Raw genomic sequence first — 57,671 nt, forward strand, 5'->3', positions numbered from 1 at the left:
AGTTTAAAAACTAGATTAAAAAACACAAAAAATGGGCCAAAACTTCAAGCTATGCCCCATTTTATTTGAATGTCTAGTAAATCGCCAAACAAAAGTAGCGTTCCATCGGAACGCTTGGTGGTTTTCTTAATGTAATTGCAATCGTGGATTTATCAAAGCGCCAGCTCCACATCCGGATTCCAGAATACTTTGTCGAAATTCTGAACTTTGTCTTTCACCACTTTTACGCCTTCTTTTTCCAGCAACTCCTGCATCTCGGTAGGGGTAGAGAAGTGACCTTTCCCGGTTAATAGCCCTTGGCTGTTTACCACGCGATGGGCAGGCACATCATCCATAGTATGGGCAGCGTTCATGGCGTATCCCACCATTCTAGCTCCGCTCTTTATTCCCAGATAATGAGCAATTGCACCATAATTGGTTACTCTTCCGCTGGGGATTAATCGCACCACTTGGTACACCAGATCGAAATAATTAGGCTTTTCGGGTTTCATTGGACCAGTTGATAAAAGCTTGGTTGATAGTTTTATTGACATTTTTCTCAATGACTTTCTCTCCCGATTTGATGGGGAATTGATAGCGGATTATAATGCTTTCAGGCTTTCTTTCAAGGATATTGAGCTGTGCACCGTCCACGTATACATAGTCTGAGAATGCAGTCAAGGATTTATTCAGCGTCTTTTCGAGCTCGTTTAATTGGATCACAGAGTAAAATGGGATTTCCGAATCGAAGATGACCTGATGTGAATTATTCTTGGAGTAATTCACCACTTCCGAGGTGAGCGCAAGGCTGTTGGGAACAATGACAATTTCCCCTGTTTGCGTTTTAAGCACCATATTGATCAGGGTGATATCCCGGATGAAACCTACATTTTTTCCAATCAAAATCTTATCGCCGATCTCCAACTGATCCGAAAACATGATGATCAATCCATTTACAATATTGGTGATGTAGTCCTTGGTGAGTAGTGCAATTGCCGCTGCAACTATGGTGATACTTGTCAGAAATTTCAATGGCTCGACCCCAAAAAGTATGATTAAAGCTACCAAAACGACTATCATGTTCACCAGCGTAGCGAGGCGGTCAATCCCTATGATAAAATTTGGCTGCACTCTGGATTCCTCAGTTCTTTTGAGGTAAAACTGGAGCGTGGTGATACGTGCCAGAGAGATAATAAGGTTTCCGCTGATTAGGAAAATGAGTGCGCGGATTACATTGGCAAGAATTGTATAGCGGTGAAGAAAAGGTGAAAGCCAAGTATTTGATTCAAATCCCACGATCAAAACCAGGAGTAAAATCAGCTTGAGGAAGAAGTTTCTCCGGCGTTTGTTTTCCTGATTCTTTATGATGCTTTTGAGTTGATTCATGTCGTTTTCGAAAAATTAAGCCTAATTTTAACAAATATCAGAAAGAATTTCGGAGTAGTATGAGCAGAAATATCATTATCACAGGAGCAGGCGGAAATCTAGGTTCAGCAGTAGTGGAGAAGTTCAAGCGAGAGGGATATCATATCATTGCGCTTTTGCATCCCGGCAAAAACCACGAGGTAGAAGAAGCCGACGACTCGTATGAAGTGGATGTGACGGATGAAGCAGCGGTCGCTGACTTTATCAAAGAGTATCACCTGCAATACGGGGATGTGGATGCATTGGCGTTTTTAGTCGGTGGTTTTGCGATGGGAGGAATAGCGGACACTAGCCAGGCAGATCTGGAGAAAATGTTTAATCTTAATTTTTTCTCAGCATTTCATCTGGTCAAAGGCTTTTTGCCGGTGATGAAAAAACAGGGAAAAGGCACTTTCCTATTCGTAGGTGCCCGTCCTGCGCTACAAATGAAAGATGCAAAGGAAACTTTGGCATATGCATTGAGTAAAAAATTAATCATTTCTCTGGCTGAAATAGTGGGGGAAGAGACTAATGATACACCGATCAGATCACACGTCTTTGTTCCAAGTATTATCGATACTCCTCCCAATCGTGAGTCTATGCCTGAGGCTGATTTTAGTAAGTGGGTACGTGCTGACGAGATAGCAGAGGCTATGCATTATGCTGTCAATACGCATTCATTACAGAATATGACCTTCAAGCTTTATGGGGAAGTTTAATTGATCCATATGAAATCGAGCATGACTCAAGAGTCACACACTGGGATGATTATCTGCCATGCGAGATTCCATGTGACCATTGAAAATCAATTATAAACACATGAATAAAAAGAACTATTTAATACTCGCCATTTTTGTTTTAGCAATAACAATTCCGGCGTTTGCCCAGTCTGAAGAGAATGCGGTAAAAGCCGTCATAGAATCCCTTTTCGATGGAATGAGGGCTAAAAATACGGATCAAATTGCGGTAGTTTTCTCAGAAGATGCCATCATGCAGACGATTGAGACGACCGGTGAAATAGGTGAGGTGAAGGCCAGTTCGGTGGCTGATTTTGTTAAAGGAATCGGCAGTCTTCCTGATGACACTGTCTTGGATGAGAGGATCTCAGATTATCAGATTACTATTGACGGGCCATTGGCTACTGTCTGGACTCCATATGAGTTTTATTTCAATGACAAATTCAGCCATTGTGGCGTGAATTCATTTCAATTAGTAAAAATGGCCGAAGGCTGGAAAATTGTTTACATCATCGATACTCGCCGGAAAGACGGCTGCTCTTGATAATTTATGAATACGTTTAAAGAAAAAGTTTACCAGACTGCGATTGCGCAGGTAAAAGAAAAAATCAATCTATTGAAGGCTGAGCGAAAGGCTATCAATGACGGGATTTTGGAGGACACGAAAAGTAGTGCCGGGGACAAGTTTGAAACCGGTAGGGAAATGATGTCCCGTGATCTTATGACTGTGGAGAATCAGCTCAAGCAGGCTAATTTCGAATTTGATGAACTGTGTAGGCTTCAGGCGATCAAAGAACCGTCTTCGTCTGTTCAGGAAGGAAGTTTGGTGCAGGTAGGCACAGATAAATATTTGATTTCTGTCAGTTTAGGTCAGCTGTCTGTGGATGGTCAAAAGCTTTTTATGCTAAGTAAAAACTCTCCATTGGGAGAAATCTTGGTTGGGGCTAAGAAGGATGAGCAGATAGAATTCCGTGGAAAATCCATCCGGATTACTGAATTGCTGTAAATCTTACTCAGTCTTTCTTTGGGACAAAACTCATCAACTCGGTGGCTCCATCGAGTAGGATGAGTTTGTCTTTTGCTACTTTCAGATCACCTACTTTGGCCAAAGTAGAAATGAATTCCTGTTCACCCGAACCGGGGCACATTTTTTTTGTCATCGCTCCGGGGTCAAGGTTGATCCCGGATCCTTCAATTGAAAAGTTTCCCGAGAAATTATTGCAGCCGGCAAACCCTGCCAATCTGCCGTTATCTAAAAAGCTCAGTGATGGAATACCGCCTACAAACTGGTTCATATCAAGTCCTTTGCCCATAAGGGATGAAAGTGCCCAGCTGTTTCCGGTGAGAAGGCTTAGGGGGTTCAGTGACTTAGTGCTTTCACAGCCGGCGAGAAGCAAGAAAATAAGTCCGAAGAAAAGGGGTTTGTAAGCTCTCATTTTTTGAAGGGTTTAGTGCTTAACGAATTTAAGTAATTTGGCTCCAAATACAATTTTGTGTTTTAAGCTCAGAAGCAACGATTATGTCAGGTTCTAAGTTTTTTGGGTAATTGTTGATTTATTTCTAATTGGATTTCGGTTTTTTTCGAAAAACTCTAATGGTTTGTTTGGCTAATAGAAATTTTGGCAGTAAGATTGTCCTGTCAATTGTCCAGTTATGGTATTTGCAGCAAAAATCTCTTCAGACCTAAATCTACTTCCAGCCATGGAAGCGGGAGCCTGCACCACTTTTTCTATGACGACATGGATTGGTACCACGATTACGGGGTGATCCCGTTGCAATTTATAAAGTACCCGCCCCCAGGGCCTTTTATAGGTCTATTTTAATTTCCCAGTAATTAATTTCAGAAGTAATATTTATGAAAATCATCAAGTTCGGTGGCTCATCCGTAGCGAACCCAGAAAATATTCAGCGAGTTTTCTCCATCATTCAGGACAAACTCAAGGAGCACGAAGTAGCCATTGTTTTTTCTGCTTTTGGCGGAGTTACGGAAAGTTTGTTGAAGATCGCCCAGCTCGCCAGAGAAGGGGATGAGGCCTATCGGGAGGTGCTTCAGACGCTTGAAGAAAAGCACTTGACTATCGTCCGTCAACTTATTTCAGTGCAGAGTCAGTCTACTGTCATGACCTTTGTCAAAGTGAGGTTCAAAGAGCTTGAGGATCTTTTTCATGGCATCTACCTTATCAAGGAAAATTCGGTTCGTACACTTGATTATGTGGCGAGTTTTGGAGAGAGACTGGCGGCTTTTATCCTTGCAGAATCTATGCAGGGACATGGTTTTAAGACACAGTTTCTTGATGCCCGGGATGTAATACGTACCAATGATAGATTTGGGCAGGCAAAAGTTGACTTCGAGGTTACAAATGCGTTGATCAAGGATTATTTTGCGAAGCACGACGGAATCAAAGTAATTACCGGTTTCATCGCTTCCACTGAGAAAGGAGAAACCACCACGCTGGGTAGATCGGGTTCTGACTATACAGCTGCGATTTTTGCGGCAGCATTGGGTGCGGAAAATTTGGAGATTTGGACCGATGTTTCCGGAGTGTTGACTTCAGATCCAAAGCTGGTCTATACCGCATTTACCATTCCTCAGCTGAGTTATAATGAGGCGATGGAGCTTTCGCATTTTGGGGCAAAAGTAATTTTCCCTGCGACCATGCAGCCTGCGATGCGCAAAAGCATTCCGATTTATATTAAGAACACCTTTGAGCCCGAGAATCCGGGAACGCTGATCAATGGGGAAGTAAGCCCCGGAGCATTGATCAAAGGCATAAGCTCTATCTCAAATGTGTCAATCGTGACTGTGCAGGGAGCAGGGCTGCTGGATTCAGTCGTAGGTACCAGCCGTGTTTTCAAGGCTTTGGCAGAAGCTAAAGTAAATATTTTGCTGATCTCCCAGGCTTCATCGGAGCATAGCATATGTTTGGCGATCAAGACCCAGGAGTCTTACATGGCAAAGGAGGCAGTGGAGAAAGAGTTTTTCTATGAAATCAAGTCAGGTGAAATGGACGAAGTGGTGCTGCTTCATGACTTGGCTACCGTGGCGGTAGTGGGAGAGAACATGAAACATAACCCGGGGGCTTCCGGGCGGATGTTCCGTGCATTGGGAAGGAATAATATCAACGTAGCGGCAATTGCTCAGGGAAGTTCTGAGCTGAATATTTCGGCTGTGATACCTCAACCCGATTTGCAAAAGGCACTCAATGCCCTTCATGAAGCATTCTTCCTTTCTGAGAATAAAGTGCTTCACGTGTTCTTGGTGGGTACAGGCTTGATAGGCCAGGCTTTGATCAAAATGATCGCAAACCAACAGCAGAAGCTACGTGGTGACAATGAACTGGATATTCAGATTCACGGCTTGGCAAACAGCCGATATATGGCATTCCATGAAGATGGATTTGACCTCAGCAATCCCTATCAACTGAGTGATTCTGATACGATAACTGATCTGAATAAATTCATCAGAAAGATGGAAGAAATGAATTTCTCCAACTCCGTGTTTGTGGATTGTACCGCAAGCCAGGATGTGGCGGAACTCTATACTCATATCTTGGAAGCAAAAGTGGCGATTGTCACTCCGAATAAAAAAGCAAACTCCGGCTCTATGGAGCAATACAGAGCTTTGAAGAAGTTGGCGAAGAAACGCGGCGTGAAATTCCTCTATGAAACCAATGTGGCAGCAGGACTTCCGGTGATCAATACACTTCAGGATTTGATGCTCAGTGGAGATAAGGTAATCCGCATAGAAGCTGTGCTTTCCGGATCCATGAATTACATTTTCTCCGAGCTTGAGAAAGGAGATCCTTTCTCCGAAGTAGTGAAAAAAGCAAAAGAATTGGGCTTCACTGAGCCTGATCCCCGTGATGATCTGAGCGGAATGGATGTGGCAAGAAAGATTCTGATTTTAGGCCGTGAAGCAGAGCAGGATTTGGAGTTTGATTCCATAGACATTCAAAGCATGGTACCTGATGATTGTCAGGATTTAAGTTCTGTTTCTGAGTTTTTTGAGGTATTGAAGACTCATGACGGTGACTTTGCAGAAATGCTGAAAACCGCTGAGGCCAAAGGGGAGAAACTGAGGTTTATGGCAACATTGGAGAATGGTAAAGCCAAAGTAGGCTTGAATTCACTTCCTATAGCACATCCGTTTAGCGGCTTGGGAGGAAGTGACAATATGATCCTAATGACTACCGACCGCTACCACGATAGACCTATGATCATCCGCGGTCCGGGTGCGGGTGCGGATGTGACTGCGGCAGGTGTATTTGCAGATGTGATTCGTATCGGTAACTACACTAGGGAATAATGCTTCGCTCTGTTAAAGCTTTTGCACCTGCAACTGTCGCGAATGTGTCCTGTGGATTTGATATTCTGGGATTCGCGATTGATGCGATGGGCGATACTGTCGAACTGGTTCTGAAGGATGAGCCGGGGTTGGTTGTGGTTTCTATAGAAGGGGATGGCGGAAAACTTCCCCTTGATGCGGAGAAAAATACCTGCGCAGTGGCTATTCAGGCAATGTTGGATGAATTGGGATCCAATGTTGGGATGAATATTTACCTGACCAAAGGCTTGCCGTTAGGATCAGGCATGGGATCAAGTGCAGCAAGTGCTGTGGCAGCTCTGGCTGCTGCGAATAGGCTGCTTGGAGAGCCTTTTGAGAAGAAAGATCTGTTGCCTTTTGCGATAGCAGCAGAAAAAGTGGCTTGTGGAGCAGGCCATGCGGACAATGTGGCTCCAAGCTTATTGGGCGGGTTTGTTTTGATCCGTGATTACCACCCGCTGGATGTGATCAAGCTTCCTGTTCCCGGCGGTCTTTGCTGCACATTGGTACATCCACATTTCGAGTTGAAAACGGCTGATTCCAGATCAGTACTCAGAGATCAGATACCGATGAAGCATGCGACGATCCAGTCAGGAAATGTCGCAGGTCTCATCGCAGGCTTATACGAAGGGGACTTTGAATTGATATCAAGATCATTGAGGGATGTGATCGCCGAGCCATATCGCGCTGTCTTACTTCCTGGGTTTTACGAGGTAAGAGAAGCTCTGAAAGCAGCGGGAGCATTGGGGATGGGTATTTCCGGCTCGGGACCTACACTTTTCGCCCTTTCCAAGGGTAAAGAAACAGCAGTTGCGATAGCAAAGGCAGCAGAAGAAATCTACCGTGAAATCGGATTGGGAGTGGATGTCTATTTCTCTGAAATCAACACCAAAGGCGCTTACGTCATCGAAGAAAAATAAGGATATGAAGTTTTATAGTACGAACAATTCCAACCATCAAGTAGAACTGGCAGAAGCAGTGATAAAAGGGCTAGCGCCTGATCAAGGGCTTTATATGCCTACAGAAATCCCGGTTTTATCGAAAGAACTTTTGGACAAACTCCCTGAGATGACTTTTCGGGAAATTGGCTATGAAGTCATTGGGGCGTTGTTTTCGACGGCTTTGAGCGAAGCGCAGATCAACGAACTGGTAGACCATACCTTGACTTTCGATGCCCCTCTGGTGCAGGTGGAGGAAGATGTCTATAGCTTGGAGCTTTTTCATGGGCCTACCTTGGCATTCAAGGATTTTGGGGCGAGATTTTGCTCTAAACTGATGAGTATGCTGATGTCGAAATCTGACCGGAAAGTACGTGTGCTGGTAGCCACTTCCGGGGATACCGGCAGTGCGGTCGCCAATGGTTTCTTGGGAGTGGATGGGGTAGAGGTGATTATACTTTTTCCAAAAGGCAAAGTGAGCGAACTCCAGGAAAAGCAGTTTACTACCTTGGGACAAAATATCACTGCGCTGGAAGTTGATGGCGTTTTTGACGATTGTCAGAAGATGGTGAAAGAGGCGTTTTTGGATGCTGAATTAAACGAAAAACTTTTACTTACCTCTGCCAATTCTATCAACGTGGCCAGATGGATTCCGCAATGTCTGTACTATTTCTACGCTTTTTCCAGACTTCCTAGAAAGGATAAAAAAGTAGCTTTCGCAGTTCCTTCGGGGAACTTCGGGAATATAGCAGCAGGTATTCTGGCTCAGAGAATGGGGCTTCCAATAGCTCATTTCGTAGCCGCCACCAATGTGAATAAAGTGGTTCCGGATTACCTTCAAGATGGCCTGTTCACAGCAAAACCATCCATAGCTACCATTAGTAATAGCATGGATGTGGGGAACCCAAGCAATTTTTACAGGCTGTTGGCGCTTTATGGTAATGATGAACAAGAGTTGAAGTCTCAGGTCTCGGGTTGCTATTATTCTGATGAGGCAACTGTGGCAGCCATGCAGGCGGTGAAGGAGAAAGGCTATACGCTTGATCCTCACGGAGCGGTGGGGTATTTGGGTTTGAAGAATTTTATGGGCAAAAATCCGTCCTATCAAGGTGTCTTTCTAGAGACCGCGCATCCCGGGAAATTCCGTGAAACTGTGGAAAAAGCATTGGATCTTAAGTTGACACTTCCGGAGCGGTTGGCGGCATTTATGGATGGAGAGAAAAAAGTGGAGTCTATGCAGAACGATTTTCAAGAGTTTAAAAGCTATTTGAAGACTTTGAAGTAATCAATCTATAAATTAGTTTTGCAATTACTTGAAAAGGGGTTTCAAGTGTTTTGTGATAATTTATTTTTTACCCTTCGATGTCTAAAAACTCGATTGATTGCAAGAAAAGAAATGGAGTGAATTTCATAGTTTGGAGTTTTTGGGCTGGAAAGCCTATGAATAAGAACAGACAGCTAAGCTATGATATGATGAGGAGTCATATAGGAGTGCCTGTGTTTTTAGTCAGTCTTGAGAATCTTGATCGATTGATTTTGCCTGACTATCCGCTGCATCCCGCTTTTCAGTATCTGAGCGTGGTGCATAAGTCTGATTATTTAAGGGCTTACCTCGCTCACCACTGGGGAGGAGGCTGGCATGACATCAAGGCGACAGAAGTCTCCTTTGAGAAAGCCTGGGATGAATTCAAGGATGAAAACGTGTTTTTGGTAGGTAGAAAAGAGCGGGAGAAAGGGGCTGCTAAAATCTATGATAGTGAGAATAATTGGATGCCTGATAAATGGAATGATCTGGTAATTACCTCAGCATATGTGGTCAGACCCTATACTCCATTCAGCAAGGAGCTTTTAGAACAAATGGATAAGGTGTTGGATGATAATTTTGACTTGCTCAAAAAATATCCCGGAAAACACCCGAGAGAGCGAAAGCTAGCCTCAAAAAATGCCTTTCAGGGAATCCTCAACAGAGTAAAAAACTTGGCTTCCGGAAGAACTCATCATTACCCTTTGCCTTGGACGTATATTGGGAATGTGTTTCAGCCATTGGTGTATAAGTACAGGGCACACGTAAGCCAATCTCTACCCGAAGATCTTCAGAGGTGGGCTGGAATAAAGCATAGGTAATCTAAAAAGAGCGTATTTGCCTCACCGATTTTTTCGGAGATCGAGCTGACCAGCTGTAAAATGCTTGGAGTGATATCATAGGGAGCTTTCATTGACAGTATCATTTGATACTATCAAAGGTATTACAATTGACATTACCTAGGATAGGTTGGGATAAGTAAAGCCGAGAAAAAGTGATTAGCTTACTTCGCAAATTCAATAAAAAAATATTGAAACCCTGCTCATTTGATGTTAAACACTAGCATTGAGGCTACTTCGGTCATCCGCCTTCGGTCTTCTAGCCCGTAAATCAAGAAGATTTAGATCAATAACCTCATCGCAAATAAATACTAAGAACTACTTCTTTCTCTCGATCGTGTAACTCACGAGTCCTTCCAATGATGTTTTGTAGGCTGAGTCAGGGAAGGTTTTAAGAATATCAAGGGCTTCCATATGGTATCTATCCATGATAGTTTTGGCATACTCCAGCCCACCGCTTTTCTTTACAAAGCTGATCACTTGATTTACCGCTTTCTTATCTTCACTCCGATTGCGGATGAGGTGGATGATTTTCTTTTTCTCTAACCAGTCCGCGTGTTGCAAAGCAAAAATAAGGGGAAGAGTCATCTTCTTCTCTTTGATATCAATGCCGACAGGTTTGCCGATTTCATCGTCACCGTAGTCAAAAAGGTCATCTTTGATCTGGAAGGCCATACCTACTTTCTCACCGAATTCCCGCATTTTGGCAATAGTCTCATCATTACTTTCGGTACTGGAAGCGCCTACTGCACAGCAAGAAGCCAGTAAACTGGCAGTTTTTTGTCGGATGATATCGTAGTAGACTTCTTCAGTGATATCGAGTTTTCTGGCTTTGGCGATTTGTAGCAATTCGCCTTCAGACATCTCTTTTACAGCATTGGAGACGATTTTCAACAATTTAAAGTCACCATTGTCCACACTTAAAAGCAAGCCTCTGGCGAGAAGATAATCTCCCACTAAGACTGATATTTTATTCTTCCAAAGCGCATTTACAGAGAAAAATCCCCGGCGGTAGTTTGCATCATCCACCACATCATCATGCACCAAGGTAGCGGTGTGCAGCAATTCAATAAGAGCAGCACCACGATGTGTGGAGTCGTTTATTCCACCACATACACCCGCACTCAAGAACACAAACATAGGGCGCATCTGCTTCCCTTTGCGCTTGACAATGTAATTGGTGATGTGGTCGAGGAGCTTGACCTTGCTTTTCATGGAGTCCCGAAATTTCAGCTCAAACTGAGCCATCTCGCTCTCTATCGGTACTTGTATTTGCTTAAGGTCTGGTTTCATCCTGTCTTTGATGTTGTAAAAATAATACCCTTTCTCTCATGGGCAAGGGATTGAAGGCCTACGTGCAGCAATCAATCGAAAATGATGCTGATTTTAAGAAATCGAGCCTGCCTGAGGCATACAGCCATGATCCCGTACTGCGGGAACACACAACTTGTCCCGAACCTGCCGACCGCAGGCAGGGATTCCATAGCCTGCCTCGACTAATCAGGATGATTGCTAAAAAACAATCATAATCACATGGAATTATGTATTTTGTACTAGTGATTTTGCACCCTTACCCCGGAAGCTATGAAGAATGTTAAAATTGAAATCAAGTGGGCGTTGATCTTTGTGGTCATGATGTTGGCTTGGATAGCGTTGGAAAAGTCTTTGGGCTGGCACGATGAAAAAATAGCAGACCATGCCACCATGACCAACTTGGTGGCAATTCCGGCGGTTGCAATCTATGTTCTTGCTTTGCTGGATAAAAGAAAGAATTTCTATCAGGGTGTGATGAGTTACTATCAGGGTTTTATGACCGGTTTGGTGATTACTCTTATTGTGGTGGTTTTGAGCCCGCTTTCCCAATACATCACAAGTGAATTTATTACTCCGGATTATTTTACCAATATTATTAATTATTCTGTGAGTACAGGTGAAATGACTCAGGAGAAAGCTGAATCTTACTTCAATTTACAAAGCTACATGATTATGTCTGCTGTAGGGGCTTTGATTATGGGGATTGCTACCTCAGCCGTTGTGGCTGTTATTCTAAAATCGAAATCAAAACCTTCTGCTTCCTATTGATCATTCGCAGTAAAAAGGGCTTTTTCACTATCTTTGATTAGATTTTTAACAAAAACCAGCCACTTGGAGGAGAAATACATTAAGCATAAGTACGAACCGATTCACCCGAGCAAAGAGGAATGGCCTGTGGTGAAGTTGGCGAGGGAGCGTAAGGAGTTTGTGAAAAAAGTGGCAGATCTGTCTGAGAATAGGATTCTCAAGCTCACAGGCAATAATCCAGACATTCTCAAGGAAGAGTTAGAAACGACTCTATACCGTGAGAAACTCCGGATCAAACAGAATTCCTGGGTAGTGGATCCTGATGACGACGGTCCCTTTTGGAATGGAGTGAAATCTTCTTTGGTACAGATCAGTGCCGAGTCAGCGAGAAGTAAAGTCAGGAGATTTCAGGAGTATAAGTCAGTGCTGAACAGTATCACCGCTCGCTATGCTGAAGAAATCGCCAGTAATTTCAAGGCTACACATTATAAATTCACCAGATCTGTAGTTACCTATGGCTTTTCGCGACTGCTGAATGCGGCTCGTGTGAAGGGTTTCAAGTCTATTTTCAGTAATCAGTACACCCTTCAGGATAAAATCCAGATTACAGGAGAGACAGACCAATTGAGGGACTTGGCTACCAAAGGAACAGTGGTGATGGTACCTACCCATTTCAGTAATCTGGACAGCATTTTGATTGGCTGGGTGATTTCCGTTTTGGGATTGCCGCCTTTTATCTATGGAGCAGGTCTGAATCTTTTCAATATTTCCATTTTTGCCTATTTCATGAACTCACTTGGTGCTTACAAGGTAGATAGAAGGAAGAAAAACCTGATGTACTTGGAGACGCTCAAAACGTATTCTAAGGAAGCTATTCAGTTTGGTTGTCACAGTTTGTTTTTCCCCGGAGGTACCAGATCCCGTAGTGGGATGATTGAGTCGAAGTTGAAGCTTGGATTGCTGAGTACTGCAATAGAAGCCCAGCGGGCAAACTTTGAAAATGGGCTGAATGATATTTCGGGCAAAATTTTCATTGTGCCTGTGACGATCAATTATCACTTTGTGCTGGAGGCACCGAGTCTGATCCGGGATCACTTGAGTATCACGGGGCAAGAAAGGTATTACAAGGAGAATGATGAATTCTCGAATTCATACAAGATATCCAAGTTTCTCATTAAGTTTTTTACCAAAGGATCTGATATCTCGGTGTCTGTAGGCAAGGCAATGGATGTGCTTGGTAATTACGTAGATGTGGATGGGAGAAGTATGGATAAGCATGGGCGTATAATCGATACGCGGGATTATTTTATCTCAGACGGCGAGGTCTCCGTGGATAATCAGCGTGAGGAGGAGTACACGAATATGCTGGGTAAGAGAATCGTGGAAGAGTTTCACAAGATCAACCGTGTGTTCAATTCTCATTTGGTGGCTTTTGTGGCATTTGAACTTGTCAAAAAACAAAACAAGAAACTGGATCTGTTTGACTTGCTAAGGCTTCCAGAAGAGGATATAACCATTCCTTATGAGGAGTTCAAAGCGAATTGCCAGCTGGTACTGGATAAAATCCGCGAGCTAAAGTCTCAGGGACTAATCAATACTGCGCCGCACCTTTCCCGTGATATGGAAGAAATAATCATACGGGGAATAGATAACGTGGGGATGTATCATGCCAAGCGGCCAATTATTCAAGATAAAAATGGCGACATAGGTACTGACGACATGAGTCTGCTTTATTATTATCATAACAGATTAACAGGATATGGATTCGAAAAACTCTTCTAAACCAAAGTATATCGGTGTGATCGGAGTGGGAAGCTTTGGTGCGGCAATAGCGAATATTCTGGCGGCCAAGAACCCTGTGATGGTGTATGCTCGAAAGCAGGAAGTAGTAGATGAAATTAATACAATCCATACAGCTCAGGGAAAGGAATTAAGAAAAAATGTAATTGCTTCCAATGACCCGGAGCAACTTGCCAAAAGCTGTGATGTGTTATTTTTCATGGTTCCCTCGTCAGGATTTCAGGATGTGGTGAGAACTTTCTCTCCTTTTCTTTTTCCATATCATTTGATCATTCACGGGACTAAAGGACTCTGCTTGAATCTCAAACCCGGAGAAACGCTGGGAACAGTAAAACGGATCAAGCGTAGTGAGATCTTAACCATGAGTGAAGTGATTCTTCAGGAAACAGTTGCGGTGCGGGTAGGATGCTTGGCAGGACCTAATCTCTCCAAAGAGCTGGCTCAGGGTCAGCCTGCCGCTACTGTGATTGCTAGTAAATACAATGAGGTAATACTGGAAGGACAGAGTCTATTGCGATCTGAGAAATTCCAGGTTTACGGAAATTCGGATATTATCGGTGTAGAGATCAGTGGCGTTTTAAAGAATATTATTGCGATCGCTTCAGGAGCTTTGGCAGGTTTGGGATTGGGGGAAAATGCAAAAGGACTACTGATTAGCCGGGGAATGGTAGAGATGATCCACTTGGGCAATGCACTTGGTGGAAGTATCAAATCTGTCATGGGCTTGGCTGGAATAGGGGATTTGGTTGCTACCTGCAATTCCGTTCACTCCAGAAATTTCTCGGTAGGCTATAGACTGGCGAAAGGTGAAACGCTGGAGACCATACTGGGTGATATGGATGAGGTGGCAGAGGGAATCAATACAGTGAGAATCATCAAAGCGTTTTTGGAAACTGCAGATCTGAGGGCGCCCATCACGGAGAATCTTTACCGTGTGCTTTTTGAAGATCTGGAAATCGAAGATGCACTACAGTTTTTGATGAAATACCCTTTTAATGTGGATGTGGATTTCGTGTAAATAAGCAAGATGAAGGTATGGGTTGCTTTATTTCAATTTCCCCTTCTTGAAAAACTTATTGTATTGATCCGGGAAGAAAAGCGTAAAAATTTAAGATTTCACTGCTTGATATGTACTTTTTGGAAGCGGTATTGAGAGGCGTAAAGAGATTTTATTGGGTTGGGCACAAACCTGAAATCTTTGATCCTCTTTCTCACTTGTTCATTTCCGATTAGAAAATTTGATCACTTCTTCTTGGCATCACGCAACGACTTGAGGTACAATCCTTCTACCCGCTCTCTGGCCCAAGGTGTTTTTCTAAGAAATTTCAAGCTGGAATTGACGGAAGGGTCGTGAGTGAAGCAGCGTATGGTAATGCGCTCACCAAGTTCTTCCCAGCCGTAAAATTCGACCAAATGCGCGACTATATCTGCGAGTTTGATTCCGTGGAGGGGATTGTTGGGTTGGAGATCCAATGGGGAATTTGAAATGGTGGATTTAAAATTACACAAATTGTCTCTTTAAATGATTTTCAGCAGCTCTAAAATGTGGCTTGATCGTATTCTCATTTTTTAATGAGTTAATCCATTAGGTCTTCAGTCATCGGTCTTTTATCTCCTTATAGAATGACATGTCCTCTTTTCTCAGCTATTAGGTTGAAGCATCATAACATTTTGGTTAACACTAGCGAATTCGCAACTTCCGTCACCCGTCTTCCGTCATCCGGCATTCTTTCATTTCCGCTCTATCAAATCCCAGAGATTTCCATACAAATCCTTAAAGACTGAGACTGTTCCGAAGGCTTCTTCCGTTGGTTCCCGGATAAATTCCACACCTTTTGCAGAGTAATTATGATAATCCCTGTAGAAGTTGTCTGTGTATAAAAAGAGAAAAACCCTGCCACCGGCTTGAAAACCAATTTGATTGCGCTGTAGCTCATCCGCAGCTTTGGCAAGAAGCAATTGGCAGTCCGACCCGGGTGGGCAAACCCGTACCCAGCGTTTGACATCGCTAAGATGCGTGTCTTCAACCAGCTCAAACCCCAGAATTTGGGTATAATATTCAATAGCCTCATCGTAATCCCGTACTAAAATTGCGATTTGCCCGAGTTGTTGTTTCATGTGTTTATAATTGTTTTTCAGAGGTCACCCCGATTAATCGGGGCAGGCTATGGAATCTCACATGGCTGATAATCATTCCAGTGTGTGTCGTCTTCCACAGGCTCGATTTCATAGTCAAAATAGGCTAAATCCTGCCATAATCGGAAGACCAATGAAATATTTACGAAGGTTTTTCTGAAAATCTTTTTTAACCGAGGTGTCCGCGGGGTTTTGCATAGAGAACACAATTCTGTTTGAAGAACCGGGACTGGCTACTGAGATCTAATTAATAAGGGTTAATCACTGGCCAATAATCACAACTTGCTTATCACTTTTTATATCAACCGGTTAATCCAGCTCCTGATTTTTACTTTCTTCCTAGTTTGTGAGTCTGGGTCCTTAATTACCCTTCTTTTGAGAGTGCGCTTCTCACATTTTCAAGCTCGATTCGGATTTCTTCAATGCTTTCCCACTCCCGGCCTTCTTCTCCATGCTCAATCCCCACATATTCATGGAAATCATGTGCCAGCACAAGTTTCATCATTTTCGAATAGTCCAATGGAGATTCGTTGCCCATGTCATCCCATACTGTTGGCTTTAGGCTCACCCCTTTTGCCTTCGGCATCAATTCATCTACACCACGATAGGAATCATAGGAAATGGCTTTTCCATCTTCATTGGCTATACGGAAATTTCCGAAATCAGGAAGTGTCCCGGCTCTGGGATGATCAGCCTTTTCGATCATCTCCGCCAGCCATTTTCCATTGCTTGAAAAGCCACCATGATTTTCTATCAAGACATTGATGCCAAAGCCATCTGCGAATTCGCAGAGCTCGTGTAAGCCTGCACTGGCAAGATCGCTTGAAGTTTTATAGTCTTGCTCAGAGGTGCTCCAAGGTACGGAAGAGTAAGCATTTACCCGGATTGAATGACAGCCTAGAAATTTGGCAGCTTCCACCCATTTTTTGTGATTCTCCACAGTTTGAGTTCGCTCTTCAGCAGTTGCCGCACCCAGCATGCCTTCACCGTCACACATGATCAAAACAGATTTGACTCCCTCGCCGGCTGCCCGGGTTTTCATTTCCTTCAGATAAGCCATGTCTTTGGCTTTGTCTTTGAAAAACTGATTAACATATTCTACTGCTTCGATTCCGGCCTTTTTGGTGAGAATGGGGAAGCCCAAGTGATCCATTTTTCCGGAGAAGAGCTGTTTGTTCAGCGACCATTCCGCAAGGGATATCTTAAAAAGAGGATCGACTTTAATTGATGAAAAAGCCATTTGTGGTATACCTAGGCCAATTGTAGCTGTGGCGAGCCCAGCTGATTTGAGGAAGGTTCTTCTGGTATTCATGTTTATTTTGGGATATAGAGTGAACTGATTTTCAAAAGATGATGAATAAATGGTTGAGCTGTCCTCCTTTCTGAAAACTGCCTATTGAATACTTCCTTATATCTCCCAGCCTTGTCTATATTCTCTAGTTAGGAATTTGTTTGCGTCTTTATGATTGGTAATTTCCAAAGCGGAAGCATCAAAATCCACCTTTTTTCCAGATCTCAAAGCTACTGCGCCAAGATTGATGGTATCTGTGATGGTCTGCGCTCGGATGAAGCTGCCAGGCGTTTGCTTTCCTGATTGAATTGCTTCTACCCATGCTGAGGTATTTCTCTCTACACCGGCAGAATCGATTCTCTCGGATTCCGGTCGACTGGCCATTTTGCTTTCCGGAAGTAGCACAGGGTTTTCTCCTCTGAATCCTCCTAATATTTTGCCTTTGGTTCCCACTATCATCAATCCTTCATCAGGCGTGTCTTTGTTATCTACTTCCAGTTCCTCCGGAGCGAATGGCTTCATGCCCCCGTCATACCAGATTAGGTCAAAAGCAGGTAGTGTAGTTTGTTCCGGGAATTTCCATTTGATCATGCAGCTGGCAGGGAAAGCCACATCATTGTTCACCCATTGATAGACACCGTTTATTTCCTCGCGACTGGTAGTTCCGTATGCCTTGGCGCTTAGAGGAGAATTGCTGATGCCTAGGGTTTCGAATAGCGGGAAGAGACTGTAATGTCCCATATCTGCCACCGAACCTCCACCGAAATCATACCAGCCCCGGAAGACATTGTGCGTGTAGTTTTTGTGGTAATCCATTTTGGGAACAGGTCCCAACCATAGATCCCAATTAAATCCTGCGGGAATGGTTTCGAAACCGGAAGGCCGCTGAGTCCATTGTTGCCAAACCGGTCTATAGGACCAATTGTGTATTTCTTTTAATTCTCCAATTAAGCCGGAATCCATCCATGCTTTAATTTGGCGGTATTCCGGTCGGTCTGACCAAGCAAGCAAGTGCGTGATCACGTTACTTGATTTAGCTTTTTCTATCACTTTCCTTCCTTCCAGAAGTCGATTGGAAATAGGTTTGTGAGTCACTACATGTATTCCGTTATTCATCGCTGCTATAGCGATAGATGCATGCGTATGATCCGGTGTCATTACTTTGACTGCATCTATTCCTTTTTCCCGTGCAAAAAGCTCCCGAAAATCCTCATAGGATGTGCATCCACTGTAAGTTCCGGAAGGGATATTTTTTGAATAGTATTTTTCTACATAGGCTTGGCCAACGTCTCTTCCCCCCGCAATTCCTTTGACTTTACTCCACCATGTATCATCACCGAGTGTTTTTCGAATGTCATCCCGGATACCATAAGGAGACCAGTCAATGTAGTTTTCCGAGTATTTATTCACATCACAAACGGAGACTACCCTAACTTTCGGATTTTGTAATAGCTCTCCCATTTCCCGCAGACCTTGTGTACCGCAACCAATATTTGCAACAGTGATCTGATCGGAAGGGGGGATTTTCCCAAGCCCGGCGATCACATTGGATGGGACAATAGAAATAGATGCCGCTACTGTGGCTGCGGAGCCAAGGAATTCTCTTCGATTCAAATTCTTTATGGGGGCCATAGTTGAGTTCGACGTGTTAGGTTTTTAATTTACCAAAGCTGAATCTGATTCCAAAGAAATTTTTATTGTGTGGTGATAGTGTAAAATGTTCTATGGGTTTATTCTGTTCTAGGGATTACTTATTTTACCAGTAGGGAATTCCCTGAAGGAATATGAAATACAGGGACTCCCTCAGCGTTTTTTCTAATCCACTCTGCCATAAACTCGGATCCGCCCTCTTCACTTGCCGAGTGGCCAATGATAATCAATCCGAGTTTTTCTCCCATTTCATTTGCATTTCGAACGTATTCAGGTGTTTCCCATTCAGGGCTTTCTCCACAGATCAACACATCCGGTTTTTCTTTCATAATCAGCTCGATTTGTCTTCTTCCACCAATTGCTCCCGGAAGGAGGAGTATTTTGGTTGCTTTTTGCGAAAGGTCACCCACGTAGCGAAGAGCCGGTACGTTCATTTTGGTTTTTACATGTGAAATCAAATCGCTAAGCGTAGTTTCAGGGAGATTCAAAACAGCGTTTCCTTGGTAATATTCTTCCCAACCCAATTCTTTTACCACTCCTACCTGTACTCCGTCGATTTTGAGACTATGGATATAATCGTGATTTCGCCAAACTGCAATTCCATGTTCATCAAGAAGCTTTCGTTTGAATTCGTAGATAGGGTCATTGTCAAGCCAAGTAGTTTCATCCAGATGATTATAAAAAGTAGGTTCATGGGCAATAATGAAATTTGCATTGAGCTCAATGGCTTTTCGGATTACTGTAATCGTGGCAAACATGGTGGTGACAATGCCTGTGACGACTTGGTTTTTGTTCCCCGATTTCAAGGTATCCACTGTCTGGGGCAAAGGAGCATCAGGCACCTGCGCGATGAATAAGTCCATGATTTCGCCTACTGTGAAATTTTTTATCGAAGCGGAAAAAGCTGTAAATGGATTGACAATCAATCCTGCTCCGGCAAGTAGACCGGACTGTTTGATGAAATTTCTTCTGTTTGATTTCATGCTGAAAAAGAGGGTTTATTTTGGGAAGTCTTTGGGTTTCAATTTAGGGTAAAGAGATAAAAAAAAAGCCGTTTGATATATGGCAAACGGCTAATTTTAAAGTTTGTAGGTTGGTTAATTCACAGATATATTGGAAAACCAGATTGTCTTCTGCCCCTCTTGATTTGCATGGGTGGTTGCCAGTTTGATCGGGCCAAACTGTTCTACATTTTCCCAGGTGAATGGTCTGCCTTCTGCTCCATTTCCTCTGCGGAAGACCCATTCCAAAATCATGTTGTTTTCGTCCAAATAAAGATCGTATGCATCTCCCGGAGTATAGCCATCGGCACCATTGTACACGATAGTCAACTTAGTTGAGCTGATTCCGGAGATCGGAGTTGGGACATTTTCCTCCGTTTCATAGTCATAGCCGGAATCCCAAGCCAACTGAAACGGGTACATCATCCAATACTTATCATTGATAAATCCTTTGTCTGCCTCAGGCAGAGAGTCGGCCGGCATATCCAGACTATACGTGTAGCTGGTGTCAGGGGTGGCATAATAAACCGTCCGGTCTTTTATGTTCCACTTCCAATCTCTAGTCATCACATTCACAGAGTCACGCTGCACATTCCAGGTATAGGCTATGGAATTGACCTTGTCAAATTTGTCAAAGCCATAGGCCATCGCGACTTTCATTGGCAAGGTGTCCGGTGTCGTTTCTTTAGGTTGGCAAGCCTGCAAAATGCAGACAACCAGCAGAATGAAGGTGAGGTGTTTCATGGCTTCGGTTTTTTATAAAGTTAACAGACTTAGAATTCAGATTGGTTTTTCACCTGTTTTTTTTCCTTCTGACATTCAACCAGGGCTTGCTGATAAACCGTTTGCATCAAAAATGGATTAATCATTCAATAGGATAGCTTTTGATCTATTATTGGCGTTTTTCAGCATGCCCCAACTAGTTGCTGCGTCATTAGTGCGGATTGAAAGCATGAATGATTGTTTTCCGCAAAATAAAAATACCTTAAAGGGCTCCTCGTTTTTTACCCAGTCAAATAAACTCCGCTGCTTGACATCCTTTTCCTTTGGGTGCTGCCAGTGTATGATCACATAGTTGGATTTTTCTCAAGTATAAGGAGAAGGGCTGACACAGGTCCAGCCTCCGTCGATGATCAGTGTTTGTCCGGTAATATGTCGAGCTTCATCGGAGACCAAAAATGCTGCGGCATTTGCTATGTCTTGAGCTGTAGCGGGCCTTCCCAAGGGAGTGAGCTTCGACCAAGTAGCTTCATAGTCAGGGTCAAGTGTTGTTCTGGCGGTTACAGTGGCTCCGGGGGCAATGGTGTTCACCCGAATCTTAAAAGGAGCAAGTTCCAGTACCAAGTTTTTTGCGAGCATCTCTATTGCCGCTTTGCTCATAGCATAAGCAGCGAGATTTTCGTGGCTTTGGTGGGCTGTGACGGATGAAGTGAAAAGCAATGCCCCTCCATTGGGCTGGTCCTTCATGACTCTTGCGGCAGCCTGGGCCAGAAAGAAAGTTCCGACCTGATTGACCTGCGTCACTTCCATAAAGTCTTCTCTGGAGTACTCCAAAAAAGCCCCGAAAAGTGTGATCCCCGAATTGGCAACCACAATATCCAGGGAGCCAAAATTGCTAAGTGCAGCTGCGATTAGCGCATTGATTACATCTTCCGAACCGGCATCACCGGGAATGGCATGTGCGGATACGCCATGCACATGGCTTATCCGCTTGCATGCTTCGGTGATCAAACCCTCTTCCAGATCATTTAATATTAAATTGATGCTTTGTGCAGCGAATTTCTCGGCGATCGCCAATCCAATTCCCTGCCCTGCTCCTGTGATAATGGCGACTTTTTGAGGTTTCATGTTGTTAATGCGAATCCCGTTTTACTTCAGATCCAGAACTTCCCTGAAGGAAATCAAAATCCACTCCGTCGTGAGCCTGATTTACTTTGTCCAAGAAAAGATTGACATATCCTCGCTCGTAGGGTAGATTCAGTGGCTTAAATACCGCCCTTCTTTTTTCGAATTCCTCATCAGAGATCATGAGATTCAGTGTTCTTGCAGGTACATTTAGTTCGATCATATCACCAGTCTGGACAAATGCCAAAGGGCCTCCGATGGCCGATTCAGGAGACACGTGCAGAATAACCGTACCGTATCCTGTACCGCTCATTCTTCCGTCAGAAATACGTACCATGTCTTTTATGCCTTTTTTGAGTAGCTTTTCCGGTAGCCCCATATTCCCTACTTCCGGCATTCCCGGATAGCCTTTTGGCCCGACATTCTTCATCACCATCACACAGGTTTCATCTATGTCCAGATCAGGAGAATCAATTCTTGCTTTGTAATCGTCAATATTTTCAAATACTACTGCCCGCCCTGTGTGGGTCAATAAACTAGGCGTCGCCGCAGATGGCTTGATCACAGCTCCATTTGGACACAGATTGCCTTTCAGAACTGCTATCCCCGAATCGGGCTTGATGGGATTTTCGAAGGTGCCGATAAGATTTCTATCGTAGCATTCGGCTTTTTCAATGTTTTCACCGATTGTTTTGCCATTCGCCGTGATAGAATCACGGTGCAGGTGTCGCTCTATTTCTTTCATTACTGCAGGAAGGCCTCCCGCATAAAACAAGTCTTCCACCCAGTGCTCTCCCGAAGGCTGTACATTTGCAATCAGTGGGATAATGGATGAGAATTTATCAAAATCAGTCAAATCAATGTCGACTCCGATTCGCTTGGCAATGGCTGTAAGATGTAAAATAAAATTGGTAGACCCTCCCAAAGCGGCATTCACCATGATTGAGTTCTCGAATGCCTTGCGAGTCAAGATTTTACTCATTTTCAGGTCTTCATTCACCATCTCCACGATGCGCATGCCGGTCATGTGAGCCAATACCTTTCTTCGGGAATCAGCAGCAGGTATCGTAGCATTGTCCGGAAGTGAAAGGCCAAGTGACTCTACCATACCTGCCATGGTGGATGCTGTTCCCATAGGAGCGCAATGGCCTACAGAGCGTGACATTGCTGCTTCAGCCTCTATAAACTCTTCTTGGGACATTTTGCCGAGTTTGAAATCCTCTGCAAATCTCCATACATCTGAAGTCCCTATTTTCTTGCCTTTATATCTCCCTACCAACATTGGTCCGCCCGAAAGAACGATAGCGGGCAAATCCACAGAAGCCGCTCCCATGACAAGTGATGGGGTGGTTTTATCACAGCCACACATTAGAACTACACCGTCCATAGGATTTGCACGGATGCTTTCCTCCACATCCATACTGGCTAGATTGCGGAAAAGCATCGCAGTAGGCTTTACGGAGCATTCTCCCAAAGACATCACAGGGAATTCTAAGGGAAAGCCGCCTGCTTCCCAAATTCCACGCTTTAGTGCTTCTGCCAGATCTCTGAAATGTGCATTACAGGGAGTAAGCTCAGACCAGGTGTTGCAAATTCCGATTACAGGCTTGTCTCCTTCAAATAAATGGTGGGGAAATCCCTGGTTCTTCATCCAGGAGCGATATATAAATCCGTCTTTTCCGGTGCGTCCGTACCAGTCTTGGCTACGGAGTTTTTTCTTTGACATAATAGGTTGTTTTGGCTTATCGAGCCAGAATTTACCAAAAATTTCGAAAAGGAAAGAAATGAAAGAATATTGACGGTGAATTTATTTTGAGTACAAATAGTGTTTTCCTTGCTTAGGAAAGCTAATTCTTGATTGCTGAATCAGGATTTCTTGCTATCTGCCTGATAGAGTGGAGGTAAAGGGTGTGCGAAGGTCAGTTGTTGTATTCGTGGAGCATTTTGATAAAGTTCAAAAGGAAAAACATCCATGAATTTTCATTCCACAAGCGGGGATGAAGGTTCAGATTAGATTCAACTTTCAGAGAAGCAGGATAACAAGGAAGCAGGTTCGATGTAAAAAAAAATCAGTCTCTAGCAATCGGGGTAAGTGTTAAGAAAACGCTGCGGATTCAGCACGATCTACTTACCATATCATTTGTGTTCGCGAATGCCTACGGGTAAATGTCTCAGTTGGCCAACTATGATCTCTGTGAATATACATAGGCTTTAAAAAAAGAGGGCTCTGAATCCAGAACCCTCTTTCACTAGTATAATACTGTTTTTATGAGATTCTCTCGATATCTGCTCCCAAAGCCCGCAGTCTCTCGTCAATGTTTTGATACCCTCGGTCGATCTGCTCGATATTGTCGATGATGGATGTTCCGCTAGCCGAAAGTGCTGCGATCAGCAATGCTACTCCTGCACGGATATCCGGGGATGTCATTCTGATTCCCCTTAGCTCCGTCTTTCTGTCCAAACCGATTACTGTGGCTCTATGAGGATCACAAAGGATGATCTGAGCGCCCATGTCGATCAGTTTATCCACAAAGAACAATCGGGATTCAAACATTTTCTGGTGAACCAAGACCGTTCCTTTGGCCTGGGTAGCCGTCACCAAAACGATACTGAGCAAATCGGGGGTAAATCCGGGCCAAATGGCATCTGCCACAGTAAGGATGGAACCATCGATAAAGGTTTCTATTTCGTAATGCTTCTGAGCGGGAACGAAGATATCATCACCTCTAAACTCCAACTTGATGCCCATTCGTCGGAATGTTTCGGGAATGATCCCAAGACGCGGAATTTGACAGTCTTTGATCGTGATCTCTGACTGAGTCATGGCAGCAAGGCCGATAAATGATCCGATTTCGATCATATCGGGAAGCATTTTGTGGGTAGTTCCCCCGAGTTTATCCACTCCTTCAATAGTGAGTAAGTTCGACCCTACTCCGGAGATTTTTGCACCCATGCGGTTTAGCATGTCGCAAAGTTGCTGAAGGTAAGGCTCGCAGGCAGCATTGTAAATGGTCGTAGTACCTTCTGCCATTGCGGCAGCCATTACGATGTTCGCCGTGCCTGTCACCGATGCTTCATCAAGAAGCATGTAGCAACCTTTCAGGTTTTTTCCATCGATGTGGAAAATTTCATTTTTTGCGTCATAGTTGAATTTGGCACCGAGTTTCTGAAATCCGGTGAAGTGGGTATCCATCCTTCTGCGGCCAATTTTGTCTCCGCCGGGCTTAGATAGTTTCCCTGTACCAAACCTTGCCAGAAGAGGGCCAAGAAGCATTACTGAGCCTCTTAGTGCTGAAGCTTTTTTTAAAAAATCTTCCGTTTCCATGAAGTCAAGGTTGACTTCATCAGCTTGGAAAGTGTAGGTTTCCGGACCTTCTTTGGTGACTTTCACCCCCATGTCTCCCAATAGCTCAATGAGCTTATTGACATCGACTATGTTAGGGATTTTGGTTATGGTAATTTTCTCTGCGGTGAGTAGCACTGCGCAAAGAATCTGTAGTGCTTCGTTTTTTGCTCCCTGGGGAATTATCTCGCCTTTAAGCTTAATTCCACCATTGACCCGAAATGAACCCATTAATTTCTACGTTTTTTATTGTGACCGTTATTTGGGCGACGCTTAACGCTGTGATTTGACCGCTTATTTTTGCTGTTGGTGCGTTCTTCTTGAAGAGGCGGTTTGAAATCACGGTGTGTATTGGATTCAAATAAGCCATTTTCTTTCACCTTCTCCAGGTCGATGTGCAATTTGCCTTTGGATAACGTCTTGATGTCGTCCAAAATTATGGCATCATCAAAATTTTCCCTGTTCCAGGTAGAGTGGAAGCTTCGCATCAGCTGGCCTATGAAAATAATCGCAGCTTCCTGCTCCTCATCATCTTCCAATTTGATAGCACCTTCGATTAGTTTCTCTATGTTTCGACCGTAGTGCTTGAATCTGACTTCACCTTTAGGGTAGCCGATAGGAAGAGGTTTTTTGCCTAGCAATTCCTTCTCCGGCATAGGGAAAGGAGCGTCCACTTCCAGCTTGAAATCCGACATGATGTACAAGTCGTCCCAAAGCTTTTGGTCATTCTCCTGTTTGATGGTGGGATTCAACTGCTTGATGATTTCAATTACAGTATATGCGCTTTGGGTACGCTTATCACGATCCTCAATCGCCGTGATATGATCAACGAGGCGTTGAATGTTTTTGCCGTATTCTTTCAAAATGAGTTTTTGTTTGTCTGGTTCAAAGTGCTCCATAATGCTTCCCCTATTTTGCGCTAATTAAGGTAATGAAAAAATTACCAAAAGGCAGGGGAGCAAGTGATTAGTCTATAATTCTGAGCTTCGCAAAGCTAAGTAATAAAGTCTTCTCGCCAAAATGCTCGAATTGAATCGTTGCTTTTCGGTTAATTCCTTCTGTTTCAATCTTTATAACTTTGCCAAAGCCAAACTTCGGATGCTCTACCAATTGCTCGGCTTGGAGATTGTTTGTATTTGAAGGCTTGAAATCAGGGCTTGGCGTATGTAGTTTCATTGCCGTTGGCATCCTGGTTTCCGGTTTCTTCTTGATGCCTATGTATCCCGAAGACTCTGATGTTCCCGGCAGTCCTTCTTTTCGGAAGGCACCTGACATTTCTTTTGATGCGACTCGTTTGTTTACCTTGATGCAGTCCGGAGAGACTTCTTCCAAGAACCTGCTTGGCTCACAATTCAGTAATCTTCCATATCGGTATCTGGTCAGTGCATAGGTGAAATAAAGTTTGTCCATCGCCCTGGTGGTGGCGACGTAGAACAACCGTCTTTCCTCTTCCAGATCTTCTCTGCTCTGCATCATCATCTGAGAGGGAAATAAATCCTCTTCCATGCCTACCACAAAGACCTGCTTAAACTCCAGACCTTTTGAGGAGTGGATAGTCATCAGCGTGATGGCATCGGTCATGTCCTTGTCCCTGTCATTATCGGTGAGCAGGGCGATTTCCTGAAGAAAAGAGCCTAAACTTTTGTCTTCATTCTCTTCGTTGTCCACATATTCTTTGATCGCGTTAAGCAATTCCTGGACGTTTTCATACCGGTTTAGTCCTTCTATGGTTTTGTCTTCATAGAGCTCACGCAATAGCCCACTTTGCTTGGCGATACTGCTGGCTGCTTCGAACGCATCCTTTCGCTCTACCTCGATCTTAAAGGCTTTGATCATCGTGGCAAAGTCATCCAATTGACTCGCTGCTCTGCCTCCTATGAAGCTGTGCGCATTCTGCACGACTTCCCAGAGCGGCATGTCATGATCAAATGCCGCTACCAAAAGCTTGTCCACCGAAGTATCACCAATCCCGCGTTTGGGATAATTCACTATTCTCTTGAAAGCCTCCTCGTCCACCGGGTTTACGGTGAAGCGCATGTAAGCCATCAGATCCTTGATTTCTTTTCTTTGGTAGAATGAAAGTCCCCCGACGATCTTGTAGGTTAGATTGAGTTTTCGGAGCGCCTCTTCTATCGCTCTGGACTGAGAGTTGGTTCTGTAGAGGATGGCGAAATCACTGTTGCTGAGCTGTTTGGTGTTTCTCTCTTCGAAAATAGTGGAGGCTACGATTCTTCCTTCTTCACTATCAGTACTTGCTTTGACCAATTCGATCAGGTCTCCATCTCCGTTTGAAGTCCAGACGTTTTTTTTGAGCTGCGCTTTATTTTTATCAATAATAGAATTGGCAGCGTCTACTATCGTTTTGGTAGAGCGGTAGTTTTGCTCCAGTTTCACCACAAATAAATCCGGATAATCCTTCTCGAAATTCAGAATGTTTTGGATATCGGCTCCCCGGAATGCATAGATACTTTGTGCATCGTCACCTACCACACAGATATTTTGATGAACGGCAGCCAGTTTCTTCGTGATCAGGTATTGGGAAAGGTTTGTATCCTGAAACTCATCCACCATCACATAACGAAAACGCTGCTGGTATTTGTTCAGCACGTCGACGTGGTCACGGAATAGGATATTAGTATTGAAAAGCAAGTCGTCAAAGTCCATGGCACCTGCTTTGAAAAGCCTGTCTTGATAGCGCTGGTAGATTTCACCCATTTTGGGCTTCATGGCTGCTTCGTCATCGGCTTTCACAAACGGGTCGTCCTGATACACTTTCCAGGAAATTAGCCGGTTTTTGGCTCCGGAAATTCTGGAAAGCACTGCGTTGGCTTTATACACCTTGTCGTCTAGGCGCATTTCCTTTACTATCGTGCGGATAAGCGATTTGGAATCATCGGAATCGTATATGGTGAAATTGGAGGGGTATCCAATTTTCGGTGCTTCCACTCTCAGGATTTTTGCAAAAACGGAGTGAAATGTCCCCATCCAGGTATTTCTGGCTTCCAAGCCTGCCAATGATTCAATTCTGTGGCGCATTTCTGCTGCCGCTTTGTTGGTAAATGTCAGCGATAGAATATTAAAGGCATCTACACCTTTGGCATATATCAAATGGGCGATGCGGTAGGTGAGTACACGGGTTTTGCCTGATCCCGCTCCCGCGATGATCATCACCGGTCCATCCGTATGCTCTACAGCCAGTCGCTGCTCCGGGTTTAAACTTTCGAGGTAATCCATTTTATTTGAAGCAAGATGCTAGATAGCATTAAGTAGCTAGTATCAAGATTTTAGATTCAAGAGTCAAGAAGTGAGAAACAATGACTCAAATACAAAGATTCGAGAAAGGACATGTATTAAAGATAAGTAGTATTGGAGAACTTAAATCTTCCAATTTTTTAATTAATAAATTTAAATTCTCCAGCGCTTGTGACTCCATAGGTATAGATCCGGCTGTGCACGGATATTGTCTTCCAGCCTTCGGCAAAATTCATCCGTAATACTATGCGGAGCATGGTCAGCGTAAGGTGGAGCGGCCAGCGGTGAGAATTCAAACCTATAATGTCCACGTTTTATTTTGCTCATTGTTCCAAAGAAAACGGGGAGGTCCATTTTTTTGGCCAAAATCTCTCCACCTTCGAAAAACAAGGCAGGTCTATTCATAAACTCCCGGGTATAGCGAGTGTCTGATACAGGAGGTCTTTGATCGGCAGCTAGATGTACTATTCGGGGAGTATTTCTCATCGTGATCATGCTGCGTCTAAAGGTGCTTTTCTCGGTCATTATTCCACCAAAATGAGTTCTGATCGCAAGCATGAGTTTGTTGAAGAAAACGTTGTTCAGCTTGAGATAAACGGTTTCTGCGGTCACTTCAGTATTCAGTGCCACTCCCAGAATTGCCATTTCCCAGTTAAATACATGACCGGCCATCATCAGGGAACTTTTACCGTTTCTGACAGGATCATCGACCATATGCTGATTGATCACTTGAAATCTTTGCTTGAGTTCTTTTTCTGAAATAGTCAGCATTTTGATCGTCTCGGCGAAAAATGCATCGGTGAAGTTTCGGTAAAATTTATTTCTTATCTTTTTTCTTTCTTCGGGAGTTTTATCAGGAAAAGCATAGCGTAGATTCTCGTCAATCACATTTTTGCGGTAGCTGATGACATACCTGGCTATAAGATAAAGCAGATCTGAAAACAGGTATAGAACAGGCAAAGGAAGCCTTGAAAGCAGTCTAAAGAAAAACATATCGGTATATCGCTGGGAAATCTGTGGCTGAAGAGAGCCAAACTATGCAACAAAATAAACGAAATCGCCTGAATTCTTCCCAATTCCTAGTTATAAATTCACCCAATCATTACTTTTGGGACTTATGTCGGAAGTTCAGCGCAGAAAATATTCTCAGGAAGAGAAAAATGCCATCTTCGATGGGGAGTTTATGCCACACATAGACTCAATGTACAATTTTGGCTACAGGCTCACCTTCGATGAAGATGATGCCAAAGATCTTGTGCAGGATACTTACCTGAAAGCCTATCGGTTTATCAACTCATTTGAGCAGGGTACGAATGCAAAGGCTTGGCTTTTCAGAATTTTGAAGAACAGCTTCATCAATGAGTACAGAAAGAAATCCAAACAACCTACGAAGGTAGATTATCAGGAGGTTGAAACTTATTACAACTCGGATGATGTTCACTACCAAAGTACTAGCGATCTCAGAGCAGAATCTGTCAAGGATATGCTCGGTGATGAGATATCAAATGCCCTAAATAGCCTTGCAGTGGATTTTCGTACAGTGATTATTTTGTGCGATTTGGAAGGATTCACCTATGAGGAAATGGCCAAGATTCTGGATATTCCTATCGGTACGGTGAGATCCAGATTGCACCGCGCAAGAAATCTTTTGAAAGAGAAACTTCAAGGATACGCCCACAATATGGGATACAATACGGACGAAGAGGAGGAATAATAACGAATAATTACCCCATGGAAATGAATGATAAACCATCTGGAGAGCGAAAGATGCAATGCAGTGACGAGAGCAAATGCTTCGAATTGCTAGAAAGTATTTTGGACGGAGACCTGAAAAATTCCGGTAAGGAAGTCTTGGAAGAAAAATTAGCCAAGTGCCAACCGTGTTTTGAACATTACCACTTGGAACAAGCTATCCGTGATGTATTGAAAACTAAATGCACCAAACACGCTGTGCCCACTGAGTTGGCGGACTGTATCCGTCAGAAGATTCAGGATATTAAATAGCCATGACAACATCAGGTAAGGCCATTATTTTTTCTGCCCCATCAGGATCAGGGAAGACTTCTTTAGTGAAGCATCTGATCCAAACCATCCCAAATTTGGGATTTTCTATTTCTGCCTGTACACGGGACAAGCGGGGGCGACATGAGGTTCATGGTAAAGATTACTATTTTCTCTCTCAGGAGGAATTTATAAAAAAAATAGACGAGGATGCATTTATTGAGTGGGAGGAGGTCTATGCAGGCAACTTCTATGGTACACTCAAAGAAGAAATCCAACGGATATGGGACTCCGGCAAAGCTGTGATTTTCGATGTGGATGTGAAGGGTGGACTTGCCCTGAAAAAATACTTTGGAGAGCAGGCATTGGCAATTTTTGTAAAGGTACCCAGTCTCGATGTACTGGCTGAGCGATTAAATGATAGAGGTACGGAATCCGAAGAATCTCTTTCACGCCGCTTGTTCAAAGCTGAATTTGAGTCGAAGTTTGAACCGCAGTTTGATGTTACCGTTGTGAATGATGACTTTACGAAATCCAGTGCGGAAGCCGAATACTTGGTCAGCGAATTTTTAGCCCGCTAGTGCTGTGAAAATCGGTCTGTACTTCGGTTCCTTCAATCCCATCCATATTGGTCATCTGATTATTGCCGATACCCTACATGACCGTACTGATTTGGATCAGGTGTGGTTTGTGGTCAGCCCACAGAATCCCTTGAAGAAACGGCAGTCGCTAATTCATGAATTTGACCGATTGCGCATGGTGGAGCTTGCAATAGAGGATAATTTTCAGTTTCGGGCCTCGGATGTGGAGTTTGCCATGCCCAAGCCAAGCTATACCATAGATACCCTAGCATACCTTACCGACCAGTATCCACAGCACCGGTTTTGTTTGTTTTTGGGTTCGGACAATCTCACCCAGCTCAAACGCTGGAAGAACTATCAAACAATCTTGGACAACTATGAGATTTTCGTTTATCCACGTCCGGGTGAAATGAAGTCCTTTGAGCATCCGAACATCAAGCTGATCGATGCACCATTGCTGGATATTTCAGCAACTTTTATCCGTAAATCCATTATCGAAGGCAAGTCTGTCAAATATCTGCTTCCCGATGGAGTGGCGGATTATATCCGGGATAAGAAGTTGTATGTGTAGGGTTTCAGATAATAACTCCAAAGATTTTCACTTAGCCCTTCTCTATCCTAAATTCAATTCTTTGGAAAATGGCGTGTTTTAGAACGTTTTCCCAATGCTCAATTTTAATCCTCTGTTGTAAATTTCTTCGGATATTTCGCTGATGTTTATAAATCCGTGTTCGTATGTGGTCTGCACATTTATTCCTGCCCCTAGCTCCACCCCTATACCGATCACGCCAGCTAGATCAGCATCTTTCCACAATTCCCGAACTTCGCTTCCGTTGACAGTTACTTTATTTCCGTTGTTGTCTAAAATGACAGCCGAGGAGATCATAAGTGAAGGTTGAGCCCCTGCAAGTAGGTAAAACATGTTTCCTGTATTAATTTTTAGAAGAAGTGGAAGATCCAGGTATCCATTTCTCAAGATGGATGTGGAAGATCCATCACGCGCTTTAGCGCCTTTGTTGGCATATTGCAGTCCGGCATCAAAGCTTAGTGATTCGGATAGTGCAAAAGAGGCATATCCGCCTGCATGAAAGCCAATTCTGATCTTAAGGTCATCATTTTTAGCATCATCCCCGCCTAGAGTAGTGAAGCTCGGGCCAGCTCTAAGCCCAAATTGAACGTTCTGTGCATACAGAGAAGAAGCTGCTAACAGCATCAGTGTGAATAAGAAAATTTTTTTCATTTGTAGTTATTTTAGGCTGACTAAATATTAAAGTAAAAATATGGTTTATGCAACCAATTTTTGCTTTTAATTTCCACATAGGTGTATAAGGTTGCTGTTAGAGTCCCAAAGCCAAGCTTCACCTAGTTCCATTTGCCTATATCATTGGCCAATTTCATTGTATCTGGTTTGGTTATTTTAGGTTAGGGGATACTTATCTTATCACTATTGAGCATCCGAATATCAAGCTGATCCATGCGCCATTACTGGATATTTTAGCAACTTTTATCCGCAAGTCAATCTTGGGAGGCAAGTCTGTCAAATACCTGCTTCCCGATGGAGTGGCGGATTATATCCGGGATAAGAAGTTGTATGTGTGAGTGTTGGATTGGCCTGAAATGTAAAAAGTACACTTTGAATTAGGTTTTGGTTTTTTTTAAACTAAATCTTGTGATTAAATAGGATAATAGCGAGCTTGACAGAGGATCTTTGATTATTCTTGAGATTTTAACGCTATTATGGAGGCTAGATTTCTTTTATTCATTTGTACAATAGCTGTTTTCTGTTGTTGCTGCTCCTCGAAGAAAGCTGATGGAAATGTTTACTTCACAGAAGATGATTTGCCTTCGCCTATTGAGCTAGTTGGGGAAAAATATAAGATTCCGGAAATATTTTGAACCAATACCAGCTAGACTATCCACTATCGGGCTTTGCGGTGGATGAAGAAAACAGAGCTATCTATGGGGTATCAGTGGATCGGGAGCCGAATCTGGTAAGGTTTGATTATTAACTACTTTTCAAAACTTCATTAAGGGACAGGATTTTTGCATTCCGTCCCCTTTTTTGCTTTCTTGAATCCTGACCCACTAGCCTAGCTTTTCAATTTCAAACCTGACCTTAATGAAAAAACATACCTATGGAAGTGGGGTGATTGGTAACTGCGCCTATATCGCCCATGTGGAACTGGACACGAATATCAGCTGGATGTGTCTGCCAAGATTTGATTCTGACTTTATTTTTGGGGGAATGCTGGACAGGGAGAAAGGTGGAGAGTTCACTGTTCACCCGGAATCTGATGACTTTACATCATCCCAGGCTTACTTGGAAAATACCAATATCCTGAAAACCACAGTAGTGTCAGGTGAGGATTGTTATTCAGTGACTGATTTTGCGCCAAGATTTAAGAACTTTGACCGCTACTACAAGCCGCTCATGCTGATCAGAAAGATCGAAGCGGTCTCAGGTTCCCCAAAAATCCTTATCAAATGCCAGCCTGCCGCCGAGCGGGGTGCTAAATTGCTAAAATCCAGCATGGGGAGCAATCATATCCGTTTTATGAATGTGGATCAGGAACTTAGGCTTTCGACCAATGCTCCCTTGAGCTACATTATAGATGAGAAGGCATTTTCTTTGAATAAGCCGGTTTACCTAGTGTTAACCTACGGCAGACCTTTGGAAGCAGCGATTGATACTACCTGTGAACGTTTTCTTCAAGCGACTACTTCTTACTGGCAGGAATGGGTGAAATCCACCAGTATTTTTAATTTTCATCAAAAACTCGTGCTTCGTTCTGCGCTGATACTGAAGATCCACCAGTACGAGGACACAGGTGCAATCATCGCAGCTTCTACTACAAGCCTTCCTGAGTCTCCGGGGTCTACCCGGAACTGGGATTACCGTTACTGCTGGATCCGCGACAGCTATTATACCTTGACTTGTTTCAATAGTTTGGGGCACTTCGAGGAGCTGGAGAAGTATTTTGAATTTATCCACAACTTAAAAACCGGCCCGGATGGCCGCTATCAGCCGCTATATTCGATCACGGGAGATTCATTGTTGACAGAAGAAATCTCCGAGCTTGACGGTTATTTGGGTAATAAACCTGTTCGCTTTGGAAATCAGGCATATACACATATTCAGAATGATCTATACGGTCAGGTTTTAGTTTCCTTATTGCCTCTTTATTCTGATCAGCGCTTTACGGAAGAGGAGAGAAGTAGCTCAAAACCGATGATTATAAATTTGCTTGATAAGATCGAAGCAACTATGAATGAGAAAGATGCTGGGCTTTGGGAATTTAGAAATCTGGCGCAGGAGCATTGCTATACGTTCTTATTTCACTGGGCTGGGGCATGTGCAGCTGCCAAAATCGGGACTAGACTGAAAGATGATAAGCTATACCAAAAGGCGATTATACTGAGAGACATGGCAGCCGCCAAAATCGAAGAATGTTATCTTCCCGACAGGAAAGCCTACGCACAGGCTATAGGATCCACGTATATGGATGCCTCTACGCTTCAATTGATCACGATGGGGTATTTCGGAAATGATCTGGAGCGGGCAAATGATCACCTCAAAGCATTGGAGGAGGAGCTTTTAGCAAAGGATTTCTTATTCTATCGATACAAGCATATGGATGATTTTGGTGTGCCTGAGACCACTTTCTTGATCTGTGCATTTTGGTACATAGAAGCTTTGGCGTGTGTGGGCCGATTGGATGAGGCTGTGGAAGGATTTGAGACGCTGGTGAAGTATTGCAATCACCTACAGCTGTTCTCTGAAGATGTAGATCAGAAGACGGGGAGCCAATGGGGCAATTTCCCTCAAGCATATTCCCACGTCGGCTTGATGAATGCAGCTTTCCGGATCGGGAAAAAACTGGACAGGCCTAATTTCTTGTAATTAAACTTCCCGCAGATTATCGCTGATAAATTTCGCTGATCTCCGCTGATTTAGCACTGATAAAACGCGCAGATTCCCGAAGATAATTTCCAAAGAATATCAGACTAAAGTATTGTCCTGCTTTTGAGTTGTCCTGCTTCTCCAGAAGCAGGACTTGTTTTTTTTGCATCTTGCCCCACTATATGGTTTTTCTGCAGCTGGTTTTCAGACTTAGTACAATACTTGTAGCTTCAAATCTTGGTTAACTATTTATCCCCATGGGTTTCACTAGAATCACATCTGCTGTTTTATTGATTTTTACGATCATAGCTTTTGCTTCATGCTCAAAAGACATCTATCGAAAGAACAACAAAGCACATAAAAAAGCTGTAAAAGAAGTCACGGCTTTCATCCAAGAAATCCCCAAAACTAAAGCTGAACTTAATTACGACACATTGAGTATCAGCGATGAGTGGGTAGGAACTACCAACTTCGGGATCCGTAAGCCAAACTATGTGATTATCCATCATACAGCTCAGGATTCGTTGGCTCAAACACTTGCTACTTTCACGCTCAGCAGAACTCAGGTGAGTTCACATTATGTGATAGGCAGAGATGGTGAGATTGTGCAGATGCTGAATGATTACCTACGCTCTTGGCATGCAGGAAAAGGGCGGTGGGGAAATGATACCGATCTTAATTCCTCCTCTATTGGTATTGAGTTGGATAACAATGGGAGCGAGCCCTTCACTACGGCACAAATCGAGAGTTTATTGGTGCTACTGAAGCGGTTAAAGTGGAAATATGGGATTCCCACTGCCAATTTTATCGGTCATTCGGATATAGCTCCCTCGCGAAAAGTGGATCCTAGCATCTACTTCCCATGGAAAAAGCTGGCAGAAGAGGGGTTTGGATTGTGGTATGATGAAGAAGTGGTTTTTCCGGTGTTGGGACATCAGGAGAATGTATTTTATCCGATTGAGACGACTGATTCCTTACAGGAAAACAGACTGGATCCTGTTCTCGCTCTTAGAATTATCGGGTACGATGTGCGTGATGCCAAAGCGGCAATTCGATCTTTTAAACTCCACTTCATCCAGCGGGATGTAGATTCGGAATTGACAGAAACGGATAAACGAATTCTGGATAATCTGTATAAGAAATATCTATAGATTTTAACCGCAGTGGTCGCGGAGGGTGGCGCAGAGAACACAGTTTTTATTTAGGTATTTGCTTGAATCTTCGTCCCTTTAAAGACACATGGAATAAATGTGGATTTAATCATTCTCTAAAGATCCCTTAGGTATGGATCAGTTATCAGACAAATGAAAAAAGGGCGGAAAAAAATCCGCCCTTAAACTATTCGTTGAAACGCTGGTGTTAGGACGTTAATTTCTGAAGTAACTGCCTTACTTGCCTGAATGATTTGATATTGTAATTGGCCTGAGTGTATGCATAGCCTACACGGATGGAATAGGCATTTTTCGGCATAGCTTTGAAGGTGTCTTCATCAGTCCAGTCATCACCGATTGCCAATACAAAATCGTAATCTACCCCTTTCATCATCGCTGTGGCAGCACGTCCTTTGTTGATGTCCGGACGTTTGATTTCCAGAACCATATTTCCTTCCAACACCTGAAGATTATACCCTCTTGCCATGTACTTCAGATGACTGAAAAGCTCACGCATCCGAAGGTCTCCAAGACCGCTTTCTACTTTCCTGTAGTGCCACACCAATGAATGATGTTTCTCTTCTATAAATGCTCCTGGAGTTCGCAATACGTAATACTCCATCACTTTTCTGATATCATCTTTCCAGCCGTCTTCGACTTCTGCATATAGCTCCCAATCCCCTTGATTCTCTTTTCTTTTCACCCAAACGCCATGCTCGGCGATCATGTCTATATTCTGACCGTCAAACCATTTGCCGAGCGTATCCTTGTCTCTTCCTGAGATGATCACGACCTGTGCGCTGGAGCTTAGATCAGCGACTATTTCCTTCAATTCTGAATCTGGAACGGCTTTTTGCGGATCTGAATGAAAGCCGGTCAAAGTGCCGTCATAGTCTAGGAATAAAACAGCATTTTTAGCTTTTTTGAAGCTTGCCTCGATTTCATTCATCACCTTGGCATCCACGTCCTTGGAAGTAAGTTCTTCCTGCTTTTTCTTCACATGATCCAGTCGATCCATAAATACTTTCACCCACTGGAATACATCATATTTTTTAAGGCTTTCCTGCATGCTGCTCATTCTTGCAATCTGTTCTACCTGAGGCATAGATAATGCGTTGAATATGGCATCTACTACGCCCTGCCTGTCATTAGGATTTACTAGAATCGCATCTTGAAGCTCCTTGGAAGCCCCTGCCATTTCTGAGAGAATCAATACACCTGTCTGATCAGTTTTGCTCGCCACAAATTCCTTGCACACCAAGTTCATCCCGTCACGCAATGGAGTTACGAGCGCGATGTCTGACATATTATAGAATGCACTGAGCTCTTCGAATGGAAAGCTACGGTAGAAGTAATGCACAGGCACCCAGTTGAGAGTGGAGTACTCACTGTTGATTCGACCTACCAAGAGGTCAATTTCTTCTTTTAGTTCTTTATACGACTGTACTTTATCCCGACTGGGAACTACGATCATGATCATGGACACCTTGCCGTGAAGCTCCGGATGCTGTTCCAGCAATTGATTGAATGCTTGGATGCGCTGAGGGATCCCTTTCGAATAGTCGAGACGATCAATGGTAAGGAGCAGTTTTTGATCTTCCACTTGTTTGCCAAATTCTTCTACAAAACGTAGCGTTCGTTTACTTTTGGCCTGCTTCGCAAACTTGTGGTAATCAATTCCCATAGGAAATGAATCCACATTGATAATTCTATTCTCCGCCTGAATGTAGCCGCTTTCACTGGAGAGACCTGTGATTCTACCCACTGCACTGAGGAAGTGGCGCATATCGTCATAGGTATGAAAGCCGATTAAATCTGCTCCGCATACACCTGTAAGCAGTTCCTTTCTCCAAGGAATCATCCGAAGGATTTCGTATGAAGGAAAGGGTATATGTTGGAAAAATGCAATGGTAGCGTTTGGAAGTACTTCCCTTAGCATTTGCGGAAGCAAAAGCAATTGATAGTCATGAATCCAGATAGTGTCGTCCGGCCCGGCTTTTTTCAGGATGGCATCACAAAATTTCTGATTTACCCGCACATAAGCCTCCCAGTGCTCGGGGTTATAGACCATATATTGGGTGAAATAGTGAAATGCAGGCCAAAGTGTCTCATTGCTGAATCCTTCATAAAACTGCTCTATATCTTCCTTAGAAAGGAAGACGGGGGCCATTTTAAGTTCATGAAGTTCGAGGATGATTTCTGCCCGCTGTTCGGGATCATCCACGGTATTTCCCGGCCAGCCAATCCAAATATTCTCCCCCTCTTTGTAGATAGAGCCTAGGCCAGTGGCCAATCCTCCGGCACTTGGTTTGAATTCAAATCGGCCATTTCGGTGTCTTAGACTGATGGGAAGGCGATTGGAAACGATAATGGTTTTTGACATAAACGGATTAGTTTAAAAACGGGAAAAGGAAAAATCCTATTCGAAAAGGTGATAAGAGAAGGTACAGAATATCTCTTGGAATAAAAACATCAGGAGGAGTTATGAGTTCAATCTTGATCAAGATTTCACAATTTGGAAACAAAAAAGCATCCGGGGCGGCGGATGCTTTTGGTATTAGTTACTTGCTACATTTTTGGACTTGGTATCCACTCTTGTCCAGATGAATTCGGCGAGGTTGTGACCTTCGGTGATCCCGTATTCAATTGCAGGACGGTAATGGATCCCCCCGTAAAATCTGCTTATGGCGGCTTCTTTAGCAGCTTGGGAAAAGGAATCAAATTCCCGTATAGGAAGCCCATATGCTACTTCTGAGCTATCCACGATATGGAATTCATCACCAAACAGACGGGCTAAGGTGTAAGCTGAAGCAGTGGAAGCTACACTATGTCCACTGGTGTGCTCGGGGAAGGGGGGAGTCTGCAATAGCGGAACCCACTGCTCATCTATGTGCTGATTGATATAGGTCTCTGGTCGGATAACGTTACTTCTGTATTTTTCATCCCAGCAGGAAATGAAAGCCTCATTGAGTGAGATTCCCGTCATGACGAAAGCCTCTGCGGTTCCTTTCCAGTCTTTTTCTGCTGCTTTGGAGGCAATTGCTGCAATACTCATCCAGTGTCCACCCGGAGTGATTTTCTTCTCTGCAAACATCACATGGCCTTTCACATTCATTTTGTAAGGATTGCAATCCCAGAAGAACGCAATGTTTTTTTGTTCCTGTGTTGCTGTTTTGTCAATTTCATAGACTTCCATGGCCGCTTTATAAAATTCACTTTCCGGGTCGGTAGAGAATGGAGGTGGTGGAAGAGGCCTAAACTGCGAGGCAGAATCCATTACAAATGTTCTGATTTTGCTCCAATGGGGCTCTATAGCTTCCATGTATGCAGGAGGAGTTGGCTGCCAAGTACCTTCTTCTCCCGTGACGGTGAATTTTGGGAAAGAGCGGCTCTGGTGATAATTGTCTTTTGAAGAATAGGCTTTAACGACATCTCCCACTTCTTTGCCAAAGGCTATTGAGGCCTCGAAGACTTCGTCCGGAATGCCTTTTTCTTTTAGGGTTGCGAACGTAGCATCTCTATGCTTATTCATCATTTCTTCAGAGAAAATCATCGCTGTGCCTACATAGTAATAGGCTGCAAGTGAGGCAAGTGGGGGATATACTTTTTCCGATGGAGTGAAGGTCACTTTCTCCGATCCATTCAATTGCCCCAGTAGCGATGCATAGGCAGGGTCAGTAGCGGCAGCTACTTCATAGGCAGCTAATGATGCGTAGGTGTAGATTCTAGTCGCTACAGGCGGAGAGAATATATCATGAATGATCACTTCTGTGATTCTACCTTGAGCTCTTGTAATGTAGTGACCATCTGCGATGGCTTGAGAATAATCAGCTTGTTTTGCGCAAGAGACAGCTGTCAGGAGAATTCCTGAAAAGAGCATGAATTTGACGGTACGCATATTTTGGGAGTTGTTTTTTAAATGCTTCTGGTGTAAAACCGCAATCGAGTAGATGTTGCAGCCTTAGTTTCTTGTGTTTGGACCTTAAAGCTATTGGAAATTAAGTAAGTAACAAAGGTTTTTAATCAAGTTTGATCCATCGTAATGGATCGGAATTACCCGCCCCTATGCCCCACTGTTCCCCATTCACTAGAATAGCTTTGATCTGCCTTATTTCTGATTTGGGTGAAATTGTATGCTGTAAATCTTTCTTTTTCCAGCTATTATTCTGCCATTGAAAAGCAGAGAAAGCTGAAGCAGTATTGGTTCCAAGGTCTACCCGAAATCCCGAGAAATTTCCGCCAAGTAAAATTGTTTTGCCCTCCTTGTCCCAATAAACAGACATAATAGGGGAGAGCTGCGCTTGATCAGGGAATGGCTCGAAGACAAAACTTCCATCCGCTTGCTGAAAATATACCCCTGAGCGGAATTCGTAAGCAGGGTGCCGGGAAGTTTTTGCCAAAATTTCTTCCGCGAATAAGTCAGCAGGGCCGGTTATTTCTGAATAACTCTGATAAGAGGAATGTTTTCTCTTGATACCCGGGATCTGCTTGATCAAATCGTCCCGCGAGGAAAAAGGCACTAAGTGATCTCCCATGTAATGAAAAATAACAGGATCCGCTTGCCCATTTTCATCGAAATCCCCATAGTAAAGCCAGACAGGCTTTTCCTGGCTTGCTTTTAATTTGCTGTTTAGCCCAAGGTTCCCTGTAAGAATATCCGGCTTACCATCTCCATTGACATCAGCGATTGCCAGATCTTGAATCCATCCGGATGAGTATTCCAATCCAGAGATTGCTTTCTCCTCAAGTGATCTTCCTGTTTTATTTTCAAAAACCCGGATTCCCTGCCAATCTCCTGTTAGGATCAATTCACTTTTTCCATTGCTGTCTATATCTGCCCAAATGGCCGAATTGACCATTCCTAAATCAGCGCCCGTCCCAAACCATTCTTTGGTTCGATCTTGAAATATTCCATTGCCTTGATTTATTAATAAGACACTTTTTGGACTTGCTCCATAATCACCGCTCACCACTGAGCTTCCCACAAAGATGTCCAAATCCCCATCTTCATCTATATCGTGAATCGCAAGTGTGGACGTGTTTTCTCCTATTTTGGGAAGAGACATAGGGCTGAACCTGAAATTGCCTTTCCCATCCCCAAAGAAAAGCCGGTCGAAGTTGAAAAGTGTACCGCTAGGATGTTCGTTGCCCCCACTACCGACATACAAGTCAAGATCTCCGTCTCCATTGAAGTCCGCAAATGCGGCCACTACATCTTCTGCTTTGGAGAACTGAATAAAGATGCCATTTTCCTTTTCTTCAAATTTCCCGTCAGGAAGCTGAAGAAACAAAGCACCTGCGTGATCTTGGGCACCTCCCACATAGATATCTTCAAGGCCGTCCCCGTTTACATCCCCTACTGCCAATGCAGGGCCCATACTCGCAAAGCTTTTTGGAATCAAGTATTCCCGCTTCGTTTCGTCCAGCGTGGTTTTCTCTTGATGTTCCCAAGAGATTTCCGGATAGGTAAAAGAGTTCTCAGGTAGCTTTGCCTTTATAAGCCCTTGTCCTGTGCCTTGGGTTAAGCTAGAGGTTTGATTAATGGGAATTTCACGAAAAACCTCTGCTGCTCCATCTGGCCAATTTACAGAGACAGAATCTATGGATTGAGCTACCCCCAACCCAAAAACCAGCGTGGATGACGTGCCGGACATAAATCCTCTACTGCCTGCATAGTGCTGAAATAAACTTTTTCCTTCAAAATACACTCCCACTTTTGCTCCCATTCCGAAGGTATTGTTTCCATCGGCTTTGAGGTTGATTCGAAGAAAGGAATTGCCTGATTTCTCCGAGTGATTTTGATAGATAAATGCAGGCTGATTCAGATTGTTTATGACAAGGTCTAAGTCTCCGTCATTGTCCAGATCTGCGTATGCAGAACCATTGGAATAGCTCGGCTGGTCAAGCCCCCAGACTATAGCCTGATCGGTGAATTTTAAGTTGCCCTGATTTTGAAAACTAAGATTAGGCAGCTTGACAGTAGGAAGCATTTCAATCTGTTTTGCCTGCACGTCTTTCGGTGCTAAGTTTGGCTCACCACTTTGATTATATTGGATGAAATCGAGATCATTTGGTCGCTTTTCTATTCCATTGGTAATATGGATATCAGGAAGTCCATCATTGTCCATGTCAAAAATAAGTGGCGACCAACTCCAGTCTGAAGCATGTATTCCGGAAAATAGCGCAATCTCACTGAACCCATCTTTTCCTTGATTGAGTTGAAGATGATTTCGGACGTATTGGTCGGCATAGCCAAACTGTTTTTTAATCTGATAGACTTCAGGCTTGTCTTCGCCTACGGATTTCATCCAGATTTCAGGATCTATAGGAAGCATGTCAGTCGTGAAGATCTCGGGCAATCCATCACCGGTGAGATCCGCCAGATCATTTCCCATGCTATATCGACTGGTATTGGAGATCAGGTTCTCCAGAGATTCTAAGAATGTGCCATCCTGCCGGTTTATATACAGGTAATCATTCTCGGTGAAGTCATTGGAAATGTAAATGTCGGGCCAGCCATCCCCATTGACGTCTGCTATACCGACTCCAAGTCCGAATCCTAAAATGCTTGAATAAATCCCCGAAGCTTCGGTGACATCCTCAAATCCAACTTTCCCTTCCGAAAGCAGATTTTTAAACAATTTATCGCCCAAGGCATCCGGATTGATTCTGGAATCTGCAGGAGCGAAAATTTCCGGAGATTTGATAGAGTGATTCAATAGGTACATATCCAGATCTCCGTCCTGATCATAATCCAGAAAAGCGGCTTGGGTACTAAATCCGACGAAGTCTAGCCCATAAGCTGCCGCTTGATCTTCAAATTTCCCCTCTCCCAGATTGATGTATAGACGGTTTTTTCCGGTTATACTTTTGTAATTCCCTACTTGACACACGTAAATATCCAATAATCCATCTCCATTCACGTCGGCCATGGTGACACCGGTGGACCAGCCTCCTTCTCCGCTTACTCCTGCGGATTCCGTGATATCTTCAAACTGGAAATTGCCCTTGTTGAGGTATAGACGGTTGGAGGTTTGGTTTCCCGCGAAATACAAATCCACCAAGCCGTCATTGTTGATGTCTCCCACAGCGACTCCACCACCATTGTAGAAATAGAGATACTCTAGAATATTCAGCGAATCTGATGAGATAAGCGTGTTTTCGAATTGAACCCCTGTAGCCTCTGAAGGCATTAATTCAAAGAGCTTTTCTTCTTTCTCCCTGCACGAAAAAACAAGTCCTATCCCCAGTAAAAATGCAACAGAAAATTTCTTCATCTTAATATTTCCAGATTTCTGCGGCAGCACTGTTTTTTACGACTAACAGCTTGCCATCTCCAAGAGTCGCGAAGGCTCTAATGTCCCCTTCCAACTGAAGGCCATGCTCAGCATTGGACCAAAACTCAAACGTTCCATCTCCTTTGCCAAGAAGTACATCTCCATAGCTAGCGTCGTATTTGCCTACTTCAGGCTTCGCATTGAATAAATTTCCGCCGAGGATAAGGTCTTGAATTCCGTCTTTATTCAAGTCAGCGACATGGATGGCAAAAATATAGGATCGTTGGGCCATTCGGGGAAATGGTTTCCAAGTGAATTTTCCATTTCCTTCATTCATCAGTACTCCTGATTCTAGGTTGTTGATTTCGCTGATGATAGATTTATCCAGAATTTCTTTGGGGAAAATGTCTGTCAACGTTTGATTATTATAGTTGCTGTACCGCATGTACCGCTTCTTTATAGTAGGAATTTGCCTTTCCAGCTCATGTTTCAACGTGTAGGGTACTTGTGCATCACCTTCTTGTCTGGTGAAAATATGCTCAATAGAGCCGTTCTGATCAAAATCGTTTAAGTACATTCTTACCGGATTACTTTCAGAAACCTTAAACCGTGAGTTCAGGCCATTATTTCCCAAAATCAAATCAGGCAATCCATTTCCATCCAGATCAGCTATTTCCAAAGTTCTGTACCATCCTTTCAGATTTTGCAATTCCGGCATTTCGATTTTTTCAAGTTTGGAACCGGTATTTCTAAAGAAAATAGGGGCCATCCACTCGCCTACAAGAACAAGATCTTTTCTGCCGTCATTGTCCCAATCGACCACTTTGGCATCGGTGACCATGCCTATTTCTTTCATTTCCGGAGCAAAAGAGGCGGTTTGATCTGTGAAATTACCTTGGCCGTCATTGATCCAGATGCTGCTACTCGCAGGAGCACCATACACAAAAGGAACCAATCGCCCTCCAATAAACAAATCCGGTGCTCCGTCATCATTCAGGTCTAGCACCTGTACTACCGAACTGCTACCCCGGTTAGAATTGAAGCCGGTTTGTCTGCTTTTGGCGAAATTGCCTTTTCCATCATTCAGATACAGTCTATCTGTAAGCTCGGGTGAGCCCAGTCCGGATTCATTTCCTCCGGATACGACCAGTAAATCTTTGTTTCCATCTCCATTTACATCAAAGAATACAGCATCTATATCCTCTGAGATAGCATCGTCTTCAAATACGGATTGAGGGGATAACAGGTATTTTCCTGATTTTGATCCCAGGTAAAGTTTCGCCGAGAAGCCTTTGGCTCCGCCAAAATATAAGTCATCAATTCCATCCCCGTTTACATCTGCTTTTGCGAAGGCAGGACCCTCGGTAGAGTACATATGGAATGTCAGCCGATCTCTGTCGAAATCCACCATTGGATTTTCTTCATGGGCGAATTCTATGTTTGCATTATCCTCTTTTTGGAAGAAGGCAGCTTGTGGTTTGGCGAAAAAGCTTTCGTTTTCGGCCAACAGCCTAGACTCCTCCCATTTTATTGTGAGTAATTCATCAGCCGGGATATTTTCGACTTCAGAGATACTGCCATCCGGCCACAGAACTTTGACTTGATCTATGGTTTTTATATTTCCTAAACCTATCATAAGCTTAGGATCCACGGAAGATTGAAAACCCCGATTTGGCATCTGTTCTGCATAGAAAGTTTTGTCTCCTGCAAAAACCTTGAGCTGCGCTCCTATAGCTTGTGTGTTTTTACCTTTTCCGATCAGTTGTATTTGAAGGGAATGGTATTCAGGATTGAACTCTCTTCCCCGGTTTTTGAATATGCTGACAGGCTTATTGACGTTGTTGACCACCAAGTCGGGCGTACCGTCATTATTCAGGTCTCCATATGCCGCACCGTTGGAATGGATGGGCTCTCCCAGCCCCCATGCACTGGAGGAATTTTCAAATTTCAAATCCCCGAGGTTTCGGAATGCGTAATTTGAAATAGGAGTGATGGGAATAGGATCGACTAATGCCTTGTAATCCACGCCATCTTTCGATATGATTTTGATTTTGGTTTCCTCATTATCTATGAAGTTCAGGTAATCCAAGTCAGTAATGTCCTGATAAATCCCATTGGCGACGAATAGGTCACGTCTGCCGTCATTGTCCATGTCAAAAATCAAGGCTCCCCAGCTCCAATCTGTGGCTTCTACATTGGCAAGTCTTCCCATTTCACTGAATGTTCCATCTCCATTATTGATATGGAGCATGTTGCGGGAATATTGGTAATGATAGCCATGGGCTTTATTGAACATGAATTTGTCCCAGTTTTCGAAAGTCGTCACTTGCTTTAGCCGTGCCTGAGGCTCTGGAAGCATATCGGTCACAAAAATATCCAGCAATCCGTCCCCGTTGATATCAGCGATATCAGCCCCCATGGATGCTGCTGAGATGGAACGCATAGAACTTTCCAGAGATTCTGTAAACGTGCCGTCTTGATTGTTGATGTAGAGGTAGTCTTTTTCAAAGAAATCGTTGGAAATAAAAATATCAGGCCAGGAATCTTGATTTACATCGCCAATGGTAATCCCTAATCCAAATCCAATGATGGATCCGTAGATCCCGGCTTCTTCGCTGACATCTGTAAATTTCCCATTATCATTTCTGAAAAGCTTGTCTCCGCCCACGGAATCCCGCTTTGGGCGTTCATTTTGCATTTTGTTGAAGCTGCCGATCGCTTGATAGCTGTTGTTCAGCAGGTAGACGTCAAGGTCACCGTCCTTATCGTAATCAAAGAAAACCGCATGGGTGGAGAACCCTTGGTCAGCGAGCCCGTATGCTTCGGCTTGCTCCGTGAAGGTGCCGTCTCCTTGGTTGATAAAGAGCTCATTTTGCTTATTGTCTCCGGAAATATCACCTGAATTGCACACATAAATATCCAGAAAACCATCGCCATTAATATCTGCCATAGCTACTCCAGTGCTCCAAGCCCGGGTGCCGGCTACCCCTGCTTTATCTGTTATATCCTCAAACTGAAAGTCGCCTTTATTAAGATATAATTTATTTTCGCCCAGGTTTGAAGTGAGGTAAATGTCCAACAGTCCGTTGTTGTTGACATCACCAAGTGCTACCCCTCCTCCATTGTAGAAATTCCGGTAGGTAAAGATGTTAAACTCTTCATCAAAAAGAAGCTCATTTATAAAGTCAACTCTGGTGGATTCCGGACTCAAGGATTCGAAGAGAGTTGTCTTAACAGTCTCTTGGGTATTTTGACAGGACAAAAGCATCGCAAATACCAGGGCTTGTATCGTACTTCTCATGGATAAGCTCATTCTGTCATTTTCTGAACAGGCAGATCAACTATTTCTGCCCTTACGCTTGATAAATGTTTCTTAAAAACCCGGATTCTCCTGTTTCCATCCATTTTCACGAAAGCTACTTGAGAACGGTCTTTATTTGATACTTCAATAAATCCTTTGCCATACCATTCTTCAAAGAGGTTAATTGTATCTTCCAGAAGTTTGTCTGCATTTAGATCTTCATTCCATGGAGCCCATCCGTCATAGGAGAATTCAATTGGCATAAGGTAAATTTTATCCTTATGGAATTTTGGGTAAAACCTCATCTTGGCGGGTTTATCTGAAGGCATTTTTAGACTATATTCTACGGAAAGTTCAGACGGCCCATTAGTTAGGATTCCTTTATGGTTGAGCTCCCAGCAAGTTTCATAAAATTGTTTTTTTGTCATTCCGAGTTCTAATCCCAGATACAACTCATTTTCCACTTTCCCTGAGGAGAGTTCATCTTCTTCCAGCTTTTGATATTCTGTTTTGCATGAAAGCAAAGTAGAAATTAAGCAGGCAAGCAGAAGTGCGCTAGCGGATTTCATAAATAACCGGTTTGTCATTCGACCTAAATATTGCTACGTGTGTTTTTTTATTTATTGTTAGCTGAAGCATACTCCGGATTTCTCCATCTACTTTTATTCCGCTTTCTTCCGGTAACAAAACAATCCATTCCCCATCAGCATTTTGCTGCATGACCCATCCATAGCTTCCCAGTTGACTTCCAAGCTCCGGTTTGATTCTACTTTGATTTCCTCCTACTATGATTAGCTTTTTGCCTTGGTGCGAGAGTCCTTTTTCTATAGAGTAAATAGGGGAGGATTGGATCTCCTGTGGGAGATGCGCCTCTTTAAACGTGCCATCTCCCTGATTAACCCAAAGTGTAGATTCTAGTCTGTCAACGGTTAAAGTTATGGATTTTGAGAAAATATTCTCTGGGAAAAGCTCTTCTAGGGATTTATTCCGGTAAGAAGCATACGTTGACAGCTGTTTGCGGAGGCTAGGTAATTGTTTTAGGAGCGTATTCCTCATGACCCAGGGAATTGATCTTCCTGATTTGTGAGAAACCAAGATTTGTTCAATAGAGCCATTTTGATCAAAATCGTTGATGACCAATCGAAGTTGATCTTCTGGAGACGTGTGCAAGCGGGTGTTAAGACCAAGGTTGCCTGCAAAAATATCAGGAAATCCATTTCCTGTTAGATCTTCTACGACAAGGGTGTTCCAAAGACCGGAGGTATTTTGAAAATTGAATGCCGATGATGTTTCAACGAAATCGTCATTTATAAACGAAAAAACCCGGATAGGCATCCACTCTCCACAGAGAATTAATTCCATACTGCCATCTTGGTCTAGATCTGCCCATTGGGCATCGGTGAGCATGCCGAGTGATCCGAGTTCTTTGTTATAGGAATTGGATTCATTGATGAAGTTTCCTTTTCCGTCATTATGCCAGATTTCTATTCCGGTTGGGATTCCGTATGCGAAAGGGACGGATCGGTAGCCAATAATCAGATCTTCATCCCCATCTCCATCAAGATCGGTGGATATAAGAAATGCAGTAGGCTTTGGGGAGAATAACTGATCGGATTTGGCAAATGTGCCATTTCCTCTATTTAGGTATAAGCGGTCTCTATAATAGGGAGAAAGGTCTGCGAATTCAATTCCCCCAGCCCCTATGACAAGATCTTGTAGCCCATCTCCATTGGCATCAAAGAAATGACCTAGCACATCTTCCGCAAGGGAGTCCTTGTCAAAGAGGGTTTGATTTGAAGCGGAGAAATTACCCGGAGTAGATTGGATCATTAGTGAGGATGCTTGACCTTTGGCGCCCGGAATAAAAATGTCTTCCAGATTATCACTAGTGATATCTGCCTTTTCCGCTTTGGGCCCTTCATTGGAAATCATCCAGAATCGAAGTCTTTCCCTATCAAAATCAATGAAATTGTTTTCTTTATGTATGAAAGGAATAGATAGATTGGCTGGGGTGAAAATAGTGGCACCACGGGGGACTGGAGTAATTACTTCATTATTCTCTTCAGGTGAAGGAGTAATTAGTTGATTAGCTGCTACAGCTTTCAATAAGCTTTGACGCCCACTGGGCCAGAGGATTTGGATTGAATCAATTGTGGTCGCATCACCCAGTCCAAAATGTAACCGGGGATCCACGGAAGACATGTACCCTTTGACGGGTTGGTATTCTTGGTAGTAAGAATTAGTGCCCACATAGCAAGTTACCTGCGCTCCGAAGTTCTGTCCAAGATCTAGTTGGATATAGCTTCCAAGGCTAAGTTCATTGGTGTTGTTTTGATAAATAAATGCTTCACCGTTAAGATTGTTTACTACCAAGTCCAAATCACCGTCATTGTCTAAATCACCGTAGGCCGATCCAGTGCTGAAACTTAGGTCAGAAAGCCCGGATTTGTCTGCAATGTTGGTGAATTGCCAATTTCCCAGGTTCTTAAAAAGGTAATTTTGCTGGGGATTGGAGGGGAATTGATCGATCATGTTGATCAACAAAGTGGAGTCACGTTTGTTCCCTGCGATTTTATCTTGATTGTGGGAATAGTAATCCACGTAATCAAAATCTGTCAAGTCTTTGACTATACCATTTGCGACGAAAATATCCTTGAATCCGTCATTGTCGGCATCGAAGATCAAAGCTCCCCAACTCCAATCTGTAGCTTCTACCCCCGCTTGTCTTCCTACTTCAACGAACACCGGTAATCCGGTCGTGGGATCAGCTCCAAGGTTTCTTTGTAGTGTATTTCTAGTGAATTGACGGTGATATCCGGCATTTATATTTGCTTGATATTTGTCCCAATCTTCCAGCGGTGTATTGGTTTTGATTCGCTCAAGTGCTGCAGGAAGCATTTCTGTCACAAAGATGTCAGGACGCAAATCATTGTCTAGATCTGCAATGTCAGCTCCCATAGATCCTAGGCTCGTCTCTGGTATAAGTGTCGGAAGAACCTCTGTAAAGGTGCCATCCTGATTGTTGATGTAGAGGTAATCCCGTTCGAAGAAATCATTAGAGACATATAAATCTGGCCAAGTATCCTGATTGAGGTCGGCCACAGTTACTCCAAGTCCATAGCCGATGCTGCTTCCGTATATATTTGCCTCTTCACTGATGTCTGTAAAGCTCCCACCATCATTTCTGAAAAGTTTGTTGCCCCCTTCTTGATCGCGAATCTCTCTCTGACCCATCCTGAGATCGTAAATCCCCACCGATCTTGGGGAATTGCTGAGTAAGTACAGATCTAAGTCTCCATCCTTATCAAAATCAAAGAATACTGCATGTTGGGAGAGTCCTATTTCATCAAGTCCATAAGCGACGGATTGTTCCGAGAAAGTTAGATCCCCATTGTTTATGAATAATTCATTGTATCTTCTTTCTCCGCCGAGGGGCCCTGATTTACAAACATAGATATCGGGAAGTCCATCGCCATTCACATCAGCAATGCTTACTCCTGTGGACCATAGACCTGTGCTTTCCAAGCCGGCTGAAGCGGTAATATCTTTGAATTTCATACCCCCCTGATTGAGGTAGAGCTTATTGGAGGTCTGATTACCTGCAAAAAAAATATCGATCAGCCCATCTTGATTAATATCCACAAGAGCTACCCCGGCTCCATTATAGAAATTCCGGAATGTGTAAGGATTTATATGTTCTGTGTACGATAGGTCATTTCTAAAATGCACCCCGGTTTCTTCACTACTCAATAGCTGAAAAAGAGTCTTTTGTTTGGGCGTTTCTTTAGCACAAGAAGCCAAAACGAAGATAAACAGCACGAAGTGAAATTTGTGAGGCATGTGATTTTATGAAATCGAGCCTGCATGACGCAGACAGGAATGATCCCGGACCTATGGGAACACACAGAGGGATAATTATCTGTAATGCGAGATTCCATCTGACCTCTTAAAACAAATTATGAACAGATGAAAAAAGGAAGCATACTTTTAAAGTATACTCCCTTTTCAATGCATTCCAAAACTTTATTAATACCCTGGATTTTGTGTCAGATTAGGGTTGGCATTAATCTGATTTTGCGGAATTGGAAAGATATTTCTAAATGGTTGAGAAGGAGCTTTCTCCCACCATGCCTGATTAAATTTCCCAAAACGTATTTGGTCGGTCCTTCTTGTAGCTTCTGCAAACATTTCCCTTCCTCTTTCATTGTAAAGATCTTCTAGAGTCATATTTGCAAATGGTGGCACATCTGCACGAGCGCGGATCTGATTGACGATTTCGGTAGCTTCAGCGGTGTTGCCCTGCCTGAATTTTGCCTCAGCACTCACTAACATAATATCAGCATATCTGAAAAGAGGGTAGTCATTGCTTAAGTTACTGTTTGACCCTCGCGCAAATTCAAATTTGCCGATTCTTGCTCCGTCTTGTCGCAAGGCTTTAGGAGTAAGTTCCCGGATTTTTGGCGTAAATGTAAGGGGAGCCCCATCCGGATCTTCCGGTTCAAATGAAGCGTCATTCAATCTAGCACCGGTGGAGGAAAACTGTGGTCCAACTATGAAGTTATCCTTTCTTAAATCATTCTCGTCATACGTATTATAGAATTCTTCCAGAGAAGCATAGCCATTCCAAGGTTGTTCTTGCAAATTGTAGGTTTGCTGATTTAACGCATGCAAAGTCATCATAGAAAGGTTGAATCCCGTAGCATTGTTCTCATCATAAGGCAGTGTCAGTATATTTTCGGAAGAACCGGCGTTATTGGTGGCAAAGTTGGCGAAGTAGTTAGATGTTAATGAATAAACACCACTTGAAATGATCTCATCTGCTGCTGCTTCAGCCTCTGCCCATCTTGGAGTACCGGTATAGACTTCTGCATTTATGTATAGTTTTGCCAAAATTGCTTGGGCAGAATAATAATTTAGAACAGTTTTTTGATCCTCTTTGATCAGTAGGTCAATATTGTCTTTTACGGACTTTTCTATGAAGTCAAATACCTCTTGTCTAGAATTATTGGTTGGATTGGATCCAAGATCATCTTCTGTGGATATGGGTACATTCCCATAGACATCTATAAGCCATGAATACACAAGTGCCCTCAATACCGATAGTTCTGCTTTCAATTCAGGGAAAGTTGGGTACTGTACCATAAGGTTATTGATTTCACCAATAGCCGTATAACAGTAGTTCCAGGTATTGTTAATTGATGGTTCAGAAGGTTCCCAGGTATGACGGTGAAGTCGCACCCATGCATTACCGTCTTGCCAATCCGGACCGCGTGTAGGTACAACAACTTCGTCGGACGATACCTCATGAAGAGACCAAATGCCTTCATTTGCCCCCCAGCTTCCTATGATTCTAGAATAAGCGGAGGCTTTCAATACTGGGATCAGATTCGGGTCTGTACTATTATTCACTTGCTCCTGAGTGACGCCATCCAGAACTTCTTGGTCTAGCTCCCAACAAGCTCCCATAAGCAGAATTAGGCTCCCAAGAAATATGTTTTTTATATGTTTAGACATAGCTATGTGATTTTTAATTATTTGAAATTAAGAGATAGCCCTAAAGTGAAAGATCTTACCTGGAAGTAGGTGTTCATTCGTTCGATTCCTGGTGAAAGGGCTGAGGTGAAACCATCGTCATTGTTGGCATCAGTAAGTCGGGCCTCAGGATCTATTCCTGTATATCCTGTGATGGTAAATAGGTTTTGAGCTGCGAAATAGAGCCTCAAAGAGCTGATATTTTTGGAGTTGGTCTTGAAATTATGCCCTAATTCTAAATTGTCCAATCTTACAAAAGACGCATCTTCCACATAGGAACTGTTATAAGTGGGGGCAGCTGTTACCAATGGATTAGTTGGAGTTTTATCTGTGATTACAGAATTGTATGCATTTGATCCCCCGTCTGCATTTTCATAGAATCCTCTATAAGAATTGTATAAGGTATGCCCCCAGACACCCCTAAGGAAGAAACTGAAGTCCCATGAATTATAAGCGAACCTGTTGGCAAAGCCAAATTCTCCTTTAGGCAGTCCATTACCGACTTTCTCAAATTCATCCGGGTTTTCTGTAGAAAGAATGTAATCCCCATCTTCAGTATATCCTTGCAGAATTGGTCCGTAGGTATCTCCTAAGGTCTGACCTACTCTGTTGTAAATAATTGGGTTACTGTTTTGTCCCGGAGAACCAGGGGTGGCGTAGCGAAGCTCGTCGAAACCAAGATCTCCAGAGGAGAAACTTTTGATGGTCGTTTTATCATAAATTGTGAAGTTTGCATTTGGAGTCCAATTAACCCTGCCAAGATTAATGGAGTTGACACCTAAAGCAAATTCAAAACCTGCAGCCCGGAGATCTGCTAAATTCACCCAGGTGGAAGCAACGGTATTGAACCTGCCCGGATCAAATTGATTTGGTGTGCCAGGGGATACAGGGACATTGAAAAGCAAATCAGAAATATTTCGGATGTAATAATCTACACTACCTGTTACTTTGTCGTTCCATAGTCCGTAATCGATACCGAAATTCAACTCTTGTTTACTTTCCCATTTCAAATCACGGTTTGGGTTGGAACCTTGCACTATGCCTACATATACATCATTGGTTGTTTGCGGATCCCCGTCTAGGTCTATTCGGTTGCCGTTGGTATATGCACCTATAGCAAGAGTAGGAGATGGAGGTAGATTTCCAGTCACACCAAATGAGACTCTGGGCTTTAACTGGCTTACAATGCCTAAATCAAATAGTCTTTTGAAATCAGTCCCCAAACTAAATGCCGGGAAAACCCCTGTTTGATTGTTGGCTCCAAAACCTGAGTAAGTTTCCGCTCTTACCGAAGCCGAGAAAAAGAAGGTGTTTCTGTAGTTGAAGTTTGCTCTACCGAATAGAGAATTCAATTGATCTTCATTGGCATAGGATGACATTTCTGTATTATTACCTACACGGATAGACCCCCCCCCGAGATTGTCCCACCCCGTATCAAAAAGATATTGTCGGGATCTTGCATTAAACCCTTGGTTTTTGGTGGATTGGAATCCTATACCACCAAGAAGTGCCATATTTAGATTATTAGTGAAATCATACTCGTATCGTAGTGTTGATTCAAATATTTGCCGAAGTCTATCATTGGTGGTACGTTGTGCTGATCCATTTGCGCCAAAGCCTACGGCAAAATCCTGTTTTGACCAAAAATTACCATTAAGTTCATTTCGGGTATCCTGGGAAAATTGTGCAGAAAGCGTAAGTTTATCCAAAATATCATATTCTATTAAGGTAGAGAAAAGTGAGGACTTAATCTCACTTACAAACTTTTGCTGATTGACAAGAGCAATTGGATTAAAGTAATCCGTAATGGAGCGCTGGAAATAGCCGCCGAATCTGTCGGAATCTTCGGAATCTTCAAAAATAGGGGCAGTAGGGTTGTAAATGGTCGCATATCTGAATGCGTCATTATTTACCCTTTCTTGATCCTCGTTTGTTACAGAAAGGTTGATGTTGAATCTCAGTCTATTGTCTAATGCACCCTGTCGTAAGTTTAGTCTTGCATTCAGACGCTTATTCTCCACTCCTTTTATTACTCCTTGGTTATCACGATAGTTGACCGAGGCCAAGTAATTTGTGTTATTGAATCCTCCAGAAATACTTGCACTCGTAGAAGAGGAAAAAGAGTCGCTGAGCATTTCGCCTCTCCAATCAGTGCGGCTTCCAAAATCCGTCCCGCCCCTTTGGATAAAGTCCTCCACGGAAAGTGTAGGGATTAGATTGGTGGCTTGGTTTATAGTCCCGTAGGTATTGATCGATACATTGGTGGTCCCTTCCCGGTTATTCTTTTTGTTGGTAGTGACCAAAATAACACCGGATGAGCCCCTAGCTCCATAAATAGCTGCTGCAGATCCGTCTTTCAGTACATCTATGGACTCAATGTCATTTGGATCAACATTCTCTAAAGACGCTCCGATTACTCCATCCAACACGATCAAGGGAGAGGAATTGGCTCCAAAGGTAGAAAGACCTCTAAGTCTAACTTCAAAACCACTATTAGGATTTCCTCCCGGACGTGTGATGGACAGCCCGGCAACCTTACCCTGTAACAGTTGAGCAGGATTGACAATGTTACCTCGGTTAAAATCTTCAGGTTTGACTCCAACCACTGCAGAAGTGATTTCCTTTTTGTCTTGTGTGCCATATCCGATTACAACTGCTTCTTCCAGACTTTGAATATCCTCTCTTAGATTGATTGTTAGGTCTGTCTGGTTACCGACCTCGACTTCTTGGGGTAAATAGCCAACGAAGGAGATAACAAGTATTTGGTCACCGGCCTGTAGGTCGATGGTGAATTTCCCATCCAAATCGGTGGCGGTCCCACGGGTAGTGCCCTTGACTACCACAGTTGCTCCGGGTACAGGCTCTCCAAAGGCAGGATCCATAACTGTACCGGTGACGGTTCTGCTCTGGGCGTTTGCTACAAGTGTGGCGCAGAAAATTAGCGCCAATGCAAGTAGAAACGTCTTTTGTTTCAGTAAATAGTTTTGCATAGGGTTGATTGTTTGATTAGGTTGAAATAAGTATGGACTATGTTATTTCGAGTCTAAAGTCTGGCATTAATTTTAATTTTGCAATTCTTAACATTTTATCAAAATGATTATTGAAGAAAATGGTTTAACAGAATAATGTAAATTTTAAGAATTCGGCAATTATAACACTGGTTCTCTATCATTATGTCAATGGAAATCGTTTTCCATTTTTGAAAAGGCATGAAATGGAGTTTTTTTTAAAAAGATTAAAAAAACAATCGTTTCGTTAAAGGGGGATTTTCACTACTCAATTCATTTGTAAAAATTTTAGGGAAGACAGGGTGTATAGCGGAAAAAATCCTTTATAAGAAATGCAACTGAACTCTTTATTCAAGCTATTTGGACACCCGACCAGGTAGAATACCACCTGATTTTGTTGCTAAATCATCTTAAAACTAAACCCGGATAAAGTCGTTTTTTGAAAAGCTGTTTATCTTGAGCTACAAACCGACTTTTATGAAAAAACGACTACAATTAGCCCTTGTCTTATGTGTTTCTTTATTGGGGGTATTTTTTAGCAATCATTCAACAGCTCAAGGGATCAGAGGGAAAGTGAAATCTTCAGATGGTGAACCTCTGGCTTATGCATCAGTCTACATACGTAATCTTGGCGATGGCGTACCCACCAATGAGGAAGGGAATTATGAGTACAAGCTTCCCAAGGGGATATATGATGTGTTGGTTCAATTTCTCGGCTACAAATCCCAAATCGAAACTATCATCGTGACAGATGAATGGACTACTAAGGATTTTGTGATGGAGCCACAGGAATACACTTTGGCAGAAGTGGAAGTAAGGGCAGGGGCAGAAGACCCTGCATTGACTATAATGCGTAAAGCAATCGCCAAAGCCAAATATCACAGGCTTCAGATTCAGAAGTATAGCATGTCCGTTTATCTCAAAGGGACGGGGAAATTGACAGATGCACCTTTCTTTCTCAGGAAAACCATAGAAAAAGAAGGTCTCAAACTCAATGAGGATTACACTTCGGAATCTGTGTCGAGAATCACCTTTACCCAACCCAATAAAGTGGAGGAAAAGGTAATATCAATCCGTACAAATGGAGACAATCAATCCACTTCCCCTGCACCTTACATTCAGACTACTTTTTATCAGGAAAAAATTAACGGGATCATTTCGCCCCTTTCCAGAGCTGCTTTCCAGTATTACAAGTTCCGGTACGAAGGAAGTTTTCTAGACCAGAATGTGGTAGTAAACAAAATTAAAGTGACTCCGCGGTCCCGTGGAGAGCAGGTGTTCGAAGGGTTCATTTATATAATAGAGGATTTGTGGGCAATTCATAGTTTGAATCTTCAGACATCCTTGCTGGGCTTTCAGATTCAGGCAAAGCAGCAATATGCTCCGGTGGCCGAGAATGTCTGGATGCCACTGACACATACCTACGATTTCGGAGGAAAGATTTTTGGTTTTGAGGGGAATTTCAAATATCTGGCTTCTACCCGTGAATATGAAATAGAACTGAATCCTGATTTGGAAATTGTACCCGAAATCATCGATGAAAAAGTACAGGCGATTCCCGATGAAGCGGTGAAATTTGATAAATCTCTTTCAGCATTGGAGCAGCTGGCCAAGGAAGAACCCAAGACACGGAAGGAGTACCGCAAGCTGATCAATGAATATGAAAAGCAATCTCTGAAAGAGCAGAAGGAACCTGAGATAGTCCAAGAAACCTACTATGAAGTGGATTCAATGGCGAAAAAGTACAATCAGGCGTACTGGGATAGTATTCGCCCTGTGCCGTTGACGAAGAGTGAGATTCAGGGATATCAGCGGGATGATAGTTTGGCCACGGTGGAAGTAGCCAAGATGAGTGATGTGGATTCTATAGCCAAGAAGGCAAAAAGCAAATTGAAGCCGCTTGATTTTATGAATGGAGCCTCCTATAGCCTAGGGAAGGGAGTTTCTATAGGGTTCAAGGAAAATTGGACCAAGACCTCCTTTAACACTGTCGAAGGCTTCAAGCTGGGAATGGGGTTATTCTATAGAAAAGAATCATCAACCAAGTTGGCTGATAGTGTGAGTGTGCTTCGCAAAAGTTTCAATATAGAACCTGAACTCAGGTATGGGTTTTCCAGCGATCGCTTTTATGGAAAAGTGGATTTCCGATGGTCTAGCACCTTGCCGGTTTCGGGAACTACTTTTGGTGTAAAAGGGGGAAGGTACATTTATCAATTCAATGGTGGAGAACCTATCAATGAGCAAGTGAATGCTTTGTACTCCCAGTTTTTCAGACAGAATTACATGAAGCTGTATGAGCAGGATTTTGCCCAGGCTTACTGGGCACATCGGGTCAATGGAGGTATTACATATAGAGTAAATATGACCTATGCCCACCGAAGGGAATTATTCAATACGAACAATTACAGCATCTATAATAAACCGGGCCGGGAATACACTCCCAACCAACCGGAAAATGTAGAAACTGATCCAAGCTCTTTTAACAATCATGATATTCTCAAATTGAATACTGAGCTAGAATGGCGGCCGGGGATTAAATACGGGATTAGAAACGGGCGTAAATATGCTATAACGGATAGGTCGCCTTTGGTCAAAGTCACCTATAATAAAGCTTTTGGCGGCATAAGCGGTGACGGAGCTGCTGCTGATTTTGATCACCTGGAATTGGGCGTTCAGCATAATTATACATTTGGTGTCAGTGGTAAACTGGATTTTAATCTTTCAGCCGGTTCATTCTTGTCGAATGATAAGGTGTGTTTTCCCGATTTCCAGCATTTTGGAGGAAATAGAACGATCTTCTCGAATTTCGGTCCCGCATCGAATTACCGCTTTATGGATTATTATAAATACAGCACCAATTCGACGTATTTCTCCGGAATTGTACATTATCAGTTTAGAAAATTTATTTTCACGCAGTTGCCTATGCTGAGATTTTCGGGATTGAGAGAGAATGTTTTCTTTAATTATTTAAAGACAGACAATTCCCCACATTACTGGGAAGTTGGGTATTCCTTGG

43 protein-coding genes (1 of these 43 running past the window's edge) are annotated in these 57,671 nt (G+C 43.2%); 17 read left to right on the forward strand and 26 right to left on the reverse strand.

The annotated features are described in order from the left end of the window. Positions 1 to 152: 152 nt before the first annotated feature. Together J2X69_RS22360 and J2X69_RS22365 are read right to left on the reverse strand one after the other, a co-directional pair. Positions 153 to 491 carry an MGMT family protein gene (locus tag J2X69_RS22360; protein ID WP_310108332.1) on the reverse strand — a complete coding sequence of 113 codons (339 nt, stop codon included), beginning with the start codon at positions 489 to 491 and terminating at the stop codon, positions 153 to 155. After that, positions 472 to 1,365 carry a mechanosensitive ion channel domain-containing protein gene (locus tag J2X69_RS22365; RefSeq protein WP_310108334.1) on the reverse strand — a complete coding sequence of 298 codons (894 nt, stop codon included), beginning with the start codon at positions 1,363 to 1,365 and terminating at the stop codon, positions 472 to 474. Before J2X69_RS22365 ends, J2X69_RS22360 begins: the two co-directional genes overlap by 20 nt. Before the next feature lie 59 nt (positions 1,366 to 1,424). On the opposite strand from J2X69_RS22365, the gene J2X69_RS22370 reads away from it, so the two are divergent. The 3 genes from J2X69_RS22370 (at position 1,425) to J2X69_RS22380 (ending at position 3,126) form a co-directional block, all read left to right on the forward strand. Continuing rightward, entirely contained in the window at positions 1,425 to 2,102 is a 678-nt protein-coding gene (locus tag J2X69_RS22370; protein ID WP_310108336.1) for an SDR family NAD(P)-dependent oxidoreductase, read from the forward strand. Between the two features lie 100 nt (positions 2,103 to 2,202). Then, entirely contained in the window at positions 2,203 to 2,664 is a 462-nt protein-coding gene (locus J2X69_RS22375; protein ID WP_310108338.1) for a nuclear transport factor 2 family protein, read from the forward strand. A 6-nt stretch (positions 2,665 to 2,670) separates the two neighbouring features. Further along, positions 2,671 to 3,126, forward strand: a complete 456-nt coding sequence (locus J2X69_RS22380; RefSeq protein WP_310108340.1) for a hypothetical protein — start codon at positions 2,671 to 2,673, stop codon at positions 3,124 to 3,126. 7 nt (positions 3,127 to 3,133) lie between these two features. Here the strand turns inward: J2X69_RS22380 and J2X69_RS22385 are convergent, their stop codons facing one another. Then, on the reverse strand, positions 3,134 to 3,556 hold the full coding sequence (locus tag J2X69_RS22385) for an META domain-containing protein (RefSeq protein ID WP_310108342.1): 423 nt from the start codon (positions 3,554 to 3,556) through the stop codon (positions 3,134 to 3,136). A 419-nt stretch (positions 3,557 to 3,975) separates the two neighbouring features. Here J2X69_RS22385 and thrA point away from each other — a divergent pair, with 419 nt between their 5' ends. From thrA to J2X69_RS22405, 4 genes are all read left to right on the forward strand, one after another. Then, positions 3,976 to 6,426 carry a bifunctional aspartate kinase/homoserine dehydrogenase I gene (gene thrA / locus J2X69_RS22390; protein WP_310108343.1) on the forward strand — a complete coding sequence of 817 codons (2,451 nt, stop codon included), beginning with the start codon at positions 3,976 to 3,978 and terminating at the stop codon, positions 6,424 to 6,426. Then, positions 6,426 to 7,364 (forward strand): homoserine kinase, encoded by a 939-nt coding sequence (locus J2X69_RS22395; protein ID WP_310108345.1) that lies wholly within the window; start codon positions 6,426 to 6,428, stop codon positions 7,362 to 7,364. Before thrA ends, J2X69_RS22395 begins: the two co-directional genes overlap by 1 nt. Before the next feature lie 4 nt (positions 7,365 to 7,368). Then, the gene (gene thrC / locus J2X69_RS22400) at positions 7,369 to 8,667 is read left to right on the forward strand and encodes a threonine synthase (RefSeq protein WP_310108348.1); all 1,299 of its coding nucleotides are present in this window, start codon (positions 7,369 to 7,371) and stop codon (positions 8,665 to 8,667) included. A gap of 155 nt (positions 8,668 to 8,822) precedes the next feature. After that, a complete protein-coding gene (locus tag J2X69_RS22405; protein ID WP_310108349.1) occupies positions 8,823 to 9,506 on the forward strand; it encodes a hypothetical protein in 684 nt (227 codons plus the stop codon). A gap of 336 nt (positions 9,507 to 9,842) precedes the next feature. Here the strand turns inward: J2X69_RS22405 and J2X69_RS22410 are convergent, their stop codons facing one another. Next, positions 9,843 to 10,817 (reverse strand): polyprenyl synthetase family protein, encoded by a 975-nt coding sequence (locus tag J2X69_RS22410; RefSeq protein WP_310108352.1) that lies wholly within the window; start codon positions 10,815 to 10,817, stop codon positions 9,843 to 9,845. 291 nt (positions 10,818 to 11,108) lie between these two features. Here J2X69_RS22410 and J2X69_RS22415 point away from each other — a divergent pair, with 291 nt between their 5' ends. From J2X69_RS22415 to J2X69_RS22425, 3 genes are all read left to right on the forward strand, one after another. Continuing rightward, positions 11,109 to 11,606 (forward strand): DUF4199 domain-containing protein, encoded by a 498-nt coding sequence (locus J2X69_RS22415; RefSeq protein ID WP_310108354.1) that lies wholly within the window; start codon positions 11,109 to 11,111, stop codon positions 11,604 to 11,606. 63 nt (positions 11,607 to 11,669) lie between these two features. Further along, entirely contained in the window at positions 11,670 to 13,367 is a 1,698-nt protein-coding gene (locus J2X69_RS22420; protein WP_310108421.1) for a 1-acyl-sn-glycerol-3-phosphate acyltransferase, read from the forward strand. Continuing rightward, positions 13,345 to 14,403, forward strand: coding sequence for an NAD(P)H-dependent glycerol-3-phosphate dehydrogenase (locus tag J2X69_RS22425; RefSeq protein ID WP_310108357.1), 1,059 nt, complete (start codon positions 13,345 to 13,347; stop codon positions 14,401 to 14,403). Before J2X69_RS22420 ends, J2X69_RS22425 begins: the two co-directional genes overlap by 23 nt. Positions 14,404 to 14,627: 224 nt before the next feature. Here J2X69_RS22425 and J2X69_RS22430 read toward each other — a convergent pair whose 3' ends face one another. From J2X69_RS22430 to J2X69_RS22485, 12 genes are all read right to left on the reverse strand, one after another. Continuing rightward, entirely contained in the window at positions 14,628 to 14,858 is a 231-nt protein-coding gene (locus tag J2X69_RS22430; protein ID WP_310108359.1) for a VF530 family protein, read from the reverse strand. Between the two features lie 258 nt (positions 14,859 to 15,116). Beyond that, the gene (locus J2X69_RS22435; RefSeq protein ID WP_310108361.1) at positions 15,117 to 15,503 is read right to left on the reverse strand and encodes a VOC family protein; all 387 of its coding nucleotides are present in this window, start codon (positions 15,501 to 15,503) and stop codon (positions 15,117 to 15,119) included. A gap of 382 nt (positions 15,504 to 15,885) precedes the next feature. Beyond that, positions 15,886 to 16,833 (reverse strand): TIM barrel protein, encoded by a 948-nt coding sequence (locus J2X69_RS22440; RefSeq protein WP_310108363.1) that lies wholly within the window; start codon positions 16,831 to 16,833, stop codon positions 15,886 to 15,888. Between the two features lie 96 nt (positions 16,834 to 16,929). Continuing rightward, the gene (locus J2X69_RS22445; RefSeq protein ID WP_310108366.1) at positions 16,930 to 18,444 is read right to left on the reverse strand and encodes a Gfo/Idh/MocA family oxidoreductase; all 1,515 of its coding nucleotides are present in this window, start codon (positions 18,442 to 18,444) and stop codon (positions 16,930 to 16,932) included. 119 nt (positions 18,445 to 18,563) lie between these two features. Continuing rightward, a complete protein-coding gene (locus J2X69_RS22450; RefSeq protein ID WP_310108368.1) occupies positions 18,564 to 19,445 on the reverse strand; it encodes a Nif3-like dinuclear metal center hexameric protein in 882 nt (293 codons plus the stop codon). A gap of 114 nt (positions 19,446 to 19,559) precedes the next feature. Continuing rightward, positions 19,560 to 20,207 (reverse strand): hypothetical protein, encoded by a 648-nt coding sequence (locus J2X69_RS22455; RefSeq protein WP_310108370.1) that lies wholly within the window; start codon positions 20,205 to 20,207, stop codon positions 19,560 to 19,562. Between the two features lie 342 nt (positions 20,208 to 20,549). After that, a complete protein-coding gene (locus J2X69_RS22460) occupies positions 20,550 to 21,311 on the reverse strand; it encodes an SDR family oxidoreductase (RefSeq protein ID WP_310108372.1) in 762 nt (253 codons plus the stop codon). A gap of 4 nt (positions 21,312 to 21,315) precedes the next feature. Then, positions 21,316 to 23,034, reverse strand: a complete 1,719-nt coding sequence (locus J2X69_RS22465) for an IlvD/Edd family dehydratase (RefSeq protein ID WP_310108374.1) — start codon at positions 23,032 to 23,034, stop codon at positions 21,316 to 21,318. A gap of 540 nt (positions 23,035 to 23,574) precedes the next feature. Beyond that, positions 23,575 to 24,882, reverse strand: coding sequence for a UDP-N-acetylglucosamine 1-carboxyvinyltransferase (gene murA, locus J2X69_RS22470; protein WP_310108376.1), 1,308 nt, complete (start codon positions 24,880 to 24,882; stop codon positions 23,575 to 23,577). After that, positions 24,882 to 25,550 carry a DUF4290 domain-containing protein gene (locus tag J2X69_RS22475; protein ID WP_310108378.1) on the reverse strand — a complete coding sequence of 223 codons (669 nt, stop codon included), beginning with the start codon at positions 25,548 to 25,550 and terminating at the stop codon, positions 24,882 to 24,884. Before J2X69_RS22475 ends, murA begins: the two co-directional genes overlap by 1 nt. A gap of 67 nt (positions 25,551 to 25,617) precedes the next feature. Beyond that, the gene (locus tag J2X69_RS22480) at positions 25,618 to 27,885 is read right to left on the reverse strand and encodes a UvrD-helicase domain-containing protein (protein ID WP_310108381.1); all 2,268 of its coding nucleotides are present in this window, start codon (positions 27,883 to 27,885) and stop codon (positions 25,618 to 25,620) included. 171 nt (positions 27,886 to 28,056) lie between these two features. Beyond that, positions 28,057 to 28,896 (reverse strand): lysophospholipid acyltransferase family protein, encoded by an 840-nt coding sequence (locus J2X69_RS22485; protein WP_310108383.1) that lies wholly within the window; start codon positions 28,894 to 28,896, stop codon positions 28,057 to 28,059. Positions 28,897 to 29,020: 124 nt separating this feature from the next. Here J2X69_RS22485 and J2X69_RS22490 point away from each other — a divergent pair, with 124 nt between their 5' ends. From J2X69_RS22490 to nadD, 4 genes are read left to right on the forward strand one after another with little or no spacing between them, the layout of a single operon-like run. Then, the gene (locus J2X69_RS22490; RefSeq protein WP_057939486.1) at positions 29,021 to 29,617 is read left to right on the forward strand and encodes a sigma-70 family RNA polymerase sigma factor; all 597 of its coding nucleotides are present in this window, start codon (positions 29,021 to 29,023) and stop codon (positions 29,615 to 29,617) included. 17 nt (positions 29,618 to 29,634) lie between these two features. Further along, positions 29,635 to 29,907 (forward strand): anti-sigma factor, encoded by a 273-nt coding sequence (locus J2X69_RS22495; RefSeq protein ID WP_310108386.1) that lies wholly within the window; start codon positions 29,635 to 29,637, stop codon positions 29,905 to 29,907. Positions 29,908 to 29,909: 2 nt separating this feature from the next. Then, positions 29,910 to 30,485: a guanylate kinase gene (gmk, locus tag J2X69_RS22500; RefSeq protein ID WP_310108388.1), complete on the forward strand. Its 576-nt coding sequence runs from the start codon at positions 29,910 to 29,912 to the stop codon at positions 30,483 to 30,485. Positions 30,486 to 30,489: 4 nt separating this feature from the next. After that, on the forward strand, positions 30,490 to 31,056 hold the full coding sequence (gene nadD, locus J2X69_RS22505) for a nicotinate (nicotinamide) nucleotide adenylyltransferase (RefSeq protein ID WP_310108390.1): 567 nt from the start codon (positions 30,490 to 30,492) through the stop codon (positions 31,054 to 31,056). 78 nt (positions 31,057 to 31,134) lie between these two features. On the opposite strand, the gene J2X69_RS22510 is transcribed toward nadD, so the two are convergent. Then, entirely contained in the window at positions 31,135 to 31,725 is a 591-nt protein-coding gene (locus J2X69_RS22510; RefSeq protein ID WP_310108391.1) for a porin family protein, read from the reverse strand. Between the two features lie 879 nt (positions 31,726 to 32,604). On the opposite strand from J2X69_RS22510, the gene J2X69_RS22515 reads away from it, so the two are divergent. Beyond that, entirely contained in the window at positions 32,605 to 34,386 is a 1,782-nt protein-coding gene (locus J2X69_RS22515; RefSeq protein WP_310108394.1) for a glycoside hydrolase family 15 protein, read from the forward strand. 16 nt (positions 34,387 to 34,402) lie between these two features. On the opposite strand, the gene J2X69_RS22520 is transcribed toward J2X69_RS22515, so the two are convergent. Beyond that, positions 34,403 to 34,555 carry a hypothetical protein gene (locus tag J2X69_RS22520; protein ID WP_310108396.1) on the reverse strand — a complete coding sequence of 51 codons (153 nt, stop codon included), beginning with the start codon at positions 34,553 to 34,555 and terminating at the stop codon, positions 34,403 to 34,405. A gap of 88 nt (positions 34,556 to 34,643) precedes the next feature. Between J2X69_RS22520 and J2X69_RS22525 the strand changes: the two genes are divergently transcribed. Beyond that, a complete protein-coding gene (locus J2X69_RS22525) occupies positions 34,644 to 35,537 on the forward strand; it encodes an N-acetylmuramoyl-L-alanine amidase (protein ID WP_310108398.1) in 894 nt (297 codons plus the stop codon). Between the two features lie 208 nt (positions 35,538 to 35,745). On the opposite strand, the gene J2X69_RS22530 is transcribed toward J2X69_RS22525, so the two are convergent. The 8 genes from J2X69_RS22530 to J2X69_RS22565 all read right to left on the reverse strand — a co-directional run bounded on the left by J2X69_RS22530 (position 35,746) and on the right by J2X69_RS22565 (position 54,637). Further along, positions 35,746 to 37,920 carry a bifunctional alpha,alpha-trehalose-phosphate synthase (UDP-forming)/trehalose-phosphatase gene (locus tag J2X69_RS22530; RefSeq protein ID WP_310108400.1) on the reverse strand — a complete coding sequence of 725 codons (2,175 nt, stop codon included), beginning with the start codon at positions 37,918 to 37,920 and terminating at the stop codon, positions 35,746 to 35,748. 174 nt (positions 37,921 to 38,094) lie between these two features. Next, positions 38,095 to 39,435, reverse strand: a complete 1,341-nt coding sequence (locus J2X69_RS22535) for a vanadium-dependent haloperoxidase (RefSeq protein ID WP_310108402.1) — start codon at positions 39,433 to 39,435, stop codon at positions 38,095 to 38,097. A gap of 121 nt (positions 39,436 to 39,556) precedes the next feature. Continuing rightward, entirely contained in the window at positions 39,557 to 42,814 is a 3,258-nt protein-coding gene (locus tag J2X69_RS22540; RefSeq protein ID WP_310108404.1) for a VCBS repeat-containing protein, read from the reverse strand. Between the two features lies 1 nt (position 42,815). Continuing rightward, on the reverse strand, positions 42,816 to 46,115 hold the full coding sequence (locus tag J2X69_RS22545) for a VCBS repeat-containing protein (RefSeq protein WP_310108406.1): 3,300 nt from the start codon (positions 46,113 to 46,115) through the stop codon (positions 42,816 to 42,818). An 8-nt stretch (positions 46,116 to 46,123) separates the two neighbouring features. Continuing rightward, positions 46,124 to 46,684 (reverse strand): hypothetical protein, encoded by a 561-nt coding sequence (locus J2X69_RS22550; RefSeq protein WP_310108407.1) that lies wholly within the window; start codon positions 46,682 to 46,684, stop codon positions 46,124 to 46,126. Next, positions 46,671 to 49,955, reverse strand: a complete 3,285-nt coding sequence (locus tag J2X69_RS22555; RefSeq protein WP_310108409.1) for a VCBS repeat-containing protein — start codon at positions 49,953 to 49,955, stop codon at positions 46,671 to 46,673. Before J2X69_RS22555 ends, J2X69_RS22550 begins: the two co-directional genes overlap by 14 nt. Positions 49,956 to 50,141: 186 nt before the next feature. Beyond that, positions 50,142 to 51,629, reverse strand: a complete 1,488-nt coding sequence (locus J2X69_RS22560; protein WP_310108411.1) for a RagB/SusD family nutrient uptake outer membrane protein — start codon at positions 51,627 to 51,629, stop codon at positions 50,142 to 50,144. 17 nt (positions 51,630 to 51,646) lie between these two features. Next, positions 51,647 to 54,637 carry a SusC/RagA family TonB-linked outer membrane protein gene (locus J2X69_RS22565; protein WP_310108413.1) on the reverse strand — a complete coding sequence of 997 codons (2,991 nt, stop codon included), beginning with the start codon at positions 54,635 to 54,637 and terminating at the stop codon, positions 51,647 to 51,649. 495 nt (positions 54,638 to 55,132) lie between these two features. Between J2X69_RS22565 and J2X69_RS22570 the strand changes: the two genes are divergently transcribed. Then, positions 55,133 to 57,671 carry the 5' portion of a DUF5686 and carboxypeptidase regulatory-like domain-containing protein gene (locus J2X69_RS22570; protein WP_310108415.1) on the forward strand. Its footprint extends 119 nt past the window's final position, so the window shows 2,539 of its 2,658 coding nt (coding positions 1-2,539); it begins with the start codon at positions 55,133 to 55,135; its stop codon lies off the right edge, out of view.

The organism is Algoriphagus sp. 4150, from assembly GCF_031457395.1.
Taxonomy (GTDB): Bacteria; Bacteroidota; Bacteroidia; order Cytophagales; family Cyclobacteriaceae; genus Algoriphagus.

Bases quoted from the DNA above. Each gene is read 5' to 3' on its own strand.
- J2X69_RS22360 (WP_310108332.1), bottom strand. From the start codon at position 491: ATGAAACCCGAAAAGCCTAATTATTTCGATCTGGTGTACCAAGTGGTG.
- J2X69_RS22365 (WP_310108334.1), bottom strand. From the start codon at position 1,365: ATGAATCAACTCAAAAGCATCATAAAGAATCAGGAAAACAAACGCCGG.
- J2X69_RS22370 (WP_310108336.1), top strand. From the start codon at position 1,425: ATGAGCAGAAATATCATTATCACAGGAGCAGGCGGAAATCTAGGTTCA.
- J2X69_RS22375 (WP_310108338.1), top strand. From the start codon at position 2,203: ATGAATAAAAAGAACTATTTAATACTCGCCATTTTTGTTTTAGCAATA.
- J2X69_RS22380 (WP_310108340.1), top strand. From the start codon at position 2,671: ATGAATACGTTTAAAGAAAAAGTTTACCAGACTGCGATTGCGCAGGTA.
- J2X69_RS22385 (WP_310108342.1), bottom strand. From the start codon at position 3,556: ATGAGAGCTTACAAACCCCTTTTCTTCGGACTTATTTTCTTGCTTCTC.
- thrA (WP_310108343.1), top strand. From the start codon at position 3,976: ATGAAAATCATCAAGTTCGGTGGCTCATCCGTAGCGAACCCAGAAAAT.
- J2X69_RS22395 (WP_310108345.1), top strand. From the start codon at position 6,426: ATGCTTCGCTCTGTTAAAGCTTTTGCACCTGCAACTGTCGCGAATGTG.
- thrC (WP_310108348.1), top strand. From the start codon at position 7,369: ATGAAGTTTTATAGTACGAACAATTCCAACCATCAAGTAGAACTGGCA.
- J2X69_RS22405 (WP_310108349.1), top strand. From the start codon at position 8,823: ATGAATAAGAACAGACAGCTAAGCTATGATATGATGAGGAGTCATATA.
- J2X69_RS22410 (WP_310108352.1), bottom strand. From the start codon at position 10,817: ATGAAACCAGACCTTAAGCAAATACAAGTACCGATAGAGAGCGAGATG.
- J2X69_RS22415 (WP_310108354.1), top strand. From the start codon at position 11,109: ATGAAGAATGTTAAAATTGAAATCAAGTGGGCGTTGATCTTTGTGGTC.
- J2X69_RS22425 (WP_310108357.1), top strand. From the start codon at position 13,345: ATGGATTCGAAAAACTCTTCTAAACCAAAGTATATCGGTGTGATCGGA.
- J2X69_RS22435 (WP_310108361.1), bottom strand. From the start codon at position 15,503: ATGAAACAACAACTCGGGCAAATCGCAATTTTAGTACGGGATTACGAT.
- J2X69_RS22440 (WP_310108363.1), bottom strand. From the start codon at position 16,833: ATGAATACCAGAAGAACCTTCCTCAAATCAGCTGGGCTCGCCACAGCT.
- J2X69_RS22445 (WP_310108366.1), bottom strand. From the start codon at position 18,444: ATGGCCCCCATAAAGAATTTGAATCGAAGAGAATTCCTTGGCTCCGCA.
- J2X69_RS22450 (WP_310108368.1), bottom strand. From the start codon at position 19,445: ATGAAATCAAACAGAAGAAATTTCATCAAACAGTCCGGTCTACTTGCC.
- J2X69_RS22455 (WP_310108370.1), bottom strand. From the start codon at position 20,207: ATGAAACACCTCACCTTCATTCTGCTGGTTGTCTGCATTTTGCAGGCT.
- J2X69_RS22460 (WP_310108372.1), bottom strand. From the start codon at position 21,311: ATGAAACCTCAAAAAGTCGCCATTATCACAGGAGCAGGGCAGGGAATT.
- J2X69_RS22465 (WP_310108374.1), bottom strand. From the start codon at position 23,034: ATGTCAAAGAAAAAACTCCGTAGCCAAGACTGGTACGGACGCACCGGA.
- murA (WP_310108376.1), bottom strand. From the start codon at position 24,882: ATGGGTTCATTTCGGGTCAATGGTGGAATTAAGCTTAAAGGCGAGATA.
- J2X69_RS22475 (WP_310108378.1), bottom strand. From the start codon at position 25,550: ATGGAGCACTTTGAACCAGACAAACAAAAACTCATTTTGAAAGAATAC.
- J2X69_RS22480 (WP_310108381.1), bottom strand. From the start codon at position 27,885: ATGGATTACCTCGAAAGTTTAAACCCGGAGCAGCGACTGGCTGTAGAG.
- J2X69_RS22485 (WP_310108383.1), bottom strand. From the start codon at position 28,896: ATGTTTTTCTTTAGACTGCTTTCAAGGCTTCCTTTGCCTGTTCTATAC.
- J2X69_RS22490 (WP_057939486.1), top strand. From the start codon at position 29,021: ATGTCGGAAGTTCAGCGCAGAAAATATTCTCAGGAAGAGAAAAATGCC.
- J2X69_RS22495 (WP_310108386.1), top strand. From the start codon at position 29,635: ATGGAAATGAATGATAAACCATCTGGAGAGCGAAAGATGCAATGCAGT.
- gmk (WP_310108388.1), top strand. From the start codon at position 29,910: ATGACAACATCAGGTAAGGCCATTATTTTTTCTGCCCCATCAGGATCA.
- J2X69_RS22510 (WP_310108391.1), bottom strand. From the start codon at position 31,725: ATGAAAAAAATTTTCTTATTCACACTGATGCTGTTAGCAGCTTCTTCT.
- J2X69_RS22515 (WP_310108394.1), top strand. From the start codon at position 32,605: ATGAAAAAACATACCTATGGAAGTGGGGTGATTGGTAACTGCGCCTAT.
- J2X69_RS22520 (WP_310108396.1), bottom strand. From the start codon at position 34,555: ATGCAAAAAAAACAAGTCCTGCTTCTGGAGAAGCAGGACAACTCAAAA.
- J2X69_RS22525 (WP_310108398.1), top strand. From the start codon at position 34,644: ATGGGTTTCACTAGAATCACATCTGCTGTTTTATTGATTTTTACGATC.
- J2X69_RS22530 (WP_310108400.1), bottom strand. From the start codon at position 37,920: ATGTCAAAAACCATTATCGTTTCCAATCGCCTTCCCATCAGTCTAAGA.
- J2X69_RS22535 (WP_310108402.1), bottom strand. From the start codon at position 39,435: ATGCGTACCGTCAAATTCATGCTCTTTTCAGGAATTCTCCTGACAGCT.
- J2X69_RS22540 (WP_310108404.1), bottom strand. From the start codon at position 42,814: ATGAAGAAATTTTCTGTTGCATTTTTACTGGGGATAGGACTTGTTTTT.
- J2X69_RS22545 (WP_310108406.1), bottom strand. From the start codon at position 46,115: ATGAGAAGTACGATACAAGCCCTGGTATTTGCGATGCTTTTGTCCTGT.
- J2X69_RS22550 (WP_310108407.1), bottom strand. From the start codon at position 46,684: ATGAAATCCGCTAGCGCACTTCTGCTTGCCTGCTTAATTTCTACTTTG.
- J2X69_RS22555 (WP_310108409.1), bottom strand. From the start codon at position 49,955: ATGCCTCACAAATTTCACTTCGTGCTGTTTATCTTCGTTTTGGCTTCT.
- J2X69_RS22560 (WP_310108411.1), bottom strand. From the start codon at position 51,629: ATGTCTAAACATATAAAAAACATATTTCTTGGGAGCCTAATTCTGCTT.
- J2X69_RS22565 (WP_310108413.1), bottom strand. From the start codon at position 54,637: ATGCAAAACTATTTACTGAAACAAAAGACGTTTCTACTTGCATTGGCG.